The organism is Streptomyces sp. NPDC021356 (genome assembly GCF_040641015.1).
GTDB lineage: Bacteria > Actinomycetota > Actinomycetes > Streptomycetales > Streptomycetaceae > Streptomyces.
On sequence record NZ_JBFACU010000003.1, the window covers coordinates 57672 to 115342 of the forward strand.

The window sequence follows — 57671 nt, forward strand, 5'->3', positions numbered from 1 at the left end:
CAGGGCCCCGGAACCGGCGCAGGGGTTCCGGGGCCCGGTCAGGGGGGCGGGTCGGGGCGATGTGCCGGCCCGCCCAGTGCCGTCTCAGACGCGCCGCAGGACGGCGACCACCTTGCCGAGGATGGTCGCGTCGTCACCGGGGATCGGCTCGTACGCGGCGTTGTGCGGCAGGAGCCAGACGTGGCCGTCCTCGCGCTTGAAGCGCTTGACGGTGGCCTCGCCGTCGATCATGGCGGCCACGATGTCACCGTTCTCGGCGACCTGCTGGCGGCGCACGGTGACCCAGTCGCCGTCACAGATGGCGGCCTCGATCATCGAGTCGCCGACGACCTTGAGGACGAACAGCTCACCGTCGCCGACCAGCTGCCGGGGAAGCGGGAACACGTCCTCGACCGACTCCTCGGCGAGGATCGGGCCACCGGCGGCGATCCGCCCGACGAGCGGGACGTAGGAGGCGGCCGGCTTGCCCACGGTATCCGTGGGCTGCAGCGAGGCGGCCTGGTCGGAACCGCGGACTTCGTAGGCGCGCGGGCGGTGCGGGTCGCGCCGCAGGAAGCCCTTGCGCTCCAGAGCCATGAGCTGGTGGGCCACCGATGAGGTGCTGGACAGCCCCACGGCCTGGCCGATCTCCCGCATGGACGGCGGGTAGCCCCGCCGCTGCACGGAGTCCCTGATGACCTCGATCACCCGGCGCTGCCGATCGGTGAGTCCCGAGCTGTCCGCCCGGATGCCTGGAGGTCGCCCCGGCAGGGAGCGCTTGTGTCCCTCGGGGTTCGCGGCTTCGTTCATCGCATGCACCGGCTCGAGTCGGCTCTGGGAGCGGTCCTGGGCAGTGATGGTGGCACTGTCTGCGGTGGTGGTCACGTGCGGCCCCTCTCGATGGTCTCCCTCCGGCACAACGGTAGTTGCTTTCGAAAGGTTGCGCCAAACACACGTTCGAGTGAAAAAACGAGGATGGCCGGACTTGATCATGTATATGGGTGTATAGGTGGCGCGGTGGCCGGCAGGCAAAAAGGCCCATTGCTGTACTCTTCACCGCCGGGGCGCGGACCCTTCGGGTCGCCGCCCCAGTCTGTCATCCGGAGGCCCGTCGACAGGGTGCCGGTCCCTCATCCGCCGGGGAGTCGCACGGGTCCTCCGTGCCGTGTTCACGGTATCTCCGTACACCCTCGGTGGGGCCTCGGGCGGGGCGGGCGGGCATCGGCGTGTCCTTCTCCGCCGCGTGCGCCCGGGACTCGGCCAGTGCCCTCCGGCGACACGCGCCCATTCCGGTGCATGTGCGAGCCGATCCCTACATCTAGTGGTTGGATAGCTACAGCGGCCCACAAGTTGTGGTCCCCCGGGTCTTCGGTCCTCCCGTCATCGCCTATGCTTGGGGCTGCTTCCGCGGGGCTCATGAGGCCCTGCGTAGCCATTGAGTCTGCTGTGAGGAGGGTTGGAGTCCATGCACTGCCCCTTCTGCAGGCACCCCGACAGCCGGGTCGTCGACAGCCGTACGACGGACGACGGGACGTCGATCCGCAGGCGCCGCCAGTGCCCTGACTGCTCTCGCCGGTTCACGACCGTCGAGACGTGCTCGCTCATGGTGGTCAAGCGGTCCGGGGTCACCGAGCCGTTCAGTCGCACCAAGGTCATCAACGGCGTGCGCAAGGCATGCCAGGGGCGGCCGGTCACCGAAGACGCGCTGGCCCAGCTGGGGCAGCGCGTCGAGGAAGCGGTGCGGGCCAGCGGGAGCGCCGAGGTGGCCGCCCACGAAGTGGGACTCGCCATACTCGGCCCCTTGCAGGAACTCGACCTCGTCGCCTTCCTGCGGTTCGCGTCCGTGTACCGGGCGTTCGACTCGCTCGAGGACTTCGAGGCCGCCATCGCGGAACTCAGGGAAGGTCCGCGACGCCCCGTCGCGGAGGAGGAGGGCGGCGACGACGCCGTCACGGGGAGCCAGGAAGACGATCGCGGACGCGGAGGGACGGCTGACGCCCCCGTGCCCGCACGCGCCGCCGACTGATCGGCGGGCCGGTCCGGGCCGCGGGTCCGGGACGGCTGTACGGCGGCGAGGAAGACGGTTGCGGGTGGCAGCGACAGGGGTGCCCGCAGCACCAGACAGAACACCGTGTCTCCGGAACATCGGGGCACTTCAGGGCGTTTTCGCCCGTATCAGGGAGGCGGCATGACAGAGACGGCGAGCGGTCCGGCACGAGGTTCCCGCACCAAGGGCGGCAAGGCGGGGAACAAGGGACTGCACATCGAGCGCATCCACACCACCCCGGGCGTGCACCCGTACGACGAGGTGAGCTGGGAGCGCCGTGACGTCGTCATGACCAACTGGCGCGACGGCTCGGTCAACTTCGAGCAGCGTGGCGTCGAGTTCCCCGACTTCTGGTCGGTGAACGCGGTCAACATCGTCACCAGCAAGTACTTCCGCGGTGCCGTGGGCACCCCGCAGCGCGAGACCAGCCTGAGGCAGCTGATCGACCGCATCGTGAAGACGTACCGGAAAGCCGGTGAGGACTACAAGTACTTCGCCTCGCCCGCCGACGCCGAGATCTTCGAGCACGAGCTGGCGTACGCCCTCCTGCACCAGATCTTCAGCTTCAACAGCCCCGTCTGGTTCAACGTGGGCACCCCGCAGCCCCAGCAGGTCTCCGCCTGCTTCATCCTGTCCGTCGACGACTCCATGGAGTCGATCCTCGACTGGTACAAGGAAGAGGGCATGATCTTCAAGGGCGGCTCCGGCGCCGGCCTGAACCTCTCCCGCATCCGTTCCTCCAAGGAACTGCTCTCCTCCGGCGGCAACGCCTCCGGTCCGGTCTCCTTCATGCGCGGCGCCGACGCCTCCGCCGGCACCATCAAGTCCGGCGGCGCCACCCGCCGCGCCGCCAAGATGGTCATCCTCGACGTCGACCACCCCGACGTGGAGGACTTCATCGAGACGAAGGTCAAGGAGGAGGAGAAGATCCGCGCCCTGCGCGACGCGGGCTTCGACATGGACCTGGGCGGCGACGACATCACGTCCGTCCAGTACCAGAACGCCAACAACTCGGTCCGGGTGAACGACGAGTTCATGAAGGCGGTCGAGCAGGGCGGCAAGTTCGGCCTGCGCGCCCGGATGACCGGCGAGGTCATCGAGGAGGTCGAGGCCAAGTCCCTCTTCCGCAAGATGGCCGAGGCCGCCTGGGCCTGCGCCGACCCGGGCATCCAGTACGACGACACCATCAACCACTGGCACACCTGCCCGGAGTCCGGCCGGATCAACGGCTCGAACCCGTGCAGCGAGTACATGCACCTGGACAACACGTCCTGCAACCTCGCCTCGCTGAACCTGATGAAGTTCCTCAAGGACGACGGCAAGGGCAACCAGTCCTTCCAGTCCGAGCGCTTCGCCAAGGTCGTCGAGCTGGTCATCACCGCGATGGACATCTCGATCTGCTTCGCGGACTTCCCGACCCAGAAGATCGGCGAGAACACCCGCGCCTTCCGCCAGCTCGGCATCGGCTACGCCAACCTCGGCGCCCTGCTGATGGCGACCGGCCACGCCTACGACTCCGACGGCGGCCGTGCGCTCGCCGGTGCCATCACCTCCCTGATGACCGGCACCGCCTACAAGCGCTCCGCCGAGCTGGCCGCGGTCGTCGGCCCCTACGACGGCTACGCCCGCAACGCACAGCCGCACCAGCGCGTCATGAAGCAGCACAGCGACGCCAACGCCACCGCCGTGCGCATGGACGACCTGGACACGCCGGTGTGGGCCGCCGCCACGGAGGCCTGGCAGGACGTGCTGCGCCTCGGTGAGAAGAACGGTTTCCGTAACTCCCAGGCATCGGTCCTCGCCCCGACCGGCACCATCGGCCTGGCCATGTCCTGCGACACCACCGGTGTCGAGCCCGACCTCGCCCTGGTCAAGTTCAAGAAGCTGGTCGGCGGCGGCTCGATGCAGATCGTCAACGGCACCGTCCCGCAGGCCCTGCGCCGCATGGGCTACCAGGAGGAGCAGATCGAGGCGATCGTCGCCCACATCGCCGAGAACGGCAACGTGATCGACGCCCCCGGCCTCAAGCAGGAGCACTACGAGGTCTTCGACTGCGCCATGGGCGAGCGTGCCATCTCCCCGATGGGTCACGTCCGCATGATGGCCGCGATCCAGCCGTGGATCTCCGGCGCCATCTCCAAGACGGTCAACATGCCGGAGTCGGCGACCGTCGAGGAGGTCGAGGAGATCTACTACGAGGCGTGGAAGCTCGGCGTCAAGGCGCTCGCGATCTACCGCGACAACTGCAAGGTCGGCCAGCCGCTCTCCGCCAAGACCAAGGACTCCGACAAGAAGACCGAGGCCGCCGAGGAGACGCAGCCCAAGGTCGAGAAGGTCGTCGAGTACCGCCCGGTCCGCAAGCGCCTCCCGAAGGGCCGTCCCGGAATCACCACCTCCTTCACCGTCGGCGGCGCCGAGGGCTACATGACCGCCAACTCCTACCCGGACGACGGTCTCGGCGAGGTCTTCCTCAAGATGTCCAAGCAGGGCTCGACCCTCGCGGGCATGATGGACGCCTTCTCCATCGCCGTGTCGGTGGGCCTGCAGTACGGCGTGCCGCTGGAGACGTACGTCTCGAAGTTCACCAACATGCGCTTCGAGCCGGCCGGCATGACCGACGACCCGGACGTGCGGATGGCGCAGTCGATCGTCGACTACATCTTCCGCCGCCTGGCGCTGGACTTCCTGCCCTTCGAGACGCGCTCCGCGCTCGGCATCCACTCCGCCGAGGAGCGCCAGCGCCACCTGGAGACCGGCTCCTACGAGCCGATCGAGGAGGAGGTCGACGTAGAGGGCCTGGCCCAGTCCGCGCCGCGCCAGACCGAGCTGAAGGCCGTCGCCACGCCGAAGGCCGAGGCCGAGGTGGCCGCGCCCGCCCCGAAGGAGGCGCACACCAGCGCCGAGCTGGTCGAGATGCAGCTGGGCATCCAGGCCGACGCCCCGCTCTGCTTCTCCTGCGGCACCAAGATGCAGCGGGCCGGCTCCTGCTACATCTGCGAGGGCTGCGGCTCCACGAGCGGCTGCAGCTGAACTGACGGCCATGCCGTGAGGTGAGGGGTAAGGGGCGTCGGCCATGGCCGACGCCCCTTACCTTTACCGGTTACCGCACCTCTTCACCGGCTACGACCGGTGCGCGCGGCCCATCGCGCCGGTGAAGTCCGCCGGCTCGCCCTCGAAGCCGTGGATGCCGGGCCGGAACTGCCAGTTCCCGGACCCGTCACGGGTGAACTCGGCGACGGCGGCCGCGGTCGCCCGGGGCACACCGCCGAAGTCGTCCTCGGCGAGCACGGTGTAGCCCTCCCGGATACGCAGCCCCGGGTCGAGCACGTCGGCGAAGGGGCGGTGCGCGGCGCTCTGCTGGATGACCACGCCGATCACCACGCGCGCGTAGCGCTCGGAGAGCCGCTCCAGCTCCAGCGTCATGACCTCGTCCCACCCGAAGCCCTTGCCGTCCGTACTGTCCCGGTTCAGGTAGATCGTGCCGTCGGGCGAACGGCTGTCGAAGTGCACCAGGTAGTCCGGTGCGCCGTACGGATCACTCGCCAGGTAGGTGCCCGCCACGATGTCCAGATCGGTGGGCGGCTGCCCTGTCGGACTGGGGTCCCACTTCAGTGCGACCTCGACCTTGCGGATCCCTTTGCTCAGCCCGCTCACCGGACCTCCCCTTCCCCGTCCCCATGCGCCCTCGTCTGTCCCAACCGCCGGATTGGGGGCGCGCGTTGTCCATCGTGCCACGCGCGCGCGGACGTCTGTGCGGGCACTGTCCCCAGGAAAGTGACCGACGCCACGCCCAGGGCCGTACGATGGCGCGGTGCTGGTCAAGTGGATTCGCTGCACCGTGGTGGACCGCCGGGGCTTCGAGCGGGGGCAGCGAAAGTGGGCGGGGCTTCTGGGAGAGCCGGGGTTTCGGGGGCAGGGGGGTGGCTGGAGCCGGGGCAGGCAAGGGGTGGCCCACGTCTTCGCCTTCTGGGAGAGCCGCGCCTTCTACGACTCCTTCATGGCCCGCTCCCACGACCGGCTGGCCGCCGCCCAGGCCGGAACCTTCAAGGACGCGCAGATCAGGCTCTTCGATCACCGGTTCGACGTGAAGACGGGGTTCCAGCCGCGCTTCGCGGACGCCGACCTGGTGCGCGTCGCGCTCTGCCGGGCCCACGAGGAGCGTGCCGAGCACTTCACGCTGATGCAGGAGAAGGTCTGGAACCCGGCGATGGCCGGCTCGCCCGGAATGGTCCGGGGCCTGTTCGGTGAAGCCCCGGGCAATGAGTTCCTGGTCCTGTCCATGTGGCAGTCGTCCGCGGAGCACGGCAAGTACCGCACCGAGCGGGTCGAGCGCCTGGCGTTGCGCGCCCAGACCGAGGCCGACGTCGCGGCCCTGACGGGCGACATCGTGGAACTGGAACCGGCCTGGACCGTGTGACCCGCGCGCGGGGCAGGCGGGCGTGTGCCTCGGGGGGCCTTCCACGGGCGAGCGCCACGAGCACCCTGCGAGGCGGATGCGTGCTCTCCGTGGCCCGTGGCGCACCTTCCGTGTGACCTACACCGTATGAGGGCCGCTCGAGTCTCCGATCGGCCGTGACTCGATCTAGTGTTTTGGCATGGCACGACCACGGCGCATCGTTCTTGTCCGGCACGGGGAATCGACGGGCAATGTCGATGACTCCGTCTACGAGCGCGAGCCGGACCACGCGCTGGCGCTGACCGAGCGGGGTCTCCAGGAGGCCGAGGACACCGGCAAAGAGCTGCGTGAGCTGTTCGGGCGGGAACGGGTCAGTGTGTACGTCTCCCCGTACCGCCGCACCCACGAGACCCTCCGCGCCTTCCACCTCGACCCCGACCTCATACGGGTCCGGGAGGAGCCGCGGCTGCGCGAGCAGGACTGGGGAAACTGGCAGGACCGCGACGACGTACGCCTTCAGAAGGCCTACCGGGACGCGTACGGTCACTTCTTCTACCGCTTCGCCCAGGGAGAGTCCGGCGCCGACGTGTACGACCGGGTCGGCGGCTTCCTGGAGAGCCTCTTCCGCAGCTTCGAGGCCCCTGACCACCCGCCCAACGTGCTCCTGGTGACCCATGGTCTCGCGATGCGCCTCTTCTGCATGCGGTGGTTCCACTGGACCGTCGCGGAATTCGAGGCGCTGTCGAATCCCGGGAACGCCGAGATGCGGATGCTCGTTCTCGGGGACGACGGGCGGTACGCCATGGACCGGCCGTTCGAGCGGTGGCGTGACCCGGAACCGTACGGGGTCACTGGATAGAGTGGCTGAGCGATGACCTCTGACTCCTCTCCCGGCAGGCGCCTGGAGCGCGCCCTGGCCAGCACACGCGGACTCTCGGTCGGGGACGCGCTGGGCTCGCAGTTCTTCGTGCCGGCGAACTATCCGCTCCTTCACCGCCGAGAACTGCCCCCCGAACCGTGGCAGTGGACGGACGACACGGAGATGGCCTGCTCCGTCGTGGCCGTCCTCGTCGCGCACCACCGCATCGACCAGGACGCCCTGGCCGAATCCTTCGCCCGCCATCACGACTTCGACCGGGGGTACGGCCCCGCGGTCAACCGGCTGCTCCGGCTCGTCCGGGAGGGTGGCGACTGGCGCGAGTTGGCCGCTGCTCTCTTCAACGGGCAGGGCTCCTGGGGCAACGGCGCCGCGATGCGGATCGCCCCTCTGGGCGCGTGGTACGCGGACGATCCGGAGCAGGCCACCCACCAGGCCGAGATCTCGGCCTACCCGACGCATCAGCACCGCGAGGCCGTCGTGGGTGCCATGGCCGTCGCCGCGGCAGCCGCTCTGGCCGCAGCACCCGGCGGGCCGCCGAGCCCCGAAGCGCTGCTGGACGGCGTCATCGCCCTGGTGCCCGCGCGCAGCGCCGTCGGCGCCGGCCTGCGCCGTGCCCGCGACATGCTCGACTACGGCGACGCGGGCACGGTCGCCGCCGTCCTCGGCTGCGGACGGCGTACGACCGCCCACGACACGGTGCCCTTCGCCCTCTGGTCGGCCGCCCGGTGCCTCGGTGACTTCGAGGAGGCCTTCTGGCGGACGGCCCAGGCCGGCGGGGACGTGGACACCACGTGCGCCATCGTCGGCGGGGTGCTCGCCGGAGGCGAGGCGGGCGGCCCGCCCGCCGAGTGGGTACGCGCCACGGAGGCGCTGCCGGACTGGCTGCCGGTCGGGACCTGACCCCACTTCGCACCTCGATTCACGAGTGCGACCCGACGCTTGGTGAGGTCCTCCGCGGGGTGGGGTCCCACGGGGTTGATGAGTCGTTTCTGCCGTTGCTGCGAGCCGCTCGCATGTGTGCGCGAGTGAAGCGGGCGGTCGACTCCCGCGGTCCTGGCCGGCCGCCCGATGGCCGTGCTGCCGGGTTCCCTGACGCACTGATCGCCGAGGCCGCGGAAGCGGTGCGGCCGGTGGGGGAAACCGGGGTGTCGCATCGGGATCAGGGCGGCGTACGCTAAGGGCGCCATGCCGTACGAACCACCCACTCACACCGTCGAGCGCTCCCTTCGCGCCACGACCGGAGCCAAGGTCATCGCAGGTGTCGACGAGGTGGGGCGCGGCGCGTGGGCCGGGCCCGTCACCGTCTGCGCGGCGGTCACCGGACTGCGTCGGCCCCCTGCGGGCCTCACCGACTCCAAACTGCTCACCGTCAAGCGGCGCACCGAACTCGCCGTGGTACTGGAGAAGTGGGTGACGGCGTACGCCCTCGGGCACGCCACGCCGGAGGAGATCGACGAGCTGGGGATGACGGCGTCGCTGCGGCTCGCCGCCGGGCGCGCCCTGGGGGGACTGCCCGTCCGTCCGGACGCGGTCATCCTCGACGGGAAGCACGACTACCTCGGCGCTCCCTGGCAGGTCCGTACGGTCATCAAGGGCGACCGCTCGTGCGTCGCCGTCGCGGCGGCCTCGGTGATCGCCAAGGTGTACCGCGACAAAATGATGGCCGAACTGGGCGTCGACCATGCAGACTTCGGGTTTGCGGCCAACGCCGGATATCCGTCGCCCGTGCACAAGGCCGCGCTGGAGGAGCGGGGACCCACCCCGTACCACCGGTTGTCATGGGCGTATCTTGATGCGCTGCCGCGCTGGCAGCACCTCAAGAAGGCCAGGGTCTGGGTGGACGGAAGCGTTCCGGAGATCGAGGGCCAGCTCGACTTCGACTTCTGACGGGGCCGCTTGCCCGGATGTGCCCCCCGCCCACGGGGGCCGTACCAACGTTTGATAAATATCAGCTCATGCCTCTCATTCCCGAGGAGCCTCAGATTCACGAGAGTGCCCAGGGTCCCCGCGCCACTCCGGCCACCGGCCGCACCGCGCCGACCCCCCGTCCCGTACCCGGCCCCCGCCCCGCGGCTCCGTCGCGTCCCGGTCGTCCCGGCCCTGTGCGGCCCGCGCCGCCGGCGCAGCGTACGCCGCGGGACGCGGCCGCGACCAAGCCCGCCCCTTCGGGTCCGGCTGTCCCCGCCGCCTCGGCGGCTCCGCAGATCCAGCTGATCCCCGCCTCGGCCGAGGGTGCCCTCGACGCCGCCGAGGAAGCGGTCGACCTGCTCCTGGAGGCGGGTCGTGCCCCCGGGGAGGTGCTGGTGATCACCACCGGTGACCCGCACCCCTGGGCCGCCCACGAACTGTCCTTCGGTGAAGCGTCCTACTGGGCGCAGCACGACGCGGGCGACGACGTCTTCTACACGGACGCCGCCGGAACCTCCCGTGCCGCAACCCGCCCCGTGGTCGTGGTCGCCGTCAACGGCGGCACCGACACCGCGGTCGCCGCTGCCCTGCCTCTGGCCCACACCCGGTCCGGAGCACTGCTGATCGTCTGTGGTGACCCGCAGCAGATCAACGGGGTGCTGGGCGCCGGCGTCTGAGGCGTTCAGGACACGCCGGCCGGGGGCGCCGTCGGTCCGGTGCAGAGGGTGACAGCCGTCGTCGCGGAGGTCCGCGCGACGGCTGTTTCGCTTTGTGCGTGCGCGTTCGGCGTGTGCCTGCGCGCGGGCAGGTTGGTGCTCGGGTGCTGGTCGGTGCGGGCGTGTCGATTCGCGCCGGCGCGTCGGGCGCGGGTGCCGGCTCGTGCGCGGGAGGCCGTGCGTGCCCGGGGGGCGTACGGATGCGGATGGGCTCGGCCGGCGACGGCCGCGGCGCGCGTGCGGTGTGTTCCGGCGTGTTCGAGGCCTGGTGCGGCCGGTGTGTCGCGGGTCGGTGTGGGGGTGAGGCGTTCCGCACGCCGGACGACGGCGTGGGCTCCGCCCGTGCGGCGTGGGTGTCAGCGGGCCGCCGCGCGACGCAGCACTTCGGAGGACACACCTCCGGTGCGGGGCGACGGGGGCGGCACTTCCGCGTTGCCGAGGGCCTCGGGTGCCGAGACGGCGCTCGGCCTGCGGCCGCCGCGCCCCTCGCCGAGGACCTGCCAGCCGTCCCTCGTCAGCGTGATGTACGCCCCGCAGCGCAGACCGTGCAGGGTGCACGCGTCACGCAGTCCCCACATCCACGCGCCGTCCTCCTCCGTCCAACGCGCGTCGCCCTCACGGCAGTAGAGCAGTACCGCGGTGCGCACCGGTGTACGGCGCCGCAGGTCGTGGGGTATGACGCGGCGCAACTGGGCGAGGAGCGCGTTGCGGAACATCCAGCCGTCGGCGGGCGCCGGGCGGCGGACGAACGAGGCGCTGGCCCGTAGCCGCTCGTCCGGGTCGAGTACCGCCACCACGGCGGTGGCCGGGCCGGGACGATGCCGGGAGTGCAGTCCGCTGACGACTTCCCGGGGGTTGCGCAGCAGAGGAATGCCCGCGGCAGCCCACTCCGCGGGTTCGAGCACGCGATGGGCGGATGCGGCGGACGTCGACAACGAGGCCGCCGAGGACGGAGCGAATCCGAAGGTCACGTTCCTCCCTTCGGCTACGCGCCCATACTGCGGGCGGGGTCGGATGCGGGGGAGCGCACACCGCAGCAGAGCCCTACCGGATCAGGGCCGGGCCGCGCGGAGAGCGGACTTCAATTCTTCCTGTCGAACTGGGATGCGGCAACGAGCAATTGGGGTCACCGACCGTTATCAGATGACCCGCGCCTTATATCCCTACCCAGCGGCCGACCGCATGACGCCTGAGGTGCACAGTCGATCACGCTCCCCGTGGCGGCGCACAGCGCGGCAGCGGCCGCCCACTGGGCCTGCTCGCCACGGACCGTGAGGAAGGCGGGCCATGAGCCGGCACCGGTCACGCGGCCACGTGTCTCCGACGCCCCCGCCCCACGCTCCGCGCCCGACTCGCCCCCACCCTCCGAGCCCGACGCCCCGGCTCGCCCCCCGCCCGGTGTCCGGCGCCAGAGGCCTGGGCGCCCGACGCCGGCGGCCGGGGCCCGCTCAGCCCTGCACGGCGAGAACCAGCGGCAACACTCCCTGGGCGCCCGCCTTTCTCAGCAGCCGGGCGGCGACCGCGAGGGTCCAGCCGGTCTCGGTGCAGTCGTCGACGAGGAGTACCGGGCCCGGCTGGTCGGCGAGCGCGGAGGCAAGCGCGGGCGGCACGGTGAGCGCTCCGTCGAGGGCCTTGAGCCGCTGCGCGCTGTTGCTGCGGGACATGGGGCGTGCGTCCGCGGCGTATTCGACGGAGCCCAGCAGCGGCAGCCGGCCGACCTGCGAGATGTGCGCGCCCAGCGACTGGACGAGCCGGGGACGGCCGCGCGAGGCCATGGTGACGACACCGACCGGGCGCGGCCGGGCGTCCGCCGCGCCCGTCGCCCAGCCGCCCGGTGCCTTCGCCCAGTCGGCGAGCACGCCCACCACGGCCCGTGCCACGTCCTCGGGCACTGGACCGTCCGGCGCGTGCGGCGCGAGCAGGGGTCGCAGCCGGTTGCCCCAGCCGATGTCCGACAGTCGTCCCAGGGCCCGTCCTTCCGAGGCCTGTTCGGCGGCCGGGATGCGCCCCTTGAGAGCGACGCCGATCGCCGGGAGGCCGGTCGGCCACATGCGCCGCGGTTCCACTTCCACTCCGGCCCGGCCCAGGTCCACGCGCGCGGCGTCCAGCGCCGCCGTGGAGGTGTCGGCGGTGAACCGGGCCCCCGCACAGTTGTCGCACCGGCCGCAGGGGCGGGCGGTCTCGTCGTCGAGTCGGCGTTGCAGGAACTCCATCCGGCAGCCCGTGGTCGCCGCGTACTCGCGCATCGACTGCTGCTCCGCCTCCCGCTGCCGCGCGACCCAGTCGTAGCGCTCCGCGTCGTACGCCCAGGGCCGGCCGGTCGAGATCCATCCGCCCTTGACCCGCTTCACCGCCCCGTCCACGTCGAGGACCTTGAGCATGGCTTCGAGGCGGGAACGGCGCAGTTCCACCAGAGGTTCCAGAGCGGGCAGCGACAGCGGTCCCTGCGCGCGGGCGAGCACGTCGAGGGTCCTGCGCACCAACTCCTCGGAGGGGAAGGCCAGTGACGCGAAGTACTGCCAGATCGCCTCGTCCTCCTTACCGGGCAGGAGGAGCACTTCCGCGTGCTCGACGCCGCGGCCGGCGCGGCCCACCTGCTGGTAGTAGGCGATGGGGGACGAGGGCGAACCGAGGTGCACGACGAAGCCGAGGTCCGGCTTGTCGAAGCCCATGCCGAGGGCGGAGGTGGCGACCAGCGCCTTGACCTTGTTCGCGAGCAGGTCGTCCTCGGCCTGCTGCCGGTCGGCGTTCTCCGTCTTGCCGGTGTACGAGGCGACGGCGTGCCCCCGGTGCCGCAGGAAGGCCGTGACCTCCTCGGCGGCGGCGACGGTGAGTGTGTAGATGATTCCGGAGCCGGGCAGTTCTTCGAGGTGGTCGGCGAGCCAGGCCATCCGGTGCGCGGCGTCCGGCAGCCGCAGCACTCCCATGCTGAGGCTCTCCCGGTCCAGGGGGCCGCGGAGCACCAGCGTGCCCGAGGCGTCACCCGTCCCCAACTGCTCGGCGACGTCGGCGGTCACACGCGCGTTGGCGGTGGCGGTGGTCGCCAGTACCGGGACTCCGGCCGGGAGTTCGGTCAGCATGGTGCGCAGCCGCCGGTAGTCCGGACGGAAGTCGTGCCCCCAGTCCGAGATGCAGTGCGCCTCGTCCACGACGAGCAGGCCCGTGGCGGCGGCGAGCTTGGGCAGGACCTGGTCCCGGAAGTCGGGGTTGTTGAGCCGCTCGGGGCTGACCAGCAGGACGTCGACGGAGCCCTCCGCGACCTCCGACTGGACGGTGTCCCACTCCTCGGTGTTCGCCGAGTTGATCGTGCGGGCGTGGATGCCGGCACGGGCGGCGGCCTCCACCTGGTTGCGCATCAGCGCCAGCAGCGGGGAGACGATCACCGTGGGGCCGCTCCCGCGTGCCCGGAGCAGGGAGGTGGCCACGAAGTAGACCGCGGACTTGCCCCAGCCGGTGCGCTGGACGACCAGGGCCCGGCGGCCCTCGGCGACCAGCGCCTCGATCGCCCGCCACTGGTCCTCGCGCAACCGGGCCCTGCCCGTGCCGTCGCCGACGAGGCGGGCGAGGACCGCGTCGGCCGCCGTCCGCAGTTCCGCGTTGCTCGTGTGCTCCATGCGTCCCATACAACAGGACGGCACTGACAAACGGAGACATCCGGAAGGCGCTGACCACCCCGTGCAACGGGACGACGAGCCGGCCACGTCCCGCAGCAGGGGGGCGGGCGAGGTGCCCCGGCCCTGGTTGACGTGCCCCTGGTCGGACTTATCCACAGACCAAACCGGAATTTTGCATTCCGCGAGATCGTCGGCGCATGACGAACCACAGCGAAACGACCGGACCCTTCGGAAACGGCGACATCGCCTACGACGGGCCCGGCCCCGAGCACCAGATCACCCTGCGGACCCCGGCCGAGCTGGCCGACGCCCTGCCGTACCTGCTCGGCTACCGACCGGAGGACAGCATCGTCCTGGTAGCCCTGCACGACCGGGACGGCCGGGGCAGGTTCGGCGGCCGGGCCAGGCTCGGTATTCCCCCCAACCGCGGCGACTGGCCCTCGGCGGCCCGGCAACTCGCGCACGGCCTGATCACGGGCAGCGAGCGCAGGGGAGCCAAACCGGGGCAGATGGTCGCCTTCCTCTGCCAGGAGCCGGCGGGCGGAGAGTCACCGCGCGAGGTCGTACAGCGGCTTCAGCCGCTGGCCCAGAAGCTGCGCACGGAGTGCGGCCGCCTCGACGTTCCGGTGATCGAGGCCCTGTGCATCTCCGGTGGCCGCTTCTGGTCCTACTGCTGCCCGACCGACGGGTGCTGCCCCGACGAGGGCTGGCCCATGGGCCTGCCCGGCACCTCCGTACTGGCCGCTGCGGCCACGTACGCGGGCATCCAGGTGCGGGGCAGCCTGCGGGAGCTGCGGGCCAGGCTGCTCCCGTGGGAGACCTCGGCGGCACGGGCGCAGGAGAGCGCACTGGACAAGGCGGGCAGGGCCTTGGTGCCGAGGATCCTCGACGAGGCGAGCCGTGCGGAGGTGGCCGGGGAGACCCTCGACCTCGCCGAGACTGTCCTGCGGCGGTTCGCCGCGGCACCCGGCATCGCCGGTGCGCTGCCCGCCGACCTGCGTGACGACCGGTTGCTCGAGGACGAGGAGGCGGCATTCCTGGTCCTCGGCCTGCAGGACCGGACGACGCGTGACCGCGCCGCCGAGTGGATGGAGGGGGACGAAGCGGCTCCGGCTCTCCGTCTGTGGCGGGCGCTGGCCCGGCGCTGCGTCGGCCCCTACGGGGAGCACGCGGCTGCGCCGCTGACGCTGGCCGGCTGGGTCGCCTGGTCGCTGGGGGACGACCTGGAGGCCCGCGAAGCTCTCGCCATGGCGCTGGGCGCGGACCCCGACTACCTCTTCGCACGCTTGCTGCACCAGGCCTGCAACGAGGGCCTGGACCCTGAGTCGGTCCGCCGCTGCCTGCGCGCCGAACGGACGGGACGCGGCTGCTCGACCGACGGGGAGCCCGGCGCCGGGGGCGAGGGCGCGGGGCGGGACACGACGGCCCCAGACGGCACCGGCACAGAAGGAGCGCATGCCGCGGAGCAAGAGGCGGGAGGCGGCGGAGCGACGAACCGTGCCGGGCAGGAGGCAAGCGCCGAGGAGACGGAAGAAGCCGAGGAGACGGAAGAAGCCGGGGACACGGAACAAGGCGGGGAGACGGCAGAAGCCGGGGAGACGGAGGAAGCCGACGGGACTCACGACACGGAACCGGCGGAAGACGCCGGTGGGACGGAAACCATGGGCGAGCCCGCGCGGCAGCACCTCGTGACCGGCACCCGCACCAGTCGTGCACCAGCGGCGGCGGAGGGCGCGCACTCCGCCCGTCGGCGCCGCGTACGGGGCGACGCGCCGACTGCGGATCGTGGTGGGGCTCATGGGACGCGCGCGGTCACCTCCCGCACCGACAGCGCCGGACCGCGCCCCGGGGCCGCCAGGCCGTCCGCGCGCACCCGCCCGCGCGCCGCGGCCAAAGCGGACGGACGCCGTCGCGGCGGATGCCGGCCGGCTGGGAAGCCGCGGGGAGACAGGCCCGAGGACGGCGCATGAATCTGCTCAGGGGGATCCTGACGTGGAGGCCCGCACTGTGGAGGACCGGGAGGCCCGGTCCAGGCAAGCCGGACACACGCAGGACGTCAGGCCCGCTCGGCACGCCCGGCCCCCAGGGCCGGTCGGCACCTGCGGCGGAGGGAGGGGGAGGGCGTGGCCGGACGCGGTCTGGCCCGCTGCCCCGAGGAAGGCCTGCGGGGGCAGAACGCGTCGGGGGCGTTGCCCCGTCGCATCCGGTCGCGCGGGCGGGCAGGACGGCCGCTCGTGGCCGCCGCGCAGCCGCCATTCGGTCGGCTTCCCCTGGCACAGGCGTGACCCGGACCGGTCCGCCGCCGTTCACCTGAGTGGCGGAGCGCCCGGCCGGGCCACCCCGCCACCCCTGTCATGCCCCTCCGGGGCCGCCGCCAGACGCCCGATCCGCCCGAGGCCCACAGAGCGCAGAGGAAGCCGTCCCATGCACCAGCCGACTCCGCCCTGCACCCCTGGCGACGCCCCCGCCTCCGCCCGGGCCGCGCTTCCCTCCGAAGCCGGGGCGGCCGGGCCGGCGTGGTGCGGGACGGGACAGGAACAGCGCCGTGCCTTGCAGGAACAGCGCCGTGCCCCGTACGAGTACGTCGCCCCGTCCACGCGCGCCGCACCCTCCGCCCGCGGCGACGCACGGGGCCCGGCGCGGCAGTCGGCCGGACGCCACTCCTCGGAGCTGCCTCCCGCCCACGACGCCATGATCTGTGTCGCCCTGCCCGGGCTGGCGATCTCGACGGCCCGGGGACAGCTGAGCGGCCAGGGTCTGGAGGGCTTCTACCGTGCGGGCCGCCGCCTGCTCTCCCGCTGCCAGGTCCGGATCGCCGGGCGCGAACCGCTCGTCGTCCAGGCCCTGATGACGGCCGCGGACCGGGCCCGCTTCGTGGGCGTGCTGCGCGCCTCGCCGGGCACGGGACCCGACCCGGACGTGCTAGTGGAACGCGTGCGTGACGCGGACGGCACGGAACGGATCACCTTGCGCAGCGCCTCACTGCGCCCGCTGCGCCTTCCCGTGGAGGTGGCGCTCGGTACGGATCTCGCGGACCTGGGCCAGATCGCCCGGGGCCGTGCGGGCGCCGAGCGGCCGGCCAGCGTGCGGGGCTCAGGTCTGCGCTGGTCCCGCGGTGCCACGAGCGCGTCGGTCACCGCGGACCCGCCGCCCGCCGAAGCCCTGGCCTCCGCCGGCCTGCTGCGTTGGGAGTTCGAGCTGCCTCCGGGCGGCACGGCGAGCGTGGAACTGCGGGTACGGCAGGACGGTGCGGGGCCGCTGCGGGCCGTGGGCCGTACGGCGACCAGCCCTCTGGCAGCGGCGCGGGCCACGGGCGACACACCCGGGGCCGGGGAACTGATGCGCGCAGGCATCGACGACCTCCACGCTCTGCTGCTGCGCGATCCGCTGCACCCGGCCGACCTGCACCTGGCGGCGGGTGCACCCTGGCGATCCGGCCTGGCCCCGGCCGAGGCGCTCGTCGCCGCCCGGATGGCACTGCCCCTGGGGACCCGGCTGGCCGCGAGCACGCTGCGCACCTTGGCCCGCACCCAGCGCGGGGGGCGCGGCCCCGAGTCCGGCATGATTCCCGGGCCCCGGCGGGACGCGGGCCCGCACCTTCCACCGGGTTGCACGGGCACAGAGGCGACGCTGCTCTTCCCCGTGCTCCTGGCGGAAGCCCGTCGATGGGGCCTGCCCGAGAAGGAGACGGAGGAGCTGCTGCCGCCGGCCGTGCGCTGCCTCACCTGGCTGCGGACGGCCGTGGGCGAGGGGACGTACCTGTGCGATCCGCTGCCGGGGCGGCCCGTGCGCTGTGAGATCCAGGCGCACGCCCACCGAGCGGCGGTGCTCGGAGCCGACCTGCTCGAGGCGTTCGACCGGCCGGGCGCCGCCGAGCTGCGGCAGTGGGCCCAGCACCTGCGGACGGCGTTCCGGAGCGGTTTCTGGGTCGAGGACCGAGGCGGCGGCAGACCCGCCGCGGGCAAGGCCGCTGACGGGCGGCTTCTGACGCACCTCGACGCTTCCGCCGTGCATCTCCTGGACACCGGCCTGTCGGGTGGCGGCGAGCAGGCGCCCGGACTGCTCGACAAGGCGCAGACCGGGCAGCTCGCCCGCCTGCTGGGCGGGCCGGCGATGGACTCGGGCTGGGGGTTGCGGGGGCTCGCCGCCAAGGAGGCGGGCTACAGCCCTTTCGGTCACCGGGCGGGGGCGGTACGGGTGGCGGAGACCGCGGTCGCCGTCGCCGGGCTGGCCGCCGCAGGCCACGAGAAGGAGGCGGGCGCACTCCTGCGGGGCGTCCTGGCGGCGGCCCACGCCTTCGGGCACCGGTTGCCCGAGATGTTCGCCGGAGAGCAGCGTGTGGACGGCAGCGCGCCCGTACCGCACCCGGCGGCCTGCCGCCCCTCGGCCACCGCGGCCGCCGCGGCGGTCCTGCTGCTGACATCGCTCGCGGGCATCCGGCCCGACGCCCCCGCCCGATCGGTCACCCTGCGCCCGGTGCGCACCGCGCCGCTCGGGGAGATCGGCTTCACCGGGCTGCGGGTCGCCGGCGCGCCCTTCTCCGTGCGGGTCAGCAGACTCGGCCTCGCCCTGGTGGAGGAGGCGGCCGACGGCCTGCAACTGGGTGCCTGACCTCGTACGACACGGGGCCGTGGCTGATGGCCGGGGCCGCGGGACTGCGCGTGGAAGTCCGCGGACCGGCCATCGCCGCGACCGACGAAGGGAGTGTTTATCGTCAGGCAGACGACTATGATCGCTGCATGCCCTACGACCCGTCAGCCTTCCCGCCCTTCGCCGTCACCGTGGACCTGGTCGTGCTGACCGTGCGCCGCCACTCCCTGTGCGCGCTGGCGGTGCGCAGGGGAGAGCCGCCGTTCCAGGGGCGGTGGGCGCTTCCCGGGGGCTTCGTGCGGGCGGACGAGGACCTGGCGCAGGCCGCGGCGCGCGAACTGGAGGAGGAAGCGGGCCTGTGCGCCCACGACCCCGCCGCGCCCGTCCAGGACAACGGGGCTCATCTCGAGCAGCTCGCGACCTACGGCGACCCCGGGCGTGATCCGAGGATGCGCGTCGTCAGCGTCGCCCATCTCGCCCTCGCGCCCGACCTGCCCGCACCCCGCGCCGGCGGCGACGCGGGAGACGCACGGTGGGCTCCCGTCGAGGAACTGCTGCAGCAGGGCGGATACGGACGCGACGGCGAGTCGAGGGCCCCGCTCGCCTTCGATCACGCTCGGATCCTGGCCGACGGAGTCGAGCGGGCCCGTTCCAAAATCGAGTACTCGTCGCTGGCTACCGCCTTCTGCCCGCCCGAATTCACCGTCGGTGAACTGCGCCGTGTCTACGAGGCGGTGTGGGGTGTGGCGCTCGACCCGCGTAATTTCCACCGCAAGGTGACGGGGACTCCGGGCTTTCTCGTGCCGACGGGCGGTACGACGACACGGCAGGGCGGCCGGCCGGCCCAGCTCTTCCGGGCCGGTGGCGCCACACTGCTCAACCCGCCCATGTTGCGACCGGAGGTCTGACTCCACGCCGCGCCGCGTGCGCTGCGCGAGAGAGGCCGCCGTTCCTGCGGATCGGGGAACAACCCGGTGGACGGGAACAGCGGTGTGTGCCGCACGCGCGTCGCGAACCCGAAAAAAGGGACATAACGCGCTATCTTGCTGCGGGTGATCCAGGCCTTCGGACTGACCAGCGACTCCCGCAAGGGCCTTTCGCCCGCCGTCGACGACGTCTCCTTCGAAGCGCACGAGGGGTGCGTCACCGCGCTCCTGGGGACGGCGGGCGCGGGCAAGACGACGACGCTCAGACTCATGCTCGAACTCCAACAGGGCCGAGGCATCACCTACTTCAAGGGACGCCCCCTGCACCGCATCGCCCACCCGGCGCGCGAGGTCGGCGCCCTCCTGGGCGACGTCCCCGGTCACCCCTCCCGCACCGTCCGGGGCCACCTGCGCATGCTCTGCGCGGCAGCGGGACTTCCGTCCCGCCGGTCCGACGAGGTCCTCGAAGCCGTAGGGCTCGTCAGCTTCCGGGAGGAGCGCCTGGGCACGCTGTCGCGCGCCATGGACCGCAGACTGGGCCTGGCCTGCGTGCTGCTGTCCGAGCCGCACACGCTCGTGCTCGACAGCCCTGCCGGCGGGCTCTCCGCTCGGGAAGGCCGTTGGCTGCACGACATGCTGCGGGCCCACGCGACCCGGGGCGGCACGGTCCTGTTCGCCACGGCCGACCCCAAGGAGGCCGCCCGCACGGCCGACCGCGTCGTCACGCTGGAGCGCGGCACCGTCGTGGCCGACCAGGAGGCCGGGGACTTCGCCCGCCATCGGCTGCGCCCGCGTGTCGCGGTCCGCAGCCCGCACGCCGCCCGCCTCGCGGCCCTGCTGGCCAAGGAGGCCCGCACCGCTCACCGCTCCGTCGAAGTCGTACGCGAGAACGGCAATCGTCTGTCCGTCTACGGCAGTACGTGTGCCGATGTCGGCGAGACCGCATTCCGTCACGGCATCCTCGTCCACCAACTGGCCGACGAGGTCGGGGACATGGGTGCCGGTGCCGGGGTACGCGCCGAGGCCGGGGGGGAGGCGGAGCGGTCGGCCGCCGACCAGGCCGTGGCCAAGGAGCCGAGGACCGTGGCGGCTTTGGCGTCGGCTTCCGCGACGGTGGACCGGGGCACGGCCCCCGGCCCAGCCGCCGTCGGGCGCATCGCGCACGAAGCGACCGGCGTGCCGACCGGAGGTGTGCGCGCCACTGCGGACGTCGGCAGGGTGTTCGTCACCGCCGGGCCGGGCGACGGGCCCGGCGGCGCGGCGGGTGAGGGAACGGCTGCCGTGGTGCGCGAGGCCGGGCACCGGGACGGCTTCGAGCGGGACGGATCCGAAAAAGAGGTCGTGTCCGCCGCGAGGACCGGAGCGGTACCCGGCGCGGCAACGGCGGACGCGGCGGGCCTCGCCTCCACCGCTTCCACCCATCCCAGGCCCTCCGAGGCCGTCTCCGTCGCCGCGCGCACCGGCAGAGCGACGCTTGCCGCACCTGCCGGCACCGCGCATCAGACGGCACACGCCCGGCGTGCCGCGGCGGATGCCACCTCCGGTCACGGCGCCCAAGGCGTCGGCCGCGAGGCCCCCGCCCCGACGCTTGCCGACGCCGCCGGAGGCGACCCAGGTGCCGTCGGCCGGTGCGACGCGCCGCCCTCGACCGTACGCGCCGACGCCGAGCCCCGCACCGGCCGCAGGAACGGCCCCCTCGTGTCCGAAGACGCCGGGAAGGAGCCCCGCCGTACGGAGGCCCGGGACCGCATCCCGACGGCCGGTGCGCGCTCTCCGTCCCGGCGAAGCCCGAGTTCCCGCCCGCAGGGAACGCAGCCTGGCGGCCCGCACCCGGCCGAGGACGCGGAGCCGTCCCGCTCGCCGTCCCCCTCGGCGGCCGCGAGTTCCGCCGGCCGTGCCGCGACGGCTCAGCCGTCCGGCGGGGAGACCGCGCAGGCGCAGCCCTCGATCCCCACTCCACGTCCGGCGGTTACCGTCACGCCGGATCCCTCCTCGCCCCTTCCACCTCCCATCGCCGTCCGTCCGGGGACCGGCCCGCTCCGGCCCGTACGGTACGAACTGCGCCGCGCCCTGGGCATCGGCACCGGGTTCGTCATCTGCGCCGCCGTCCTCGTCGTCTCGGCCCTGACGGCGCTCGTCGCGGGGCGCATCGGCCACACCCCGCAGCCCCGGCTGCTGGCTGCATGGCCGCAGCAGTTCCCGCTGCCGCCGGCCGCCCTCGGTGCGGGGCTGATCGGCGCGCTCGCCTTCGGCGACGAGTTCCGCCACCCCGCGCTGGCGGCGGACCGCGGCACCGTCCCCCGCCGCCTCGGGCTGCTCGCCGCGAAGCTCCTCGTCGCCACCGCCACCGCGCTGCTGCTGGCCTTCCTCACGGTCGGCTGCGACGCCGAGGTGCTCTACGTCGTATACGGACGGGAACTCACCCAGGTTCCCGGCGACTGGCTCTCGCCGGCCGTGAGTTGGACCGGCCTCGTGATCGGGTGCGGCTGGGCCGGGGTGCTGGCCGCGGGGCTCTTCCGGTCCACCGCCGCCGGACTCGCCGCGGTGGTCGCCGTACCCGTCGTCGTCTCACCCCTGGTGCACCAGGCGCTGGGAGGGGCGGCCTGGGACGCGGCCGGCCTTCCCGCACGGCTGCGCGAAGCGTTCCTGTTGCCCTGGCCCTTCGGAGGAGATCGCTATCTGTCCGCCGCGGCCCGTGTGATCGCTCAACCTGTCGGCGGCGCACTCACATTGTCGCTGGTCACACTGTTGGGCGGGTACCTGCTGACGACCCTGCGCAGCAGAGTCCGATGAGCACCGTCCGTACTCTTTCGATCGCACATTGTGCGCAACTCCCCACGGAAAGCACATTTATTTCCGATAAGGCGTCAATTGCGACGGAGTGAGCGATCACCCTTTCGTGTGCTTTTCACCAAAGACCTCAAGGGAGTTGGAGGCAACGCCGACAAAGGATCCGTGAGTACCCTTGCGCACACCATGATGACCGCCGCCCGCTCCTCAGACTCCGGTCTTGCCGGCCCGGGCGAACTCGACCGCTACCCCTACGCCGAGGCGCCCGTCCCCGACCGCGTCGGAAGCCACGTCTGGGAGGGCGCGGAACCCGAGCTGGGACGTGTCGGCCGACGCGCCGCGGGCAGCCGCGGTCGCGGCCTGCACGGCCAACTCGTCCAGCAGCTCGGTCAGATGATCGTATCCGGGGACCTGGGTGCCGACCGCCCGCTGGTGCCCGAGGAGATCGGCCAGCGCTTCGAGGTCTCCCGCACCGTCGTCCGTGAGTCGCTCCGTGTCCTGGAGGCCAAGGGCCTGGTCAGCGCCCGGCCGAACGTCGGCACACGCGTGCGCCCGGTCAGCGACTGGAATCTCCTTGATCCCGACATCATCGAGTGGCGGGCCTTCGGGCCGCAGCGTGACGACCAGCGCCGGGAGCTGAGCGAGCTGCGCTGGACCATCGAGCCGCTCGCCGCGCGGCTCGCGGCGGGACACGGGCGCGAGGACGTCCAGCAGCGCCTGTCCGACATGGTGGAGATCATGGGGCATGCCCTGGCCCAGGGTGACGCCCTGACCTTCTCCCGCGCGGACACGGAGTTCCACTCGCTGCTCATCCAGGTCGCGGGCAACCGGATGCTGGAGCACCTGTCGGGGATCGTCTCGGCGGCCCTTCAGGTGTCGGGTGGCCCTGTCACGGGCTGCGAGCGCCCCAATGAGGCCTCTGTGGCGCAGCACGCCCGCATCGCCGACGCCCTCGCGGCCGGCGACGGCACGGCGGCGGAGGCGGCCATGCGCCAGCTGCTCACGGTCCATCCCGAGATCGAGCGTGTGGTTCCCGCGCCGCGCGAGCACTGAGCCGCGCGCGCCGTTCCGGGTGCGGGCGGCCGGCCCGAGTCCTGCCGCCCTCCCGCGGGCCCGGCCGCCTCGCGGCCCCCTCGCCCCGCCGTCCCTCCCGTGGCCCCGGCCGGTGCGCGGCTTCTCGACGGACCCCGCCGGATCCTCCGCGCGCTCGGTGGGGTCCGGTTCGTGTGACGGGTGAGTCCGGCTTCAGACGGGCGGGCTTCGAGGGAGAGCCGGCTGGCCAGACGCAGCAGCTCCCATCTGTTCACGTCTGACCGCTTTTGAACGCTTACGGGGTGTGACTCGGGCCACGCGGATTGGGCGTAACGCTCCTGGAGACAACGCGATGACCTAAGAGGTGACAGCCGCGGAGGGAATACGGACGCCGTTCATGGCGCTGTGCATCTTCCCGGCCCCCGCCCGCGCCGTCGGCCCCATCCCCAGGCCGGTGGTCGGCTCCTGTCCACTCGTGGACGGGGCCGGAAGCCGTTTTCCAACGTTCCGAGAGGTTGTTCGTGTCGGCCAGCACATCCCGTACGCTCCCGCCGGAGATCGCCGAGTCCGTCTCTGTCATGGCGCTCATTGAGCGGGGAAAGGCTGAGGGGCAGATCGCCGGCGACGATGTGCGTCGGGCCTTCGAAGCTGACCAGATCCCGGCCACTCAGTGGAAGAACGTACTGCGCAGCCTCAACCAGATCCTCGAGGAAGAGGGTGTGACGCTGATGGTCAGTGCCGCGGAGCCCAACAAGCGCACCCGAAAGAGCGTCGCAGCGAAGAGCCCGGCCAAGCGCACCGCCACCAAGACGGTCGCGGCGAAGACGGTGACCACCAGGAAGGCCACCGCCACCGCCACTCCGGCGGCGACCCCTGCCGCCGACACACCGGTCGAGGACGACGCTCCCGAGAAGAAGGCCGCCGCCAAGAAGACGACCGCCGCCGCGAAGAAGACGACGGCCAAGAAGACGACCGCCGCCGCGAAGAAGACGGCGGCCAAGAAGACCTCCGCCAAGAAGGACGACGCCGAGCTCCTCGAGGACGAGGTGCTCGAGGACCCGAAGGGCGCCGAGGAGCCGGAGGGCACGGAGAGCGCCGGTTTCGTGCTCTCCGACGAGGACGAGGACGACGCCCCCGCCCAGCAGGTCGCCGCGGCCGGCGCCACCGCCGACCCGGTCAAGGACTACCTCAAGCAGATCGGCAAGGTCCCCCTGCTCAACGCCGAGCAGGAGGTCGAGCTGGCCAAGCGCATCGAGGCGGGTCTCTTCGCCGAGGACAAGCTGGCCAACTCCGACAAGCTGGCGCCGAAGCTCAAGCGTGAGCTGGAGATCATCGCCGAGGACGGCCGTCGGGCCAAGAACCACCTCCTGGAGGCCAACCTCCGTCTGGTGGTCTCCCTGGCCAAGCGCTATACCGGCCGCGGCATGCTCTTCCTGGACCTCATCCAGGAAGGCAACCTCGGTCTGATCCGCGCGGTCGAGAAGTTCGACTACACCAAGGGCTACAAGTTCTCCACGTACGCCACCTGGTGGATCCGTCAGGCGATCACCCGCGCGATGGCCGACCAGGCCCGCACCATCCGTATCCCGGTGCACATGGTCGAGGTCATCAACAAGCTCGCGCGTGTACAGCGCCAGATGCTCCAGGACCTGGGCCGCGAGCCCACCCCGGAGGAGCTGGCCAAGGAACTCGACATGACCCCGGAGAAGGTCATCGAGGTTCAGAAGTACGGCCGCGAGCCCATCTCCCTGCACACCCCGCTCGGCGAGGACGGCGACAGCGAGTTCGGTGACCTCATCGAGGACTCCGAGGCCGTGGTGCCGGCCGACGCGGTCAGCTTCACGCTCCTGCAGGAGCAGCTGCACTCGGTGCTCGACACCCTGTCCGAGCGTGAGGCGGGCGTCGTCTCCATGCGTTTCGGTCTCACCGACGGTCAGCCCAAGACCCTCGACGAGATCGGCAAGGTCTACGGCGTCACGCGCGAGCGGATCCGCCAGATCGAGTCCAAGACCATGTCGAAGCTGCGGCACCCGTCGCGTTCGCAGGTGCTGCGCGACTACCTCGACTAGGCGCGGCCGTACGACGTAGAAGGCCCGGCTCCCCTCTGGGGACGCCGGGCCTTCGCGCTGCGGTGCGCCGCGCTCTGCCCGACCCTGGGTGTCCGACGATCACCCCAGAGTGAGGAGTGCGCATGCGACGCCGTACTGCCCGGGCACTGGCCGGGCCGCTGGTCCTGGCGGCCGTAGGGGCCGCGATACCGCTGGTGAACGCGGCCCCCGCGGCCGCCGACGGGGTTGTCATCGGGGGTTTCCCCGTCGACGTGTCGCAGAGCCCGTGGACCGTGGCTCTGGCCAGCCGTGACCGGTTCGGAGGTACACGCGCGGGGCAGTTCTGCGGGGCTGTGGCCGTCGCCCGCACCACCGTGCTGACCGCCGCCCACTGTCTGGCCGGCGAGGTGGTCGGCGCGCCACCGACACGGGACCTGAAAATCATCGAAGGGCGCACGGATCTGCTCTCCGGGCAGGGCAGTGAGATCCGCGTACGCGCCACCTGGGTCAATCCGCGCTATGACGCCGCGACCAACGCGGGCGACTTCGCGGTGCTCAGCCTGTCCGAGCCGCTGCCCCAGCGCGCGGTCATCCCGATGGCGGGCGCGGGCGACCCTGCGTACGCGCCGGGGACGCGCGCTCTCGTCTACGGCTGGGGGGACACGACCGGAGGCGCCGCCTACCCGCACAGCCTGCATGCCGCGCGGGTGCATGTGCTGCCCGACACCCAGTGCGAGCGGGCGTATCCGGGTGGTGTCGACGGCAGGTACGCGTCGGAGACGATGCTGTGCGCGGGCGAGATCGTGGGCGGCCGGGACGCCTGCCAGGGGGACAGTGGCGGCCCGCTGGTGGCCAAGGGGCGCCTCATCGGGCTGGTGTCGTGGGGGAACGGCTGCGGCAGGGCGGGAAACCCTGGTGTCTACACACGCGTGTCCGCAGTGCTGCGGGCGCTGCGTCAGGCCCGCGGGGCGAAGACACTGCCCGCAACGGCCGACGGGCAGGGCTGACCGGGTTCGGGGGCACACCGACGGGCGGCCGCTCCTGCGTGTCAGGAGCGGCCGCCCGTTCACCGGCCTGTGCCGGAGCTGGCTCGTCGTGCGAGACGGTCAGCGCTTTGTCAGCGCTCTTCCTCGGACGCGTTGGCGGGCACGGAGGTGAGGCGCTCCGTCTCGTCCTGTATCTCAGCGGCGATCTTCTTGAGTTCCGGCTCGAACTTGCGACCGTGGTGGGCGCAGAAGAGCAGTTCTCCGCCGCTCAGCAGGACGACGCGCAGGTAAGCCTGGGCGCCGCAGCGGTCGCAGCGATCAGCGGCCGTCAGCGGGCTCGCGGGGGTCAGAACAGTAGTCACGTCGCCTCTTCTCTAGCTCGACGAGCTGTCGTACCAGGGTCAACATCCAACCAGCCCCAAACGTTCCCGCTCGCGGCTTTTCCTCGAAAAATCTTTCCGAGGGGCTGTCCGTTGCCGGTTTGGCGGCGAATGTGCCGTATTACGTCTGTGTGTCTTACGGGTTCGCGCTGTCGGTCATGGTCAGTCCTCCCCGGCCGGGTTGCCGGTTGTTCATGAGGACGTGCCCGGAGCCTAAATGGTTCATGCCTCGAAGGGAACGTGATATGTGCTTCACTCCATCGAGGGATCGAACGTACATGCGACCGTCGACTAGTCTGGGTCGCTGCCGAGGGTTGCGTTACAAGGGCTCTACCAGGCCTCGGTACCCTCTGAGCGGCAACCGAAGCCGCGCCCTTACCCACGAGGGCCTCACCTGAAATTCAGCGAGGAGCGAACCGCGTGACCGCCGATACGTCCGTGCCGTCCACAGCTCTGCTGGCAGGAGCAGACCGTGACGGCTCCAACTACACCGCGCGGCACCTGCTCGTCCTCGAGGGGCTCGAGGCCGTGCGCAAGCGCCCCGGCATGTACATCGGATCGACCGACAGCCGCGGTCTGATGCACTGCCTGTGGGAGATCATCGACAACTCCGTGGACGAAGCCCTGGCGGGCGTCTGCGACCACATCGAGGTCGTCCTGCACGACGACGGCTCCGTGGAGGTCCGGGACAACGGCCGTGGCATCCCCGTCGACGTCGAGCCCAGGACCGGCCTGTCGGGCGTCGAGGTCGTCATGACCAAGCTGCACGCAGGCGGCAAGTTCGGCGGCGGCTCGTACGCCGCCTCCGGCGGTCTGCACGGCGTCGGCGCCTCGGTCGTCAACGCGCTCTCCGCCCGCCTGGACGTCGAGGTCGACCGCGGTGGCCACACGCACGCGATCAGCTTCCGGCGCGGCGTGCCCGGCGCGTTCACGGGCAGCGGCCCCGAGGCCAAGTTCGAGTCCGGCAGCGGCCTGCGCAAGGCCAAGAAGATCCCCAAGTCGCGGACCGGGACGCGCGTGCGCTACTGGGCCGACCGCCAGATCTTCCTCAAGGACGCGAAGCTCTCCCTGGAGAACCTGCACCAGCGCGCCCGGCAGACGGCCTTCCTGGTGCCCGGCCTGACCATCGTCGTCCGCGACGAGTACGGCCTCGGCGAGGGCGGCAGCAAGGGCGAGGAGTCCTTCCGCTTCGACGGCGGCATCAGCGAGTTCTGCGAGTACCTGGCGGGCGACAGGCCGGTCTGCGACGTGCTCCGCTTCAGCGGACAGGGATCCTTCAAGGAGACGGTTCCCGTCCTCGACGAGCACGGCCAGATGACGCCCACGGAGGTCACCCGCGATCTCGGCGTGGACGTCGCCATGCGCTGGGGGACCGGCTACGACACCACCCTCCGGTCGTTCGTCAACATCATCGCCACGCCCAAGGGCGGCACCCACGTCGCCGGTTTCGAGCAGGCGGTCGCGAAGACGATGAACGAGGTGCTGCGGGCGAAGAAGATGCTGCGCGTCGCCGAGGACGACATCGTCAAGGACGACGCCCTGGAGGGCCTCACCGCGGTCGTCACGGTCCGCCTCGCCGAGCCGCAGTTCGAGGGGCAGACCAAGGAGGTCCTCGGCACCTCGGCCGCCCGCCGCATCGTCAACAACGTGATCACCAAGGAACTCAAGGCGTTCCTGACCTCCACCAAGCGGGACGCGGCCCAACAGGCCCGTGTGGTCATGGAGAAGGCCGTCGCCGCCGCCCGGACCCGGATCGCGGCCCGCCAGCACAAGGACGCCCAGCGGCGCAAGACGGCCCTGGAGTCCTCCTCCCTGCCCGCCAAGCTCGCCGACTGCCGCAGCGACGACGTCGACCGCAGCGAACTGTTCATCGTCGAGGGGGACTCCGCGCTCGGCACCGCCAAGCTCGCCCGGAACTCCGAGTTCCAGGCGCTGCTGCCGATCCGCGGCAAGATCCTCAACGTCCAGAAGTCGTCCGTCACCGACATGCTGAAGAACGCCGAGTGCGGCGCGATCATCCAGGTGATAGGAGCAGGCTCCGGCCGGACCTTCGATCTGGACGCGGCGCGCTACGGCAAGATCATCATGATGACCGACGCGGACGTGGACGGCTCGCACATCCGCACCCTGCTCCTGACCCTGTTCCACCGCTACATGCGGCCCATGGTCGAGGCCGGCCGGGTGTTCGCCGCGGTGCCGCCGCTGCACCGCGTCGAGTTGATCCAGCCGAAGAAGGGCCAGGACAAGTACGTCTACACGTACTCGGACCGTGAACTGCGCGACAGGCTGCTGGAGTTCCAGAGCAAGAACATCCGCTACAAGGACTCGATCCAGCGGTACAAGGGTCTCGGAGAGATGGACGCCGACCAACTCGCCGAGACCACCATGGACCCGCGCCACCGCACCCTGCGCCGGATCAACCTCTCCGACCTGGAGGCCGCGGAAGGGGTGTTCGACCTGCTCATGGGCAACGACGTTGCTCCCCGCAAGGAGTTCATCGCCAGCTCGGCGGCCACACTCGACCGCTCGCGCATCGACGCGTAGCGCTGACCGGCCGACGGGCTGACCGGCCGACGGGCTGACCGGCCGACGGGCTGACCGGCCGACGGGCGGCCGAGCGGTCGCGGATCCGGACGGGTCGGCCCGGATCGGGTCGGCCCCGGTTCGGTTGGGACCGACCCGGCGGGCGGCTTCCCGCTCGCCGGATGGGGAGAGGGCCATCGGCTGCCCGGGCCCGGGGCCCTGCCGGTGGTCGGTCGGCCCGGTACGAGGTGGTGGAACGCGGTCGGCCACCCGCACGGGCACCGGCGGGACCGGGGCGAGGTCGACGCGAAACCGGTACGAGCCCGGGGCGATCCGATGCGAGCACAGGGGGAGCCGGTACCACCCTGCGGGGAAAGCCCGTGGAGCCGGTACCACCCTGCGGTGGAAGCCGGTGGAAGCCGGTACCACCCTGCGGTGGAAGCCGGTGGAAGCCGGTGGAAACCCGGTGCGGAACCGGAGCAACGCCGGTGGGGGAACCATGCACTCGGGGGTTCCTCCACCCGTGGGTGGAGATCGTCGACCGCGTGGAATCCACCCGTGATCCACCCCTGAGCCGATCAGTCCGCCCTTGATTTTCCGTAGCGTCGAAGGCGTCGACGGGTCTCGCCGTCGGCCTCCCCTTCCCGTTCATGGAGGCTCTGATGTCCGGGCTCGTCAACGCGCTGGTGATCGTGGCCGTCGCCGCCCTCGTCATCTCCAGGCAGTTCAGCGCCCGCCGGCTCGACGCCGACCGCCGCTGGTGGCTCCTCCCTGCGATTCTGGCGGTGGTCGCGCTGCGCGAACCCGGTCTGATCGACGCCCACCACCACACCGAGGCCGTGGTGCTCCTCGCCGCCGAACTGATCATCGGCCTCGGCATCGGAGCCGGCTGGGCCTGGACCACCCGGATATGGGTGGAGCCGGACGGCGCCGTGTGGACCAAGAGCACCAAGGCGAGTGCGGCCGTCTGGATCGGAGGCGTCGTCCTGCGTGCCGGTCTGTTCGGCCTGGGCGAGCTGCTCGGCGTGCGCCAGGGAGGTCCGGCCCTGATGTGCGCCCTGGCCGCGACGCTGCTGGTCCGCTCCGGCGTCCTGGTCCGGCGGACGCAAGCCCTCACCTCGGCGGACGGCCGGGCCCCGTCGTACGACCGGATTCCGGCGTACGGTGGCGACAGGCCCCGCCCCGCGTGGAAGGAACGCGTGTGACGGAGAACGTCTGGACGCGCTGGCCCTCTCCGGAGGCGCTGGGCCGGGTGGGGGTGTCCCGGCCCCGACGCCTCCTGGGGTGGGGCGCGCGGATCCTGATGGCCGCCGTTTTTCTCTGGGGGGCCTTCCGCAGCAGTCATGTCCATCTCTGGGGTGCGCTCGCAGGAGCGGTGGGTGTCGTCGTGGTGACGGCAACTGCCTGGGGCTTCTTCAGGACCACGCTCGCGCATCGGCTCGTGCCCTCGCTGGGGCTCTTCGCCGTTCTCTTCGGCGTGGCGGGCGCCGCGCAGGCGGGAAGCTTCCATGTGCCCGCCCTCGTCATCTGGTGCGCCTGTGGGATCGTCGCTCTGGAAAGGCTGCCGCTCGCGGCGGCCATGCCCCTGACCGCGATCGCGCTCGCCGCGTTCGCCGTGGCCGACGACGACCGGTGGATCACCACCGTCGTCACTACGATCGGCCTGGCGCTCGCCGGCTACGTCCTGCGGCTGGACGCCGAGGCCCGGGGCAATGCTCAGCGGCTGCTCGCCCAGGAACGGGCCGCGCGGGTGGCGGAGGCGGAGTCGGCGGCGCTGGGGGAGCGGGCGAGGATCGCGCGAGAGATCCACGACGTACTGGCCCACAGTCTCTCGGCGCAGCTCGTGCACCTGGAGGCCGCCCGGCTCCTCATCGAGCGGGGCGCGGACCGGGACCGGATCCTGGAGCGGGTGGTGGCCGCCCGGGGGATGGCCCGCGACGGGCTCGACGAGACCCGCCAGGCCCTGTCCGCGCTGCGCGGCGAGCTGACCCCTCTGGAGGACTTCCTCAGCCAGCTCGTGGCGGCGAACGCCGGCGCGGAGGTCACCATCTCGGGTGAACGCAGACAACTGCCCGCCGAGGCCTCGCAGGCCGTGCGCCGCGTCGCCCAGGAGGCGTTGACCAACGTCCGCAAGCATGCCCCGGGCGCCAAGGTCCGGCTCCGGCTCGACTACGGCGAGCACCAGGTCGTGCTGGACGTGCGTGACTCGGGCGGTACGCCCGGCGACCTCGCCGGGGCCGGCGGCGGGTACGGTCTGCTGGGCATGCGGGAGCGCGCCGAGCTGCTGGGCGGCTCGCTGGAGGCAGGCCCGCACGAGGAGGGGTTCGCGGTGACGTTGAAGGTGCCGGTATGAGCGAGGAGGCGGGGAGGAAGCCCGCGCGGGTGGTCGTGGCGGACGACCAGACGGTGGTCCGGGAAGGCATCGTGATGCTGCTGGGACTGCTGCCGGGCATCGAGGTCGTGGGGTCCGCGGGCGACGGGGACGAAGCGGTCGAGCTCGTCGCGGAAGTGGCTCCGGACGTGGTGCTGATGGACCTGCGGATGCCGCGGTGCGACGGCGTCGAGGCCACCCGGCGGATCCGGTCGGAGTATCCGGGTACCCAGGTGGTGATCCTCACGACGTACGCGGACGACGAGTCGCTCTTCCCCGCCCTGCGGGCCGGAGCGCGGGGCTATCTGACCAAGGACGCGGGGGGTGACGAGATCGTCCGGGCCGTGGAGAGCGTGCTGTCCGGGGACGCGGGGCTGTCGCCCAGCATCCAGCGGCGGTTGCTGGAGCGACTGTCCGGGGCCGACCCCCGGCAGGTGCCCGCCGCCGAGCCGCCGGACGGGCTCACCACGCGGGAGTGCGAGGTGCTGGCGCTGATCGCCGAGGGCCTGAGCAACCAGGAGATCGCGCGCCGGCTGCATGTCTCCACCGCCACCGTGAAGACGCACATCAACAACCTGTTCGCCAAGGCGGGCCTCAAGGACAGGGCGCAGGCCGTGCGGTACGCGTACGCGAAGGGGCTGGCGCGACCGCCGGCGAGCTGAATCACCTGATGGGGTGAAGCGCTGAGGGAAGAGAAGCCGGGGTCTTCCCGCTCTGCCCATCCTTGGGCATGCAGTCAAGCAACGGCCGTCCCCACGGGGACGGGGGCGGGCCCGCGGATCCGTCCGGGAAGCACGAGAACCAGGAACAGACGTCCGAGGACGTGCGGTACCGCGATCCGTGGTACGACGCGCTGGCGTCCGGCTGGGGCGAGGGGGAGGGCACGGGAACCCCCGCAGCGCGGGTACCGGCGGCGCCTCGGGAAGGACCGGGCCGGCCGGCTGACGGAGCGGCGGCCGAGGTGTATCTGGCCGTGCAGCGCAGTGCGGCGTTCCAGGAGGTGCGCGGGCGCTACCGGAGGTTCGTGGTGCCGGCAGTGGTGGTCTTCCTCGTCTGGTACGTGGCGTACGTCGTGGCCGCGACGACCGCGCCCGGGCTGATGGCGCGGCCGGTGGCGGGCGCGGTGAACGTGGCGATGCTCGCGGGGATCGGGCAGTTCCTCACCACCTTCCTCTTCGCGTGGGCCTACGCCCGGCACGCGCGGCTGCGCCGGGACCAGGCCGCGCTCGACCTGCGCTGGGACACCCAGGCGCTGACCCGGGGCGCCGCGCAGGGGGGTGCGTCGTGACCGGTGGACATCAGACACTGGCGCTGCTGCTGTTCAGTGCGTTCGTCGCCGTCACACTGGCCATCACCACCTGGGTTAGCCGCAGGAGGCACGGTTCGGCCGAGGAGTTCTATGCGGGCGGGCGGTTGTTCTCCCCGATGGAGAATGGTTTTGCCATCGCCGGGGACTACGCGTCGGCCGCCTCCTTCCTGGGGGTGCCCGGACTGATCGCGCTCTTCGGCTACGACGGCGTGCTGTATGTGGTGGGCTTCCTCGTGGGCTGGCTGGTGGTGCTGCTCCTGGTCGCCGAACTGGTGCGCAACTGCGGGCGGTTCACCCTCGCCGACGTGGTGGCGGCCAGGATGAGTGAGCGTCCGGTGCGGATCGCGGCGGGCACGTCCTCGGTCACCGTGTCCGTGCTGTACCTGGTGGCGCAGATGGTGGGGGCGGGCAGCCTGGTGGCGCTGCTGCTGGGACGGACGGGCGCGGGCGGCGCGGCACAGGCGTGGGCCGTGATCGGCGTCGGTGCGCTGATGGTGGTCTACGTGTCGTTGGGCGGGATGCGGGCCACCACCTGGATCCAGATCGTCAAGGCCGTGCTGCTGCTCGGCGGGACCGTCGTGCTGACCGTGCTCGTCATGGTCCGTTTCCACGGCGACCTCGACCGGTTGCTGCGTGCCGCGGCCGAGCACAGCGGTCACGGGCAGGCCTTTCTGGCGCCGGGACTGAAGTACGGCGGTGACTGGACCGCGCGCCTGGACTTCATCAGTCTCGGACTCGCGCTGGTGCTCGGCACGGGCGGTCTGCCGCACATCCTGTCCCGCTTCTACACCGTGCCGACCGCGCGGGCGGCCCGGCGGTCGGCGCTCTGGTCCATCGGTCTCATCGGCGGCTTCTACCTCATGACGATCGTGCTCGGGTTCGGCGCCGCCGCGATCGTCGGACCCCAGGCCGTGCGCGGGGCGAACGCGGCCGGGAACACGGCGGTTCCGCTGCTCGCCCTCGACCTGGGCGGCGGCGCGGCCTCCACGGGCGGCACGGTGCTGTTCGCGGTGGTCGCCGCGGTCGCGTTCGCCACCATCCTCGCGGTGGTCGCCGGGATCACACTCGCCTCCTCCGCGTCCGTCGCCCACGACCTGTACGCGTCGCTGCGGCGGCGCGGCGGGCGGCAGCGCAGCGAGGTGGCCGTGGCGCGGATCGCGGCGGTGGGCGTCGGAGTGGTCGCCATCGGCCTCGGCCTGCTCGCCCGCGACCTCAACGTCGCCTTCCTGGTCGGCCTCGCCTTCGCCGTCGCCGCCTCCGCGAACCTGCCGGTGCTGCTCTACTCGCTGTTCTGGCGCGGGTTCACCACCCGGGGCGCGGTGTGGGCGGTGTACGGCGGCCTGGTTCCGGCCCTGGGGCTCGTCGTGCTCTCCCCGGTCGTCTCCGGCAGCTCCGACTCGCTCTTCCCCGGCGTCGACTTCCAGTACTTCCCACTGCAGAATCCCGGCATCGTCTCCATCCCACTGGGATTCCTGGCGGGTTGGCTGGGCACGGTCACCTCCGCCGAACCGCCCGACGAGGCCAAGCACGCGGAGACGGAGGTGCGGTCGCTGACCGGGGCGGGGGCCGTGTGAGCGAGGCCGCCCCCGGCCCTCGTGGCACCGCCCCATCCGCGGCTACGACCGGCTGCGACCGAGCCCCGGCGGCCATCGGCTCCACCCGACCACCGGCCCCGCCCGATCACCGGCAACCACCGGACCCCTCCGACCACCGGCATTGCCCGATCACTGGCGGGCCACCGGCCGACCACCGGCACCAGCCGCCCATCGGTCGGCCACCGGCACTGGCGGGCCACCGGCCGACCATCGGCACCGGCCGCCCATCGGTCGGCCACCGGCACTGGCGGGCCACCGGCCGACCACCGGCACCGGCCGCCCATCGGTCGGCCACCGGCCACCGGCACCGGCCGACCATCGGCCGACCACTGGCACCGACCGACCACCGGCACCGGCCGGCCACCGGCACCGGCCGGCCCGCCCGCCCGGCTACGGCGCCACCCACGCGTAACGGTGCTCCGGGCGTCCTGTGTCGCCGTACTTCAGGGACAGGCGCAGGCGGCCGGCCTGTTCCAGGTGACGCAGGTAACGCTGGGCGGTGGACCGGCTCAGGCCCGTGCGGGCGGCCACCTCGTGGGCCGACAGGGGCTGCCCCGCACCGTGCAGGACACCGCAGATGAGGTCGGTCGTCGGCTCCGAGTGGCCGCTGGGCAGGCCGGGGGAGGAGGGCGCGGGCGTCGTGCGCAGGGCACCGAAGATCCGGTCCACCTGCTCCTGCCCGGCCACTCCGCGGCCGCCGACGCGGTCGACGGTGCGGCGCAGGGCGGCGTAGGAGTCCAGGCGGGTGCGCAGGGCGGCGAACGTGAAGGGCTTGACCAGATAGTGCAGTGCGCCCAGCCGCATCGCCTGCTGCACGGTCGCCACGTCGCCGGCTGCCGTGATCATGATGACGTCGGTGCCCAGACCCTGTTCGCGCATGCGGTGGACGAGTTCCAGGCCGGTGCGGTCGGGCAGGTAGTGGTCGAGCAGGACCAGGTCGATGCCTCCGCGTTGTACGGCGGTCAGTGCCTGGGCAGCGCTGTGCGCGCGGGAGGTCACCCGGAATCCGGGAACCTTTCCCACGTACTTCGCGTTGATCTCGGCGACACGGAAGTCGTCGTCGACCACCAGGACGTCAATCATCGGGCCTCTTTCCCTCAAGGCCTGGCGAGCGTTAAGCCCGTGTTTCGGCTCCGTTGTTGTAGCGCGAGCAAAACGAGCACAACAGGTGCTTGCGAGCAAAAGAACGGCTTGCGAACAGAAGACTGCTGCTGTGGCGGGGGCCACACCTACCGTCCCGGGTCATGAGCGCAGACACCAGCCCCGCCATCGAGCTACGGGGCGCGAGCAAGACGTTCAGGACCCCGTCAGGGGGCCTGCACACCGCTGTGAGGGATCTCGACCTCACCGTTCGGCGCGGTGAGTTCGTGGCCGTGGTGGGTCCCACCGGCTGCGGCAAGTCGACGACGTTGACCCTGGTCAGCGGCCTGGAGGAGCCCACCGAGGGTGAAGTGCTGGTGGCCGGCGAGCCGGTGGCCGGTGTCGGCGGCAAGGTCGGCTTCGTCTTCCAGCAGGACGCCACCTTTCCCTGGCGGACGGTGCTGTCCAACGTGATGGCGGGTCCGCGTTTCCGCGGCGTTCCGAAGGCCGAGGCGAGGGAGAAGGCGCGGGCGTGGCTGGCCCGGGTCGGGCTCGCCGCCTTCGAGGACCGTTACCCGCACCAGCTCTCCGGTGGTCAGCGCAAGCGGGTCGCGCTCGCCGCGACCTTCGTCAACGACCCCGAGATCCTGCTCATGGACGAGCCGTTCTCCGCGCTCGACGTCCAGACCCGGGCACTGATGTCGGACGAACTGCTGGAGCTGTGGGAGGGCACCGGCTCTTCGGTCGTCTTCGTCACCCACGACCTGGAGGAGGCCATCGCGCTGGCCGACAGGGTCGTCGTGATGACGGCCGGGCCCGCCACCGTGAAGCAGGTCTTCGACATCGGTCTGCCCCGGCCGCGCAAGGTCGAGCAGGTGCGCCTGCAGAGCGAGTTCATCGACATCTACCGCGAGATCTGGGAGTCCCTGGGCGAAGAGGTCCGCATCACCCGTGAAAGAGGTGCCGCCCATGTCGCCTGAGGTTCTCAGCACGCCGGTCGCCGAGACGGCCAAGACGCCCGACCGGGCGCACTCGCGGGCCCGCGCCGCCCGCAAGCGGAAGGTGATCGTCACCGTAGCCCGCATCCTGCTCCTGGTGGCGGTGCTCGGTCTGTGGGAGGCGCTCTCCCGGGCCGAGGTCATCGATCCCTTCAACTTCTCGATGCCTTCCAAGATCTGGGACCAGATGTGGACCTGGACCACCCACGGCACCGCGCTCGGCTCGCTGGGCGAGCAGATCTGGTACACGCTCTACGAGGCGCTGCTCGGTTGGGTGTTCGGTGTGGTGGCCGGCGTGATCCTCGGTATCGCGCTGGGACGCATCGCCTTCCTGGCCGACGTCCTCGGCCCCTACATCAAGGTGCTCAACTCGCTCCCGAGGATCGTGCTCGCCCCGATCTTCGTCATCTGGTTCGGGCTCGGGCCGATGTCCAAGATCGCCTCGGCCGTCGTCCTCGTCTTCTTCCCGGTGTTCTTCAACGCCTTCCAGGGCGCCCGCGAGGTCGACCGCAACCTGGTGGCCAACGCCCGGATCCTGGGCGCGAGCGACCGCAGGGTCACGCTCCAGGTGGTCATCCCGTCCGCCACCTCCTGGATCTTCACCAGCCTCCACGTCAGCTTCGGCTTCGCGCTCATCGGCGCCATCGTCGGCGAGTACATCGGCGCCACCAACGGCATCGGCCTGCTCGTCGCGCAGTCCCAGGGCACGTTCAACGCGGCCGGTGTGTACGCGGCCATGGTCATCCTCGCCGCGGTGGCCCTCGTCGCCGAGGGGCTGCTCACCTTCGCCGAGCGCCGCATCTTCCGCTGGAAGCCCGCCGACTCGGGCCACTGAGCCGCCGACTCGGGCCACTGAGCCGCCGACTCGGGCCACCGAGTCACCGAGTCGGGCCACCGAGTCACCGACTCCGGTCGCTGAGCCCCCGGCCACTCGGCTCGGCCCGGCTCCGCACTTCCTTCCCGCATCCCGCCCGCCCCGTACCGCTCACCCCTAGGACGTGAACCGCCATGCGCAAGACCGTCAGACTCGCGGCGTCCGCCGCAGCCGGCCTGCTCGCCCTGTCCTCCCTCACCGCCTGCGCCAACGACGCGGCCAGTTCGACGGCCGACAGCGGCAGCGGGGGCGGTGGCAAGGGCGAGCACGTCAAGATCATGGTCGGCGGCCTGGACAAGGTCATCTACATGCCCGCCATGCTCACCCAGCGCCTCGGCTACTTCTCCGCCGAGGGCCTGAACGTGGAACTGCTGAGCGAGCCCGCCGGTGTCCAGGCCGAGACCGCGCTCGTCTCCGGTCAGGTCCAGGGCGCCGTCGGCTTCTACGACCACACCCTCGACCTCCAGGTCAAGCACAAGAGCATCGAGTCCGTGGTGCAGCTCTCGCACGCCCCCGGTGAGGTGGAGGTGGTCTCGGCCAAGGCCGCCGGTGACATCACGTCCCCCAAGGACTTCAAGGGCAAGAAGCTCGGCGTCACCGGCCTCGGTTCCTCGACCGACTTCCTCACCAAGTACCTCGCGGTGAAGAACGGCGTGAACGTCAGCGACTTCACCCCGGTCGCCGTGGGAGCCGGACCGACGTTCATCTCGGCGCTCCAGCAGGGCTCCATCGACGGGGGCATGACCACCGACCCGACCGTCGCGACGATCCTGGACAAGAAGGCCGGCAAGATCCTCCTCGACATGCGGACCCCGGAGGGCTCCCAGGAGGCGCTCGGCGGCCCCTACCCGTCGTCGAGCCTGTACATGCAGACGGACTGGGTCAACAGCCACAAGGACACCGTCCAGAAGCTGGCCAACGCGTTCGTGAAGACGCTCAAGTGGATGTCCACCCACAGCGCCGACGAGATCGCCGCCAAGATGCCCGCCGACTACTCCCAGGGCAACAAGAAGCTCTACGCCGAGGCGATCAAGAGCACGCTGCCGATGTTCACCAAGGACGGCGTCATGCCGGCGAACGGTCCCGAGACCGTGGAGAAGGTCCTCAAGGCCTTCAACCCCGCCATCAAGAACGCCACGGTGGACCTGAGCAAGACGTTCACCACGGAGTTCGTCAAGAAGGCCACCGGCTGAGCTGACACTCCTGGACCAAGGGGACACGGTCCCCTGCCTCGGCTCCACGAGCCGTGTCCGCAGGCTTCAGCCGCGGGCCGCCCACACGTAACGGTGTTCCGGGCGGCCCGCGTCGCCGTACTTGAGGGTCAGCCTGACCCGTCCCGCGCGTTCCAGCAGTTTCAGATAGCGCTGGGCGGTCTGCCGGCTGAGCCCCGTCCGGTCGGCGACGTCCTGGGCCGACACGGGCGCCTCGGCCCGCGCCAGGCACCGGCGGATCAGGTCGGCGGTGGTGGGGGAGTGCGCCGAGGGGAGGGCCGGCGCCGACGGCGCGGACAGCGCCCCGAAGATCCGGTCCACCTCTGCCTGCTCGGCCTCCCCGCCGCCGTCCAGCATGCGGCGCAGCGCCGCGTAAGCCTCCAACCTCACCCGCAGGCCCGCGAACGTGAACGGCTTGACCAGGTACTGCAACGCGCCGTGCCGCATCGCCGCCTGGACGGTCGCCACGTCCCGGGCCGCCGTCACCATGATCACGTCGGTCTCGTGGCCGCGTCGGCGCATCTCCCGGACGACGGCGAGCCCCGTCTCGTCCGGCAGGTGGTGGTCCATCAGCACCAGGTCCGGGCACGGCAGGGACGTCAGCCGGTGCAGCGCCTCGGCGGCGCTGTGCGCCTGGCCCGTGACGCGGAAACCGGGCACCTTCGTGACGTACGCCGCGTTGACCCGGGCGACCCGTGTGTCGTCGTCCACGACCAGAACCTCGATCACCGCGACTCCTCCTCACCGGAGCCGGGGGACGCGAGGGACGCGGGAGACGCGACGGACGTGGGGAATGCGGTGGGGGCGGCGGACACGGATGCGGGGAACGTGGGCGAGTCGGGGGACGTCGCGGACGCGGCGAGCGTGGGGGGCGAGGGGAACGCGGTGGCGTGGGCGGGCGCCAGGTCGGCGTCCTCCTCCAGCGCCTCGGGCAGGACGACCGTGAACTCCGCGCCGCCGCCGTGCGCCGTCCCCACCGCCGCGCTCCCGCCCTGCCGTTCGGCGAGTCTGCGCACCAGGGAGAGCCCTATGCCGCGCTTGCCGTGCGCCGGTGGCCGCTTGGTGGACCAGCCTTCCGTGAAGACCAGCTCGCGCAGCTCCGGCGGGATCCCCGGCCCGGTGTCGCGAACCCGGAGGACGGCCGTACGCCCCTGGGTGCGCAACTCGACCTCCACGCGCGCGTGCGGGGTGGCCGCCACCGCGTCGAGCGCGTTGTCCACCAGGTTCCCGACGACGGTCACCAGGCCCCGGGGGTCGACCAGCCGGTCCGGCAGCCACGTCCGGTCCGAGATCCACAGCGCCACCCCGCGCTCGGCCGCGACCGTCGCCTTGCCGACCAGAAGGGCGGCGAGCAGCGGGTCCCGGATCTTCTCGGTGACCTGTTCCGCCGTGGCCCGGTGATCGCCGACCACCTCCCCGACGAACTCCACCGCGTCGTCGTACATCTCCAGCTCCAGCAGCCCGAGCAGGGTGTGCATGCGGTTGGCGTGCTCGTGGTCCTGGGCGCGCAGCGCGTCGATCAGGCCGTGCGTGGAGTCGAGTTCGCGGCCGAGCTGCTCCAGTTCGGTGCGGTCGCGCAGGGTGGCGACGGCGCCGCCGTCGTCGGTGGGCATGCGATTGGCGACCAGAACGCGCTGCCCGCGCACGGTGAGCAGGTCCGTGCCGGTCACCCGCCCGGCCAGGACATCGGTCGTCCGGCCCGCGCCGAGCGCCTCGTCCAGCGATCGGCCGACCGCCTCGTCCCCGATGCCGAGCAGCCGACGCGCCTCGTCGTTGAGCAGCCTGACCCGGCCGCCGCGGTCCAGGGCCACGACGCCCTCGCGGATACCGTGCAGCATGGCCTCCCGCTCGGCGAGCAGGGCGGCGATGTCGGAGAAGGCCAGGTCCCTGGTCTGCCGCTGCACGCGCCGGGAGACCAGCCACGCGGCCAGCGCGCCGACGGCCAGGGCCCCGCCCGCGTACGCGAGCAGCCCGGGTATGGCGTCGATCAGGCGGGCGCGGACGCTGGTGTAGGCGATGCCGACCGAGACGGCGCCGACGATGTGGTGGCCGTCGTCGTAGAGCGGCACCTTGCCGCGGGCGGAGCGGCCCAGGGTGCCGGTGTCGATCTGCATGACCTTCTGGCCCGCCAGGGGAGCTTCGGGACTCGTCGAAACGGTCTTGCCGATCTGCTTCGGATCGGCGTGCGACCAGCGTGTGCCCCGCAGGTCCATCACCACGACGTACTCGGCCCCGGTCGCCCTGCGGATCCGCTCCGCCTCCCGCTGCACCGGTCCGTCCACGCTCGGCGGGGTGTGCTGGAGGTCCCGGGCGATCTGCGGGTTCTCGGCGGTGGTCTCGGCGATGGAGAGTGCGCGGCGCATCGCCTGGTCGTCCAGCTGGTGACTGAGCGGCGCCAGGAACAGCCCGGTGGCCAGGACCGCGACTCCCGCGGCGATCGCCAGCTGCATCAGCAGGACCTGTGAGAACACCCGGCGGGGCAGTCCCAGGCGTCGGCGGCGTGCGGGAGGTGTGGTGCTCATGGCGACGACCGTACGGTGCGGGGCGGCGACCGGCCCACGAGGTGTGGCGCGGATCTCCCGGCTGATGCGGCGGATGGGGCGGACGGGGCTGATACGGCGGGTCCTCCGGCAGCGTCAGCGGTGGGCGCCGGGCGCCGTACCGGGCACCGCCAGTTCCCGGACGGCCCGTACGTCCATGCGAGCGGGCGTGCCCAGCACCGAGGCGCCGCAGCTCTCCGGGCGGGGCGGTTCGGCGGCGCCGCGCGCGACGGTGACGTGCCAGCGGCGTCCGTCGACGTGGGCGACCGTCACGTCCCAGCACGGCGGGGAGCCGTCCGCGACCGGGGCGTCGGGGGCGGCGGCCGGGCCGTCGGTGCGTACGACGGTCAGCGCGTCCGCGCGGTACTCGCCCGTCGCCTCGCGCACGGCCAGCTCGGCGGCCTGCGCGGGCCGCTCCCACGCGGTACGGCCCCGGCAGCCGTCAAGGACGACCCGGCCCTCCCGCACACCGTGCAGGGCCTCCATGACGGCGTGGGCCTCGGCGCGGCCGTAGGCGTAGCCGTACGGGAGGACGAGCAGGGTGGGGGAGAAGCGGTGGCCGCCGAGATGCGAGGCCTCCCAGGCCCCGTGCACTCCGCAGGAGGCCAGTTCCGCGGCGAGGGGCCGGCCCAGCAGAGCGCAGCACCGGTCGCGTTTGCCGTTGGTGCAGACGAGGGCGAGCGGGCCGGCCGTGTGCGGCCCGCCCGTGAGGACCGTGTCGAAGGTGTGGTGCTCACCTCTGCCCAGGGCGGCGAAGTCGAGGCCCATCAGGTGCTCCGGGGCGGCGGTCAGGGCGCCGCGGAGCCAGGTGCTGCCGGGCACGGTGTGGGCCGCGTACACATGCCGTACCGAAGGCGTGTGGCAGTCGGCGTGCCGGCCGGGGCGGCGGATGAGGGCCACCCGCACGCCGGTGCCCTGCGTGGCCCGCTCCAGTGCGCGCCCCAGGGCCGGGTCCAGATGGCTGGACGTGAGCGCCTTGGCGCCCCAGGGGCCGGGCTGTTCCAGCAGCAGCCACGTCGTCGCCGTGGGCGCGGTGGCGGACAGCGGTTCGCCGAACTGCCGGGAGGCGGTCGCGCACGTACTCACAGAGGCGAGCCTACTGCGGGCGGGGACCCTCGGATCGCCCGGGCCCGCCTGCGACGTCGGCCGCGCCACGGTCCCGGGCGGCGTGGACGCTCCGCGATACGTGGACGCTCCGCGGTACGGGTGCCCGGCCGACGCGGCGAACTTGCCGCCCCCGACCTGGCCGGCGTGCTCCGGCCGGCGCCGGGCGCCGGCCCAACGCCGCCGACCGCTGCCGGTGCGCGGAGGTCGCCCGGTCGGGCGCCGGGGGCCCGTGCAGGAAGCCCCGGGCCGGGAGTGCTTGATCCTCGCGTCGGCCGGCGGCTCGTATCCTGGTGCGGCAGTCAGTCCGCGCGCCTGCGCCGGGGCCCGTCGCCCCGGGCACGCACCGCTGGGAGAGAGGTCGCACGGTGAGCCAGCCGCTCCCGAACCCTGTTCCGCCCCCGAACACGAGTCCGGCCCGGGTCGCGGGGCCCGCCCAGGAGGCGGACCTCCCCACGGCCCCCCGTTCGGACATCGACACGGGCTCGGGCATGGACACCGGCTCGGGCATGGACACGGGCAACGCCCCTTCACCGCTCCCCGGCCGGCCCGGCACCCAGATTCCCGTCATCGTGCTCGCCGGGTTCCTCGGGTCCGGGAAGACCACCCTGCTCAACCACCTCCTCCACCACAGCGGCGGCAGCCGTATCGGGGCCGTCGTCAACGACTTCGGGGCCATCGAGATCGACGCGATGGCGGTCGCGGGTGCGCTCGGGGACTCCACCGTGTCCCTGGGCAACGGGTGTCTGTGCTGCGCCGTCGACGCGGGGGAGCTGGACCGGTACCTCGACCGGCTCACCCGTCCCGGCGTCGGCATCGACGTGATCGTCATCGAGGCCAGCGGACTGGCCGAGCCGCAGGAACTGGTCCGCATGGTGCTGGCCAGCGAGAATCCCCGTGTCGTCTACGGCGGGCTCGTCGAGGTCGTCGACGCCGCCGAGTTCGACGGCACCCGCGCGCGGCACCCCGAGATCGACCGGCACCTCGCGCTCGCGGACCTCGTGGTCGTCAACAAGACCGACCGGGCCGACGGAGGCGAACGGGTGCTCGCGACCGTACGGTCCCTCGTCGACCGGGCCGCCGTCGTCCCCGCCTCCTACGGCCGTGTGGACCCCGAGTTCCTGTTCGACTGCCGTCCCGGCGAGGAACGCGTCGGCCAGCTGTCCTTCGACGACCTGGGCCTCCCCGGCGAGGACGCCCCCGACGACGACCACGCCGGCCATCTGCACGCCGGGTACGACAGCCTCTCCTTCGTCTCCGACGTGCCGCTGGACCCCCGGCGCCTGATGCGGTTCCTCGACAGCAGGCCCGAGGGGCTCTACCGCGTCAAGGGGTACGTCGGCTTCGGCCCGTACGACCCGCGCAACCGCTACGCCGTGCACGCCGTGGGCCGGTTCCTGCGCTTCTACCCCGAACCCTGGCCGGCCGGCGAGCCGCACCGGACCCAGCTCGTGCTCATCGGCTCCGGCACGGACGTCCCCGGCCTCGTCAAGGAACTCCAGGGGTGCGAGCAGGACACCCCGCACGCCGACGAGCACGGCATGTGGGGCGTCCTGCGCTACGTCCAGGGCCCCGGCGGGGAGGAAGAACCCGCCGAGGACCTTCCCCTCTAGTGCTGTGGCCGGAAAGGTTTGCCGGGAAGCTCGCGGCGTCCGGTGGGGAGCCGTTCCGGGTGTCGCGAGCCGGTGAACCTTTCCGGCTGCAGCACTAGGCGGGGCCGGCCACCACCGCCACCGTCTTCGGCAGCGACACGCCCGAGCCGTCGCGGCGCGGGTCCATCTCCGGCAGCTCGGCCGGGGTGCCGTTCTTCTGCGCGGCCCGCGCCGGGGTGGGGCCGGCCCAGGCGAACGACAGGCAGTCCTCGCCCTTCAGGAACCGCTGGCAGCGCACCCCACCGGTGGCCCGGCCCTTGCGGGGGTACTGGTCGAACGGCGTCACCTTGGCCGTCGTCTGCACCGAGTCGTCCAGCGTCCCGCGCGAGCCCGCGACCGTGAACACCACCGCCTCCACGGCCGGGTCCACCGCCGTGAACGAGATGACCTTGGCGCCGTCGGCGAGCTTGATGCCCGCCATGCCGCCGGCCGGGCGGCCCTGCGGCCGGACCTGGGACGCCTGGTAGCGCAGGAGCTGTGCGTCGTCCGTGATGAAGACCAGGTCCTCCTCACCCGTGCGCAGTTCGATCGCGCCGACGATCCGGTCGCCCTCCTTGAGGGTGATGACCTCCAGCTCCTCCTTGTTGGCGGGGTAGTCGGGGACCACCCGCTTGACGACGCCCTGCTCCGTGCCGATCGCGAGACCGGGTGACGACTCGTCCAGCGTGGTCAGGCAGACCACGGTCTCGTCGTCCTCCAGGGAGATGAACTCCGCGATAGGCGCGCCGCCGGACAGGTTGGGTGCCGCCTCCGTCTCCGGCAACTGGGGCAGGTCGACGACGTTCACCCGCAGCAGACGGCCGGCCGACGTGACCACGCCCACCTCGCCGCGCGCCGTGGCCGGGACCGCCGAGACGATCACGTCGTGCTTGTGCCGCTTGCCGTCCGCGTCCCGCGGGGACGCCCCCGCGCTCGGCGTACGGGCCAGCAGACCTGTCGAGGACAGCAGGACCCGGCACGGGTCGTCCGCCACCTGCAGCGGCACCGCGGCGACCTGGACGGCGCCCGCCTCCAGGAGGACCGTGCGCCGCGGGGTGCCGAACTTCTTGGCGACCGACGCCAGTTCGTTCGAGACCAGCTTGCGCAGCTCCGCGTCCGACTCCAGGATCCGGGTCAGCTCCTCGATCTCCGCGATGAGCCGGTCCTTCTCGGCCTCCAGCTCGATGCGGTCGTACTTGGTCAGCCGGCGCAGCGGCGTGTCGAGGATGTACTGCGTCTGGACCTCGCTCAGCGAGAACCGCTCCATCAGGCGCTGCTTGGCCTGCGCGGAGTTCTCGCTGGAGCGGATCAGCCGGATGACCTCGTCGATGTCCACCAGCGCCGTGAGCAGGCCCTCGACCAGGTGCAGCCGGTCGCGTCGCTTGCCGCGCCGGTACTCGCTGCGGCGCCGTACGACGTTGAAGCGGTGGTCGAGGTAGACCTCCAGCAGTTCCTTCAGGCCCAGCGTGAGGGGCTGGCCGTCGACCAGGGCGACGTTGTTGATGCCGAAGGACTCCTCCATCGGCGTCAGTTTGTAGAGCTGTTCGAGGACCGCCTCCGGCACGAAGCCGTTCTTGATCTCGATGACCAGGCGCAGCCCGTGCTCGCGGTCGGTGAGGTCCTTGACGTCGGCGATGCCCTGGATCTTCTTCGCGCCGACCAGGTCCTTGATCTTGGCGATGACCTTCTCCGGGCCGACCGTGAACGGCAGCTCGGTGACGACGAGGCCCTTGCGGCGGGCGGTCACGGTCTCCACCGAGACCGTGGCGCGGATCTTGAACGTGCCGCGGCCCGACTCGTAGGCGTCCCGGATCCCGGACAGGCCGACGATCCGGCCGCCGGTGGGCAGGTCGGGGCCCGGCACGTGCCGCATCAGCGCGTCCAGGTCCGCGTTCGGATGGCGGATCAGGTGGCGGGCGGCCGCGATGACCTCGCCGAGGTTGTGCGGGGGCATGTTGGTGGCCATGCCGACGGCGATGCCCGACGCGCCGTTCACCAGCAGGTTCGGGAAGGCGGCGGGCAGGGCCACCGGCTCCTGCTCCTGACCGTCGTAGTTGGGCGCGAAGTCGACCGTGTCCTCGTCGATCGACTCGGTCATCAGACTCGTCGCCTCGGCCATGCGGCACTCGGTGTACCGCATGGCGGCGGGCGGGTCGTCGTTGCCCAGGGAGCCGAAGTTGCCGTGGCCGTCGACCAGGGGGACGCGCATCGAGAAGGACTGGGCCAGCCGCACCAGCGCGTCGTAGATCGACGCGTCGCCGTGCGGGTGGAGCTTGCCCATGACCTCGCCGACGACACGGGCGCACTTCACGTAACCGCGCTCCGGGCGCAGGCCCATCTCGTTCATCTGGTAGACGATGCGGCGGTGCACCGGCTTCAGTCCGTCCCGGGCGTCCGGCAGGGCGCGCGAGTAGATGACCGAGTACGCGTACTCGAGGAAGGAGCCCTGCATCTCGTCGACAACGTCGATGTCGAGGATCTTCTCCTCGTACGGGTCGTCGGGCGGCGGGGTCTTCGTGCTGCGGCGGGCCATCGCTGCCGGCTCCTTGCTGAAGCGTGTGACGGGATCTGACGCCGACCATTGTGGACCGCCGGACTGACAACGTGGACCGGACCCCGCCCCGCAGGCCCCACCGGACCGCCCCGGAAACCCCGTCGGACCGCCCGGAAACCCCACCGGACTGCTCCGGAAACCCCACCGGATTGCTCCGTAGGTCCCACCGGATTGCTCCCGCGACCCCACCGGAACGCTCCCGGAACCCCGCCTGAACCCCGGCAACGGGCCACTGCACGCCCGCGCACAGCACGCCCGCGCACAGCCCGCACCCGAACCGCCCGCCCCCGTCCCTCCACCTTCCGCCGAAGTCCCGCCCGCCGCCCGTGCGTCGGCCCCGCCCGGGCGCGTCGTCCTGCCGCCCGCACGCCCCGCCCGCGTGCCTCCCCAGCGCCGTCTGCTCCCGCTCCCGACCCCGTCCGCGCCCCCGGCTCCGCTCCGGCCCCGCCCCCCCCGACCCCACCCCCACTTCGATCTCGCTCTGGGCGTACCCCCGCCGGGAACTTCGCCAGGCGTCCGCACGCTTGCATAAGGTGGCAGGACCGGCAGGAACAGGGCGGTTCCCGGACCGCCATCGCGATCGAAGGGACGTACATGCCCAAGGGTCACACGGCCACAGCCGAGGCAGGCTCCGGCGGCCTGACAGCGACCGAGCACCGTCTGGCCAACGGCCTGCGCGTGGTGCTCTCCGAGGACCACCTGACCCCGGTCGCGGCGGTGTGCCTCTGGTACGACGTCGGCTCCCGCCACGAGGTCAAGGGACGTACCGGTCTGGCTCACCTTTTCGAGCACCTGATGTTCCAGGGCTCCGCCCAGGTGAAGGGGAACGGTCACTTCGAACTGGTGCAGGGCGCCGGCGGCTCGCTCAACGGCACCACCAGCTTCGAACGCACCAACTACTTCGAGACCATGCCCGCCCACCAGCTGGAGCTGGCGCTCTGGCTGGAGGCCGACCGCATGGGCTCCCTGCTCGCCGCCCTGGACGACGAGTCGATGGAGAACCAGCGCGACGTCGTCAAGAACGAGCGCCGCCAGCGCTACGACAACGTCCCCTACGGGACCGCCTTCGAGCGGCTGACCGCCCTCGCCTACCCGGAGGGCCACCCGTACCACCACACGCCGATCGGGTCCATGGCGGACCTGGACGCGGCCACCCTGGAGGACGCGCGCGCGTTCTTCCGGACGTACTACGCGCCGAACAACGCGGTCCTCTCGGTCGTCGGCGACATCGACCCGCAGCAGACCCTCGCGTGGATCGAGAAGTACTTCGGCTCCATCGAGTCCCACGACGGCAAGCCCCAGCCCCGCGACGGCTCGCTGCCCGACGTCCTCGGCGGGCAGCTGCGCGAGGTCGTCGAGGAGGAGGTCCCGGCCCGCGCCCTGATGGCCGCCTACCGGCTCCCGCACGACGGCACGCGCGCGTGCGACGCGGCCGACCTCGCCCTGACCGTCCTCGGCGGCGGCGAGTCCTCCCGGCTGTACAACCGCCTGGTGCGCCGCGACCGTACCGCCGTCGCGGCCGGGTTCGGCCTGCTGCGGCTGGCCGGCGCGCCCTCCCTGGGCTGGCTCGACGTGAAGACCTCCGGCGACGTCGAGGTACCGGTCATCGAGACCGCCATCGACGAGGAGCTGGCCCGCTTCGCCGAGGAGGGCCCGACCGCCGAGGAGATGGAGCGCGCCCAGGCCCAGCTGGAGCGCGAGTGGCTGGACCGGCTCGGCACCGTCGCGGGCCGCGCCGACGAACTGTGCCGCTACGCCGTCCTGTTCGGCGACCCGCAGCTCGCCCTGACCGCCGTCCAGCGCGTACTGGAGGTGACGCCCGAGGAGGTCCAGGAGGTCGCCAAGGCCCGTCTGCGCCCCGACAACCGCGCGGTCCTCGTCTACGAGCCGACCGCCCCCGACGCACAGGAGCAGGCACCGGACGCGGACGCCGCGGCCGGCGAAGACACCGAGGAGACGGCGAAGTGACCGAGCTGGCCACCATGGACTTCCACCCCCGCCCCCAGGCGGGCGAGGCCCGGCCGTGGGCGTTCCCGGCCCCCGAGCGCGGCACGCTGGACAACGGCCTGACGGTGCTGCGCTGCCACCGTCCCGGCCAGCAGGTCGTCGCCGTCGAGGTGCTCCTCGACGCGCCCCTGGACGCCGAGCCGGCCGGCCTGGACGGCGTCGCCACCATCATGGCGCGGGCCTTCTCCGAGGGCACCGACAAGCACTCCGCCGAGGAGTTCGCCGCCGAGCTGGAGCGCGCGGGCGCCACCCTGGACACCCACGCCGACCACCCCGGCGTACGGCTCAGCCTGGAGGTCCCGGCCTCCCGCCTGGCCAAGGGGCTCGGGCTGCTCTCCGACGCACTGAGGGCGCCCGCGTTCGCCGAGTCCGAGGTCGAGCGGCTGGTGCGCAACCGGCTCGACGAGATCCCGCACGAGCTGGCCAACCCCTCCCGCCGCGCCGCCAAGGAACTCTCCAAGGAGCTGTTCCCGGCCGGCACGCGCATGTCGCGGCCGCGCCAGGGCACGGAGGAGACCGTCCGCGCCGTCGACGCCTCCGCCGTCCGCGCCTTCTACGACCGGCACGTGCGGCCCGCGACCGCCACCGCCGTGGTCGTCGGCGACCTCACCGGCATCGACCTCGGCGAACTGCTCGGCGAGACCCTGGGCGCCTGGACCGGCTCGCCGGCCGAGCCGCGGCCGGTGCCGCCGGTCACCGCCGACGACACCGGCCGTGTGGTGATCGTGGACCGGCCCGGCGCCGTGCAGACGCAGCTGCTCATCGGCCGCGTCGGACCCGACCGGCACGACCGCGTGTGGCCCGCCCAGGTGCTCGGCACCTACTGCCTGGGCGGCACCCTCACCTCCCGCCTGGACCGCGTCCTGCGCGAGGAGAAGGGCTACACCTACGGGGTGCGCTCGTTCGGCCAGGTGCTGCGCTCCGCGCCCGACGGCACCGGCGCGGCGATGCTCGCGATCAGCGGCTCGGTCGACACGCCCAACACCGGCCCGGCCCTGGACGACCTCTTCACGGTGCTGCGCAAGCTCGCCGCCGAGGGGCTCACCGAGGCCGAGCGGGACGTCGCCGTGCAGAACCTCGTCGGTGTGGCGCCGCTCAAGTACGAGACGGCCGCCGCCGTGGCGAGCACGCTGGCCGACCAGGTCGAGCAGCACCTGCCGGACGACTACCAGGCGACGCTCTATCAGCAGCTCGCCGAGACCGGCACGGTGGAGGCCACCGCGGCGGTCGTCAGCGCGTTCCCGGTGGACCGGCTGGTGACGGTTCTCGTCGGTGACGCGGCGCAGATCAGGGAGCCCGTCGAAGCCGTCGGCGCCGGCCCGGTGACCGTCGTCGCCGCCGAGTAACGAAGGCCGGGAGCCGCGGGGGTGACCGAGAGGCAGCTACGCGGGAGCCCCGGAGAAGACCGAGAGTCAGGTACGCGGGAGGCCCTGGTGACCGAGGCGTCACCAGGGCCCCGTGATGTCCGGATTGCGGGAGAGACCGCCTGTCTGCCCTGTGGGCTGCGCTACAAAAACGCGGATCCGTTTGGGATGCGGAAGCGGCCCCGTCTAGCGTCGGTCCGGCTGTTCGTCGGGCAGTGCGCCGCACCCGCGGCACCGGACAGTCATCGCCGAGTCCCCGTACGGCGCGAGCCAGGGGAGCCGGGGACCCACGCAGTCCCTGGGGTGAATCGGACACCGCGCGCCGCGCGCGGGGCCCGTAGGAGACCTTCCTGCTCCGAACCCGTCAGCTAACCCGGTAGGCGAGAGGGAAGGAAAGGACCAGCCACCACATGGCGTTCACGCGCGCCACCGGGAAGCACCGTCGCCCCAGCCGGATGCAGCGAACCACCGCCCGCGCGGCGGGCGTAGCGGCCCTCACCACCACCGGTGTCATCGGCACCCTCGCCGCCTCCCCGGCCCTCGCCGCCGAGACCCCCGCCCCGGCGGACACGGGGCTCACCCCGGTCGTCACCCTCGGCGACACCGTGGCCGAACGGGTCGACGCGCAGGCCACCGCCCAGCTGGATGCGGCCCGGCAGAAGCAGGCCGAGGAGGCCGCGCGCAAGCGGGCCGCCGAGCAGGCGAAGAAGGCGCGCGAGGCCAAGGAGCGGGCCGCCCGCGAGGCCGAGCGCCGGCGCCTCAACACCTTCGTGCCGCCGATCACCGGCTCCTACGTCTCCACCGGCTACAAGACCGGTGGCTCCCTGTGGTCCTCCGGTTCCCACACCGGCATCGACTTCCATGCCGCCGCCGGCACCGAGGTGCACGCGGTCGGCGTCGGCACCGTCGTGCAGACCGGCTGGGGCGGGGCGTACGGCAACCAGATCGTGATCAGGATGGCCGACGGCATGTACACCCAGTACGGTCACCTGTCGTCCATCGGCGTCTCGGTGGGCCAGCAGGTCACGCCAGGTCAGCAGATCGGCCTGTCCGGCGCCACCGGCAACGCCACCGGCCCGCACCTCCACTTCGAGGCGCGCACCACCCCGGACTACGGCTCGGACGTCGACCCGATCGCCTACCTCCGCAAGCACGGCGTGCCCGTCTGAGGCGGCACACGCCCGAGGGCGTGAAGCGCTGACCGTCAGGCAGAGCCCCGGCCCACCGGCCGGGGCTCTCCGCATTCCGGCGCCTGTTTCCGTACTTCAGCACTTCCGCACTTCCGCACTTCCGCACTTCCGTGCTTCCGTGCTTCCGTGCTTCCGTGCTGTCCAAAAAAATATCCCCGGATTCCTTCACGCCGTCGGAAATTCCCGCGCGTTGTCATAGAGTCACGGAACACGCGTTCATCGCGGGAGTTCCACGGGGATCAATGCGGAGGTCGGTCATGCGCGTTCCGGCGCACGCGGTGTGCACGGCGATCCGGGACGACATCGTCGCCGGGGTCCACGAACGCGGCACCAGGCTCACCGAGGAAGTCCTCGCACGCCGCTACGGCGTCTCGCGCGTGCCCGTGCGCGAGGCGCTGCGCACCCTGGAGGCCGAGGGCTTCGTCGTGACCCGGCGGCACGCGGGCGCCTGCGTCGCCGAGCCGACCGAGCAGGAGGCCGCCGACCTGCTGGAGATGCGCCTCCTGCTGGAGCCGCTGGGTGCCGCGCGGGCCGCCCAGCGGCGCACCGAGGCCCATCTGAAGGTGCTGCGAGGCCTGGTCAGGCTGGGGCAGGAGCGGGCGGTGAGCGGCGGCGGCGAGGAACTGCGGTCCCTGGCGGCCTGGTTCCACGAGACCCTGGCCCAGGCCTGCGGCAGCGCCGCGCTGAGCACCGTACTGGCGCAGGTGCGGCACAAGATCGCCTGGATGTACGGGGTGCCGGACGCGGCCGACCCGGTGGAGGCGTGGGCCGAGCACGGGGCGATCACGGACGCCGTGGCACGCGGCGACACCGAACGCGCCCGGGCACTCGCCGCCCTGCACACCGAACGGGTGACCGCCGCGCACCGAGTGAGGACTCTGAAACGTCCCCTCAACACATCGGGCGGACGGAATTAACACGACTGCGGTATACAAAGAGGAAATCGCCTGAGGGGTTGCCCGGGGCGGTATTCACGCTGCCTTGAATTGGTTCAGGCGTCCCCGACGCGCTCCGCATTTCCCGCCACCGGGGCCATACGAAAACCGCGCCGCCCGGAAAGATGGGGACGACGCGGTTTCCGTACGCGATATGTGCCGCCGCGACCGGCGACCGGTCAGACGGTCTCGGGAAGCTCCTCGAGCCCCTCGGCGACCAGCTTGGCCAGCCGGTCCAGGGCGGCGTCCGCGCCCTCGGCGTCGGAGGCGAGGACGATCTCCTCGCCGCCCTGCGCACCGAGGCCGAGGACGGCCAGCATGGAGGCCGCGTTGACGGGGTTGCCGTCGGCCTTGGCGATCGTCACGGGGACCCCTGAGGCCGTGGCGGCCCGGACGAAGATGGAAGCGGGGCGGGCGTGGAGGCCCTCGGCCCAGCCGACGTTGACGCGGCGCTCAGCCATGTGATGCTGCCCTTCAGTGTTTCAGGTTGTCTAGACCAGTTTCCCATACGTGAAGCACGTCCCGGACGGCACCGGAGCCGGTACCCCGGCGGCGCCGGACCGCGGCCTCGGTCCGGCGGGGCTCCGCCCCGGGCGCGTCTTCGCGCGTGTCCCCCACAGACTGCCTCGCGCCGTTGTCGGACGCGAGCCGTACTCTGGGGCCCATGCACACCTCGTCGGACCGGCAGGAGTACCCCGCGCACTGGGAGGCCGACGTGGTGCTGCGCGACGGCGGCACCGCGCGGATCCGCCCGATCACCGCCGAGGACGCCGACCGGCTGGTCAGCTTCTACGAACAGGTGTCTGACGAGTCCAAGTACTACCGCTTCTTCGCGCCGTACCCGCGACTGTCCGCGAAGGACGTCCACCGCTTCACGCACCACGACTTCGTGGACCGGGTGGGACTCGCGGCCACGATCGGCGGCGAGTTCATCGCCACCGTACGCTACGACCGCGTCGGCACGGCGGGAGCGGCCGCCTCCGCCCGCCCGTCGCCCCCCACCGCCCCTGCCACAGGGCGCGCCGCACCCGCGCCCCCCGTCTCCGACGAGGCCGAGGTCGCCTTCCTGGTGCAGGACGCCCATCAGGGCCGCGGGGTCGCCTCCGCCCTCCTGGAGCACATCGCGGCCGTCGCCCGCGAGCGCGGCATCCGCCGCTTCACCGCCGAGGTGCTGCCCGCCAACAACAAGATGATCAAGGTGTTCACCGATGCCGGGTTCACCCAGAAGCGCAGCTTCGAGGACGGCGTCGTACGCCTGGAGTTCGACATCGAGCCCACCGACCGCTCGCTGGCCGTGCAGCGCGCGCGGGAGCAGCGCGCGGAGGCGCGGTCGGTGCGGCGGCTGCTGACGCCGGGCTCGGTCGCCGTCATCGGAGTGGGCCGCACCCGCGGGGGTGTGGGCCGCAGCATCCTCGACCACATGCGTGAGGCCGGCTTCCCGGGCCGGCTGTACGCCGTCAACCGGGCCTTCGGCGAGGAGCGCGGGGAGATCGACGGGGTGCCCGCACACCACTCGGTCCGGGAGATCGACGGGCCGGTCGACCTCGCCGTGGTCGCCGTGCCGGCCGCCCACGTCCCCGAGGTGGTCACCGAGTGCGGCGAGCACGGCGTGCAGGGACTCGTCGTGGTCTCCGCCGGGTACGCCGAGAGCGGCCCGGAGGGGCGGGAGCGCCAGCGCGCCCTGGTGCGGCAGGCACGCACGTACGGCATGCGGATCGTCGGGCCCAACGCCTTCGGCATCCTCAACACCTCGCCCCAGGTCCGGCTGAACGCCTCCCTCGCCCCCGAGATGCCCCGCCCCGGCCGGATCGGCATGTTCGCCCAGTCCGGTGCCATCGGCATCGCCCTGCTCTCCCGGCTGCACCGGCGCGGCGGCGGGGTGACCGGGGTGACGGGCGTGTCGACGTTCGTCTCCGCCGGCAACCGCGCGGACGTCTCGGGCAACGACGTCCTCCAGTACTGGTACGACGATCCGGACACCGACGTCGCACTGATGTACCTGGAGTCCATCGGCAACCCGCGCAAGTTCACCCGCCTCGCCCGGCGCACGGCGGCGGCGAAGCCGCTCGTCGTCGTGCAGGGGGCCGGATCGGGCCCGCAGGGGCACGCCGTCCGGGCGACGCGCCTGCCGCACGCGACGGTGTCCGCGCTGCTGCGGCAGGCCGGCGTCATCCGGGTCGACACCATCACGGAGCTGGTCGACACCGGGCTGCTGCTGGCCCGGCAGCCGCTGCCCGCCGGGCCCCGGGTGGCGATCCTCGGCAACTCCGAGTCGCTGGGCGTGCTCACCTACGACCGGTGCCTGGCGGAGGGCCTGCGCCCGCAGCCGCCGCTGGACCTCACGACGGCGGCGTCGGCGGAGGACTTCCGCACGGCGCTGGCACGGGCGCTCGCCGACGAGACCAGTGACGCGGTGGTGGTCACCGCGATACCCGCACTGGGGGAGGGGGCCGCCGAGGACGCCGCCCTGGCCGAGGCGCTGCGGTCGGCCGCGGAAGCGAGCCCCGGCAAGCCGGTGCTGGTGGTCCACGTCGAACTGGGCGGCCTCGCGGAGGCCCTGTCGGCGGCAGCCAGCACGGGCCCCCAGCCCGCCACGCCGACGGCTCCGGGTTCCCCCCTGGTTCCCGGCTCCCCGGCCACCTCCGCCTCACCGGCCGTTCCAGGCTCCCCGGCCGTTCCAGGCTCGCCAGCGGCTCCTGGCTCACCGGCGGCTCCAGGCTCACAAGCCGCTCCCGGTTCACCCGCTGCTCCGGGTTCGCCCCTCGTTCCCGGCTCGCCCGCCGTTCCCGGCCCACCGGCCGCTTCCGGATCTCCCGCCACTACTGGCTCGCCCGCCGTCCCCGGCTCCCCGCCGGTCTCGTTCCCCGGCGCCGGTCCGTACCCGGCATCGCCCCCCGCCACCGAGGTCCCCGACCGGGCCGCCACTGCCACCGCCGCCCCCGGCCGCACCCCTGCTCCAGCCGTCACCGGATCCACCCCCGCCCCCGTCTCCAACCCCTCGCCCACCCCGCCCGGCGGCCCCCGGCTCATCCCCGCCTACCCGGCCGCCGAGCGGGCCGTGCGGGCGCTCGCCGAAGCCGTCCGGTACGGGCAGTGGCGGCGGGAGGCGGCCGACCCCGGCAAGGTGCCCGAGTACGAGGACATCGACGAGAAGGGCGCCGCCGCCCTCATCGGCGGCCTGCTCGCGCGCGGCCAGGGCCTCACCCTCGGCACGGAGGGGACCTGCGCGCTGCTCGGCCGCTACGGCATCCCCGTCCGCCGTGCCGTCCCCGCGCCCACCCCCGACGCCGCCGCGGAAGCCGCCCGCACCCTCGGCTACCCGGTAGCCCTGAAGGCCACCGCCCCGCACCTGCGCCACCGCGCCGACCTGGGAGGCGTCCGCCTCGACCTGGCCGACGAGGAGCAACTGCGCCGGGCGTACGCGGAGTTGACGGACCTGTTCGGGACCCCGCAGGAAGTGCGGCCGGTGGTGCAGACGATGGCGCCCAGGGGCGTCGACACGGTCGTACGGTCCGTCATCGACCCGGCGGCCGGCGCGGTGCTCTCCTTCGGGCTCGCCGGCGCCGCCTCCCAACTGCTCGACGACATGGCGCACCGGCTGGTCCCGGTGACCGGCCGGGAGGCGACCTCCATGATCCGTTCCATCCGGACGGCCCCCCTGCTGTTCGGCTGGCGCGGCTCGGCCCCGGTCGACACCCTCGCCCTCGAGCAACTGCTGCTGCGTGTGTCCCGGCTGGTCGACGACCACCCGGAGGTCGTCGCCGTCACCCTGGAGCCGGTCGTCGTCGCCCCGCGCGGGCTGAGCGTCCTCGGCGCGAGCGTGCGCCTCGCGCCCCCGCCCGTCCGTGACGACCTCGGCCCGCGCACCCTCCCGGCTTACTGACCGCATCCCCCGCACCGACCGGTGCCTCGCAGTCAGTGCCTCCCCGTAGGATGGACGGCATGGCCAAGACCAGTACGACGACCCAGGGGCTGCGGACGGCGATCGAACGCAGCGGCTACTACCCGGCTCTCGTGGCCGAGGCGGTGGAGGCCGCCGTGGGCGGCGAGCCCATCCGGTCGTACCTGGTCCACCAGGAGACCACCTTCGACCAGAACGAGGTACGGCGCCACGTCACGGTGCTCGTCCTCACCGGCAACCGCTTCATCGTCAGCCACACCGACGAGCAGGCGGCCGACAGCACCTCCCCGACCCCGTACGCCACCACGTCCACGGAGTCGGTGAAGCTCGGCCGGATCTCCTCGGTCGTCGTCAGCCGGGTCGTCGCCAACCCGGAGCAGTACACGCCGGGCACCCTGCCCCGCGAGGTCGTCCTCACCATCGGCTGGGGCGCCGTCTCCCGCATCGACCTGGAGCCCGCCGCCTGCGGCGACCCGAACTGCGAGGCGGACCACGGCTACACCGGCAACTCGACCGCCGACGACCTCAGCCTCCGCGTCAGCGAGGCCGGGGACGGCCCGGAGACCGTGCGCCAGGCCCTCGCCTTCGCCCAGGCCATCTCCGAGGCCACCGCGGACGTCACCCGCTGATGTCGGCACAGCCCACCGCCTGGGACCACCCCGAGCCCCTGGCCGTCGAGTCCGCGCCCGTCCCCGAGTACGGGTCGGGGTCGCTCGCCGACCTGCTGCCCACCCTGGCCGCGGGCATGGGCGTTCCCGAGACGACGGCGGCGATCGCCGAGCTGGCCCCCGCCGACCGTGCCTGCGTCTTCCTGATCGACGGCCTCGGCTGGGAGCAGCTGAGGGCGCACCCTGACGAAGCGCCCTTCCTGACCTCCCTGCTCGGCAGCTCGCGCGGCGGCACCGGCCGGCCGCTCACCGCCGGCTACCCGGCCACCACCGCGACCTCCCTCGCCTCCGTCGGCACCGGCCTGCCCCCCGGCGCGCACGGCCTGCCCGGTTACACCGTGCGCGACCCGTCCACCGGTGCACTGATGAACCAGCTGCGCTGGCAGCCGTACACCGATCCGCGCCCCTGGCAGCCGTACCCCACCGTCTTCGAGCTGGCCCACCGCGCCGGGGTGCACGCCGCGCAGGTCTCCTCACCGACCTTCCAGAACACCCCGCTCACCAAGGTCGCGCTCAGCGGAGGCACCTTCCTGGGGCGGCTGACCGGCGAAGACCGCATGGACGTGGCGGCCGAGCAGCTCGCCGCCGGTGACCGCGCCCTCGTCTACACGTACTATTCCGAACTCGACGGCGCCGGCCACCGCTTCGGCGTGGAATCCGACGCCTGGCGGGGCCAGTTGATGTACGTCGACCGGCTGGTCCAGCGGCTGGCCGAGCAGCTTCCGCCGCGCAGTGCCCTCTACGTCACGGCCGACCACGGCATGGTCGACATCCTGTTCGACGAGGAGCACCGCATCGACTTCGACGAGGACTGGGAGCTGCGCGCCGGGGTCGCCCTGCTCGGCGGCGAGGGCCGCGCCCGGCACGTCTACGCGGTGCCGGGTGCCGCGGGCTCCGTGCTGACCTGCTGGCGCGAGGTGCTGGGCGAGCAGTTCTGGGTGGCCTCGCGGGACGAGGCGATCGACGCCGGCTGGTTCGGTCCCCGCATCGACGAGCGGGTGTACGCGCGGATCGGCGACGTCGTCGCGGCGGCCCGCGACGACGTCCTGCTCATCGCCTCGGAGCGGGAACCCAAGGAGTCCTCGATGGCCGGCAACCACGGCTCCATGACCCCTGCCGAGCAGTTGGTCCCGCTCCTCGAAGTACGCTCCTGACGCTCCCGCCCGCGATCTCCTTCCCGCCCGCCCCGCCTCGCCGAAAGGTGCCCGCCCCCTCATGCCCGAGCTGGTGTTCTTCTCCGGAACCATGGACTGCGGGAAGTCGACACTGGCTCTCCAGATCGAGCACAACCGCTCGGCGCGCGGCCTCGCCGGCATGATCTTCACCCGCGACGACCGGGCGGGCGAGGGCAAACTCTCCTCACGGCTCGGCCTGGTCACGGACGCGGTGGAGGTCGAGGACGGCGTCGACCTGTACGCCTACCTCGTCGACCACCTCTCCCAGGGCGGCCGGGCCGACTACGTGATCGCCGACGAGGCGCAGTTCCTCGCTCCGGGACAGATCGACCAGCTCGCCCGCGTCGTC

General features: G+C 72.3%; 43 protein-coding genes and 1 riboswitch (1 of these 44 only partly in view). Of the genes, 32 read left to right on the forward strand and 11 right to left on the reverse strand.

The genetic code is table 11. The features are described from left to right. Nucleotides 1-84: 84 nt before the first annotated feature. The gene (lexA, locus tag AB0G56_RS04425; RefSeq protein WP_360963474.1) at nucleotides 85-864 is read right to left on the reverse strand and encodes a transcriptional repressor LexA; all 780 of its coding nucleotides are present in this window, start codon (nucleotides 862-864) and stop codon (nucleotides 85-87) included. 580 nt (nucleotides 865-1444) lie between these two features. Between lexA and nrdR the strand changes: the two genes are divergently transcribed. Together nrdR and AB0G56_RS04435 are read left to right on the forward strand one after the other, a co-directional pair. After that, on the forward strand, nucleotides 1445-2005 hold the full coding sequence (gene nrdR / locus AB0G56_RS04430) for a transcriptional regulator NrdR (RefSeq protein ID WP_360963477.1): 561 nt from the start codon (nucleotides 1445-1447) through the stop codon (nucleotides 2003-2005). 162 nt (nucleotides 2006-2167) lie between these two features. Then, nucleotides 2168-5056 (forward strand): vitamin B12-dependent ribonucleotide reductase, encoded by a 2889-nt coding sequence (locus AB0G56_RS04435; protein WP_360963480.1) that lies wholly within the window; start codon nucleotides 2168-2170, stop codon nucleotides 5054-5056. Nucleotides 5057-5146: 90 nt separating this feature from the next. Here AB0G56_RS04435 and AB0G56_RS04440 read toward each other — a convergent pair whose 3' ends face one another. Continuing rightward, entirely contained in the window at nucleotides 5147-5680 is a 534-nt protein-coding gene (locus AB0G56_RS04440; protein WP_360963484.1) for a TerD family protein, read from the reverse strand. Between the two features lie 157 nt (nucleotides 5681-5837). Between AB0G56_RS04440 and AB0G56_RS04445 the strand changes: the two genes are divergently transcribed. From AB0G56_RS04445 to AB0G56_RS04465, 5 genes are all read left to right on the forward strand, one after another. Beyond that, a complete protein-coding gene (locus tag AB0G56_RS04445; protein WP_360963486.1) occupies nucleotides 5838-6443 on the forward strand; it encodes a YdbC family protein in 606 nt (201 codons plus the stop codon). Nucleotides 6444-6621: 178 nt separating this feature from the next. Beyond that, nucleotides 6622-7281, forward strand: coding sequence for a histidine phosphatase family protein (locus tag AB0G56_RS04450; RefSeq protein ID WP_360963489.1), 660 nt, complete (start codon nucleotides 6622-6624; stop codon nucleotides 7279-7281). 12 nt (nucleotides 7282-7293) lie between these two features. Continuing rightward, complete coding sequence (locus tag AB0G56_RS04455; protein ID WP_360963492.1) at nucleotides 7294-8202, forward strand: ADP-ribosylglycohydrolase family protein; 909 nt, start codon at nucleotides 7294-7296, stop codon at nucleotides 8200-8202. A 285-nt stretch (nucleotides 8203-8487) separates the two neighbouring features. Continuing rightward, entirely contained in the window at nucleotides 8488-9189 is a 702-nt protein-coding gene (locus AB0G56_RS04460; protein ID WP_360963495.1) for a ribonuclease HII, read from the forward strand. Nucleotides 9190-9257: 68 nt separating this feature from the next. After that, nucleotides 9258-9887, forward strand: coding sequence for a hypothetical protein (locus AB0G56_RS04465; protein WP_360963498.1), 630 nt, complete (start codon nucleotides 9258-9260; stop codon nucleotides 9885-9887). Nucleotides 9888-10282: 395 nt separating this feature from the next. On the opposite strand, the gene AB0G56_RS04470 is transcribed toward AB0G56_RS04465, so the two are convergent. Next, complete coding sequence (locus AB0G56_RS04470) at nucleotides 10283-10897, reverse strand: hypothetical protein (RefSeq protein WP_360963500.1); 615 nt, start codon at nucleotides 10895-10897, stop codon at nucleotides 10283-10285. Nucleotides 10898-11374: 477 nt separating this feature from the next. Further along, nucleotides 11375-13540, reverse strand: a complete 2166-nt coding sequence (locus AB0G56_RS04475) for a RecQ family ATP-dependent DNA helicase (RefSeq protein ID WP_360963503.1) — start codon at nucleotides 13538-13540, stop codon at nucleotides 11375-11377. 197 nt (nucleotides 13541-13737) lie between these two features. On the opposite strand from AB0G56_RS04475, the gene AB0G56_RS04480 reads away from it, so the two are divergent. From AB0G56_RS04480 to AB0G56_RS04510, 7 genes are all read left to right on the forward strand, one after another. Then, a complete protein-coding gene (locus tag AB0G56_RS04480) occupies nucleotides 13738-15510 on the forward strand; it encodes a DUF4192 family protein (RefSeq protein WP_360963506.1) in 1773 nt (590 codons plus the stop codon). Nucleotides 15511-16231: 721 nt separating this feature from the next. After that, nucleotides 16232-18151, forward strand: coding sequence for a glycogen debranching N-terminal domain-containing protein (locus AB0G56_RS04485; RefSeq protein ID WP_360964236.1), 1920 nt, complete (start codon nucleotides 16232-16234; stop codon nucleotides 18149-18151). A gap of 128 nt (nucleotides 18152-18279) precedes the next feature. After that, nucleotides 18280-19038 carry an NUDIX domain-containing protein gene (locus AB0G56_RS04490; protein WP_360963509.1) on the forward strand — a complete coding sequence of 253 codons (759 nt, stop codon included), beginning with the start codon at nucleotides 18280-18282 and terminating at the stop codon, nucleotides 19036-19038. A gap of 144 nt (nucleotides 19039-19182) precedes the next feature. Then, on the forward strand, nucleotides 19183-21849 hold the full coding sequence (locus tag AB0G56_RS04495) for an ATP-binding cassette domain-containing protein (RefSeq protein ID WP_360963512.1): 2667 nt from the start codon (nucleotides 19183-19185) through the stop codon (nucleotides 21847-21849). 162 nt (nucleotides 21850-22011) lie between these two features. Beyond that, entirely contained in the window at nucleotides 22012-22899 is an 888-nt protein-coding gene (locus AB0G56_RS04500) for a FadR/GntR family transcriptional regulator (RefSeq protein ID WP_360963515.1), read from the forward strand. 500 nt (nucleotides 22900-23399) lie between these two features. Next, nucleotides 23400-24947 (forward strand): RNA polymerase sigma factor, encoded by a 1548-nt coding sequence (locus AB0G56_RS04505; RefSeq protein WP_360963517.1) that lies wholly within the window; start codon nucleotides 23400-23402, stop codon nucleotides 24945-24947. Nucleotides 24948-25069: 122 nt separating this feature from the next. After that, nucleotides 25070-25933 carry a serine protease gene (locus AB0G56_RS04510; protein ID WP_360963520.1) on the forward strand — a complete coding sequence of 288 codons (864 nt, stop codon included), beginning with the start codon at nucleotides 25070-25072 and terminating at the stop codon, nucleotides 25931-25933. Nucleotides 25934-26043: 110 nt separating this feature from the next. Here AB0G56_RS04510 and AB0G56_RS04515 read toward each other — a convergent pair whose 3' ends face one another. After that, entirely contained in the window at nucleotides 26044-26274 is a 231-nt protein-coding gene (locus AB0G56_RS04515) for a hypothetical protein (RefSeq protein ID WP_141357618.1), read from the reverse strand. A gap of 438 nt (nucleotides 26275-26712) precedes the next feature. Here AB0G56_RS04515 and AB0G56_RS04520 point away from each other — a divergent pair, with 438 nt between their 5' ends. The 6 genes from AB0G56_RS04520 to AB0G56_RS04545 all read left to right on the forward strand — a co-directional run bounded on the left by AB0G56_RS04520 (nucleotide 26713) and on the right by AB0G56_RS04545 (nucleotide 34069). Next, nucleotides 26713-28836, forward strand: a complete 2124-nt coding sequence (locus AB0G56_RS04520; RefSeq protein WP_360963523.1) for a DNA topoisomerase IV subunit B — start codon at nucleotides 26713-26715, stop codon at nucleotides 28834-28836. A gap of 641 nt (nucleotides 28837-29477) precedes the next feature. Beyond that, nucleotides 29478-30020 (forward strand): DUF1453 domain-containing protein, encoded by a 543-nt coding sequence (locus AB0G56_RS04525; protein WP_360963526.1) that lies wholly within the window; start codon nucleotides 29478-29480, stop codon nucleotides 30018-30020. Then, nucleotides 30017-31168 carry a histidine kinase gene (locus AB0G56_RS04530; protein WP_360963529.1) on the forward strand — a complete coding sequence of 384 codons (1152 nt, stop codon included), beginning with the start codon at nucleotides 30017-30019 and terminating at the stop codon, nucleotides 31166-31168. The genes AB0G56_RS04525 and AB0G56_RS04530 overlap by 4 nt, the downstream gene beginning before the upstream one ends. Beyond that, nucleotides 31165-31848, forward strand: a complete 684-nt coding sequence (locus tag AB0G56_RS04535; RefSeq protein WP_360963531.1) for a response regulator transcription factor — start codon at nucleotides 31165-31167, stop codon at nucleotides 31846-31848. Before AB0G56_RS04530 ends, AB0G56_RS04535 begins: the two co-directional genes overlap by 4 nt. Before the next feature lie 68 nt (nucleotides 31849-31916). Continuing rightward, nucleotides 31917-32474: a DUF485 domain-containing protein gene (locus AB0G56_RS04540; RefSeq protein WP_360963534.1), complete on the forward strand. Its 558-nt coding sequence runs from the start codon at nucleotides 31917-31919 to the stop codon at nucleotides 32472-32474. After that, nucleotides 32471-34069: a cation acetate symporter gene (locus AB0G56_RS04545; RefSeq protein ID WP_360963537.1), complete on the forward strand. Its 1599-nt coding sequence runs from the start codon at nucleotides 32471-32473 to the stop codon at nucleotides 34067-34069. Before AB0G56_RS04540 ends, AB0G56_RS04545 begins: the two co-directional genes overlap by 4 nt. A gap of 411 nt (nucleotides 34070-34480) precedes the next feature. Here AB0G56_RS04545 and AB0G56_RS04550 read toward each other — a convergent pair whose 3' ends face one another. Then, on the reverse strand, nucleotides 34481-35173 hold the full coding sequence (locus AB0G56_RS04550; RefSeq protein ID WP_360963540.1) for a response regulator: 693 nt from the start codon (nucleotides 35171-35173) through the stop codon (nucleotides 34481-34483). Between the two features lie 161 nt (nucleotides 35174-35334). Between AB0G56_RS04550 and AB0G56_RS04555 the strand changes: the two genes are divergently transcribed. The 3 genes from AB0G56_RS04555 to AB0G56_RS04565 all read left to right on the forward strand — a co-directional run bounded on the left by AB0G56_RS04555 (nucleotide 35335) and on the right by AB0G56_RS04565 (nucleotide 38235). Then, nucleotides 35335-36150: an ABC transporter ATP-binding protein gene (locus AB0G56_RS04555; protein WP_360963543.1), complete on the forward strand. Its 816-nt coding sequence runs from the start codon at nucleotides 35335-35337 to the stop codon at nucleotides 36148-36150. Then, a complete protein-coding gene (locus AB0G56_RS04560; protein WP_360963546.1) occupies nucleotides 36140-37003 on the forward strand; it encodes an ABC transporter permease in 864 nt (287 codons plus the stop codon). Before AB0G56_RS04555 ends, AB0G56_RS04560 begins: the two co-directional genes overlap by 11 nt. 173 nt (nucleotides 37004-37176) lie before the next feature. Continuing rightward, entirely contained in the window at nucleotides 37177-38235 is a 1059-nt protein-coding gene (locus AB0G56_RS04565) for an ABC transporter substrate-binding protein (protein WP_360963549.1), read from the forward strand. Between the two features lie 66 nt (nucleotides 38236-38301). Here AB0G56_RS04565 and AB0G56_RS04570 read toward each other — a convergent pair whose 3' ends face one another. From AB0G56_RS04570 to AB0G56_RS04580, 3 genes are all read right to left on the reverse strand, one after another. Next, nucleotides 38302-38982 carry a response regulator gene (locus AB0G56_RS04570; RefSeq protein WP_360963552.1) on the reverse strand — a complete coding sequence of 227 codons (681 nt, stop codon included), beginning with the start codon at nucleotides 38980-38982 and terminating at the stop codon, nucleotides 38302-38304. Continuing rightward, nucleotides 38979-40775, reverse strand: a complete 1797-nt coding sequence (locus AB0G56_RS04575) for a sensor histidine kinase (RefSeq protein ID WP_360963555.1) — start codon at nucleotides 40773-40775, stop codon at nucleotides 38979-38981. The genes AB0G56_RS04570 and AB0G56_RS04575 overlap by 4 nt, the downstream gene beginning before the upstream one ends. 114 nt (nucleotides 40776-40889) lie before the next feature. Then, complete coding sequence (locus AB0G56_RS04580) at nucleotides 40890-41879, reverse strand: sucrase ferredoxin (protein ID WP_360963558.1); 990 nt, start codon at nucleotides 41877-41879, stop codon at nucleotides 40890-40892. Nucleotides 41880-42406: 527 nt separating this feature from the next. On the opposite strand from AB0G56_RS04580, the gene AB0G56_RS04585 reads away from it, so the two are divergent. Next, nucleotides 42407-43510 (forward strand): GTP-binding protein, encoded by a 1104-nt coding sequence (locus tag AB0G56_RS04585; RefSeq protein WP_360964239.1) that lies wholly within the window; start codon nucleotides 42407-42409, stop codon nucleotides 43508-43510. A gap of 94 nt (nucleotides 43511-43604) precedes the next feature. Here AB0G56_RS04585 and AB0G56_RS04590 read toward each other — a convergent pair whose 3' ends face one another. Next, nucleotides 43605-46061, reverse strand: a complete 2457-nt coding sequence (locus AB0G56_RS04590) for a DNA topoisomerase IV subunit A (protein WP_360963561.1) — start codon at nucleotides 46059-46061, stop codon at nucleotides 43605-43607. A 615-nt stretch (nucleotides 46062-46676) separates the two neighbouring features. Between AB0G56_RS04590 and AB0G56_RS04595 the strand changes: the two genes are divergently transcribed. The 4 genes from AB0G56_RS04595 to AB0G56_RS04610 all read left to right on the forward strand — a co-directional run bounded on the left by AB0G56_RS04595 (nucleotide 46677) and on the right by AB0G56_RS04610 (nucleotide 51560). After that, a complete protein-coding gene (locus tag AB0G56_RS04595) occupies nucleotides 46677-48050 on the forward strand; it encodes a pitrilysin family protein (RefSeq protein WP_360963564.1) in 1374 nt (457 codons plus the stop codon). Continuing rightward, nucleotides 48047-49435 (forward strand): pitrilysin family protein, encoded by a 1389-nt coding sequence (locus AB0G56_RS04600; RefSeq protein WP_360963567.1) that lies wholly within the window; start codon nucleotides 48047-48049, stop codon nucleotides 49433-49435. Before AB0G56_RS04595 ends, AB0G56_RS04600 begins: the two co-directional genes overlap by 4 nt. Nucleotides 49436-49689: 254 nt before the next feature. Further along, a riboswitch (cyclic di-AMP (ydaO/yuaA leader) is annotated at nucleotides 49690-49851 on the forward strand. 12 nt (nucleotides 49852-49863) lie between these two features. Further along, complete coding sequence (locus AB0G56_RS04605) at nucleotides 49864-50622, forward strand: peptidoglycan DD-metalloendopeptidase family protein (RefSeq protein ID WP_360963570.1); 759 nt, start codon at nucleotides 49864-49866, stop codon at nucleotides 50620-50622. Between the two features lie 278 nt (nucleotides 50623-50900). Beyond that, a complete protein-coding gene (locus AB0G56_RS04610; RefSeq protein ID WP_360963573.1) occupies nucleotides 50901-51560 on the forward strand; it encodes a GntR family transcriptional regulator in 660 nt (219 codons plus the stop codon). A 197-nt stretch (nucleotides 51561-51757) separates the two neighbouring features. Here AB0G56_RS04610 and AB0G56_RS04615 read toward each other — a convergent pair whose 3' ends face one another. After that, the gene (locus AB0G56_RS04615) at nucleotides 51758-52039 is read right to left on the reverse strand and encodes an HPr family phosphocarrier protein (protein WP_003981826.1); all 282 of its coding nucleotides are present in this window, start codon (nucleotides 52037-52039) and stop codon (nucleotides 51758-51760) included. Between the two features lie 203 nt (nucleotides 52040-52242). Here AB0G56_RS04615 and AB0G56_RS04620 point away from each other — a divergent pair, with 203 nt between their 5' ends. The 4 genes from AB0G56_RS04620 to AB0G56_RS04635 all read left to right on the forward strand — a co-directional run. Continuing rightward, complete coding sequence (locus tag AB0G56_RS04620; protein ID WP_360963576.1) at nucleotides 52243-55461, forward strand: GNAT family N-acetyltransferase; 3219 nt, start codon at nucleotides 52243-52245, stop codon at nucleotides 55459-55461. A gap of 50 nt (nucleotides 55462-55511) precedes the next feature. After that, entirely contained in the window at nucleotides 55512-56108 is a 597-nt protein-coding gene (locus AB0G56_RS04625) for a DUF5998 family protein (protein ID WP_360964242.1), read from the forward strand. Then, complete coding sequence (locus tag AB0G56_RS04630; protein ID WP_360963579.1) at nucleotides 56108-57301, forward strand: nucleotide pyrophosphatase/phosphodiesterase family protein; 1194 nt, start codon at nucleotides 56108-56110, stop codon at nucleotides 57299-57301. Before AB0G56_RS04625 ends, AB0G56_RS04630 begins: the two co-directional genes overlap by 1 nt. A 61-nt stretch (nucleotides 57302-57362) precedes the next feature. Further along, nucleotides 57363-57671, forward strand: partial view of a thymidine kinase gene (locus AB0G56_RS04635; protein WP_360963582.1) — the start only. It continues 351 nt past the right edge of the window; 309 of the gene's 660 nt are visible here — the first part of the coding sequence; its start codon is at nucleotides 57363-57365; the stop codon falls past the right edge of the window.

Coding starts and splice junctions, on each gene's coding strand:
- nrdR (WP_360963477.1), top strand. CDS start 1,445: ATGCACTGCCCCTTCTGCAGGCACCCCGACAGCCGGGTCGTCGACAGC.
- AB0G56_RS04435 (WP_360963480.1), top strand. CDS start 2,168: ATGACAGAGACGGCGAGCGGTCCGGCACGAGGTTCCCGCACCAAGGGC.
- AB0G56_RS04450 (WP_360963489.1), top strand. CDS start 6,622: ATGGCACGACCACGGCGCATCGTTCTTGTCCGGCACGGGGAATCGACG.
- AB0G56_RS04455 (WP_360963492.1), top strand. CDS start 7,294: ATGACCTCTGACTCCTCTCCCGGCAGGCGCCTGGAGCGCGCCCTGGCC.
- AB0G56_RS04460 (WP_360963495.1), top strand. CDS start 8,488: ATGCCGTACGAACCACCCACTCACACCGTCGAGCGCTCCCTTCGCGCC.
- AB0G56_RS04465 (WP_360963498.1), top strand. CDS start 9,258: ATGCCTCTCATTCCCGAGGAGCCTCAGATTCACGAGAGTGCCCAGGGT.
- AB0G56_RS04475 (WP_360963503.1), bottom strand. CDS start 13,540: ATGGAGCACACGAGCAACGCGGAACTGCGGACGGCGGCCGACGCGGTC.
- AB0G56_RS04480 (WP_360963506.1), top strand. CDS start 13,738: ATGACGAACCACAGCGAAACGACCGGACCCTTCGGAAACGGCGACATC.
- AB0G56_RS04485 (WP_360964236.1), top strand. CDS start 16,232: ATGATCTGTGTCGCCCTGCCCGGGCTGGCGATCTCGACGGCCCGGGGA.
- AB0G56_RS04490 (WP_360963509.1), top strand. CDS start 18,280: ATGCCCTACGACCCGTCAGCCTTCCCGCCCTTCGCCGTCACCGTGGAC.
- AB0G56_RS04510 (WP_360963520.1), top strand. CDS start 25,070: ATGCGACGCCGTACTGCCCGGGCACTGGCCGGGCCGCTGGTCCTGGCG.
- AB0G56_RS04525 (WP_360963526.1), top strand. CDS start 29,478: ATGTCCGGGCTCGTCAACGCGCTGGTGATCGTGGCCGTCGCCGCCCTC.
- AB0G56_RS04535 (WP_360963531.1), top strand. CDS start 31,165: ATGAGCGAGGAGGCGGGGAGGAAGCCCGCGCGGGTGGTCGTGGCGGAC.
- AB0G56_RS04540 (WP_360963534.1), top strand. CDS start 31,917: ATGCAGTCAAGCAACGGCCGTCCCCACGGGGACGGGGGCGGGCCCGCG.
- AB0G56_RS04550 (WP_360963540.1), bottom strand. CDS start 35,173: ATGATTGACGTCCTGGTGGTCGACGACGACTTCCGTGTCGCCGAGATC.
- AB0G56_RS04555 (WP_360963543.1), top strand. CDS start 35,335: ATGAGCGCAGACACCAGCCCCGCCATCGAGCTACGGGGCGCGAGCAAG.
- AB0G56_RS04560 (WP_360963546.1), top strand. CDS start 36,140: ATGTCGCCTGAGGTTCTCAGCACGCCGGTCGCCGAGACGGCCAAGACG.
- AB0G56_RS04565 (WP_360963549.1), top strand. CDS start 37,177: ATGCGCAAGACCGTCAGACTCGCGGCGTCCGCCGCAGCCGGCCTGCTC.
- AB0G56_RS04575 (WP_360963555.1), bottom strand. CDS start 40,775: ATGAGCACCACACCTCCCGCACGCCGCCGACGCCTGGGACTGCCCCGC.
- AB0G56_RS04585 (WP_360964239.1), top strand. CDS start 42,407: ATGGACACGGGCAACGCCCCTTCACCGCTCCCCGGCCGGCCCGGCACC.
- AB0G56_RS04590 (WP_360963561.1), bottom strand. CDS start 46,061: ATGGCCCGCCGCAGCACGAAGACCCCGCCGCCCGACGACCCGTACGAG.
- AB0G56_RS04595 (WP_360963564.1), top strand. CDS start 46,677: ATGCCCAAGGGTCACACGGCCACAGCCGAGGCAGGCTCCGGCGGCCTG.
- AB0G56_RS04605 (WP_360963570.1), top strand. CDS start 49,864: ATGGCGTTCACGCGCGCCACCGGGAAGCACCGTCGCCCCAGCCGGATG.
- AB0G56_RS04610 (WP_360963573.1), top strand. CDS start 50,901: ATGCGCGTTCCGGCGCACGCGGTGTGCACGGCGATCCGGGACGACATC.
- AB0G56_RS04615 (WP_003981826.1), bottom strand. CDS start 52,039: ATGGCTGAGCGCCGCGTCAACGTCGGCTGGGCCGAGGGCCTCCACGCC.
- AB0G56_RS04620 (WP_360963576.1), top strand. CDS start 52,243: ATGCACACCTCGTCGGACCGGCAGGAGTACCCCGCGCACTGGGAGGCC.
- AB0G56_RS04625 (WP_360964242.1), top strand. CDS start 55,512: ATGGACGGCATGGCCAAGACCAGTACGACGACCCAGGGGCTGCGGACG.
- AB0G56_RS04630 (WP_360963579.1), top strand. CDS start 56,108: ATGTCGGCACAGCCCACCGCCTGGGACCACCCCGAGCCCCTGGCCGTC.